At 31.7% G+C, this 57671-nt stretch carries 53 protein-coding genes (2 of these 53 cut by a window edge); 12 read left to right on the forward strand and 41 right to left on the reverse strand.

The window, feature by feature from the left end; translation table 11 throughout:
• The 11 genes from QVZ41_RS11925 to QVZ41_RS11975 all read right to left on the reverse strand — a co-directional run.
• Window positions 1–134: the start of a hypothetical protein gene (locus QVZ41_RS11925; RefSeq protein ID WP_302884820.1), read on the reverse strand. It extends 259 nt beyond the left edge of the window; the window shows 134 of its 393 coding nt (coding positions 1–134); it begins with the start codon at window positions 132–134; the stop codon falls past the left edge of the window.
• Window positions 135–164: 30 nt separating this feature from the next.
• On the reverse strand, window positions 165–641 hold the full coding sequence (locus tag QVZ41_RS11930) for an SRPBCC family protein (protein ID WP_302884821.1): 477 nt from the start codon (window positions 639–641) through the stop codon (window positions 165–167).
• Window positions 642–646: 5 nt separating this feature from the next.
• Window positions 647–814, reverse strand: a complete 168-nt coding sequence (locus QVZ41_RS11935) for a Lacal_2735 family protein (RefSeq protein WP_302884822.1) — start codon at window positions 812–814, stop codon at window positions 647–649.
• Window positions 815–825: 11 nt separating this feature from the next.
• Window positions 826–1008, reverse strand: coding sequence for a Lacal_2735 family protein (locus QVZ41_RS11940; protein WP_302884823.1), 183 nt, complete (start codon window positions 1006–1008; stop codon window positions 826–828).
• Between the two features lie 4 nt (window positions 1009–1012).
• Window positions 1013–1708, reverse strand: coding sequence for an SDR family NAD(P)-dependent oxidoreductase (locus QVZ41_RS11945; RefSeq protein ID WP_302884824.1), 696 nt, complete (start codon window positions 1706–1708; stop codon window positions 1013–1015).
• A 4-nt stretch (window positions 1709–1712) separates the two neighbouring features.
• Window positions 1713–1991: a TIGR03643 family protein gene (locus tag QVZ41_RS11950; RefSeq protein WP_302884825.1), complete on the reverse strand. Its 279-nt coding sequence runs from the start codon at window positions 1989–1991 to the stop codon at window positions 1713–1715.
• Complete coding sequence (locus QVZ41_RS11955; protein ID WP_302884826.1) at window positions 1991–3475, reverse strand: cryptochrome/deoxyribodipyrimidine photo-lyase family protein; 1485 nt, start codon at window positions 3473–3475, stop codon at window positions 1991–1993. The genes QVZ41_RS11950 and QVZ41_RS11955 overlap by 1 nt, the downstream gene beginning before the upstream one ends.
• Window positions 3476–3479: 4 nt before the next feature.
• On the reverse strand, window positions 3480–4901 hold the full coding sequence (locus tag QVZ41_RS11960; RefSeq protein WP_302884827.1) for an SDR family oxidoreductase: 1422 nt from the start codon (window positions 4899–4901) through the stop codon (window positions 3480–3482).
• Between the two features lie 85 nt (window positions 4902–4986).
• The gene (locus QVZ41_RS11965; RefSeq protein ID WP_302884828.1) at window positions 4987–5613 is read right to left on the reverse strand and encodes a flavin reductase family protein; all 627 of its coding nucleotides are present in this window, start codon (window positions 5611–5613) and stop codon (window positions 4987–4989) included.
• A complete protein-coding gene (locus tag QVZ41_RS11970) occupies window positions 5610–6923 on the reverse strand; it encodes an ABC1 kinase family protein (RefSeq protein WP_302884829.1) in 1314 nt (437 codons plus the stop codon). Before QVZ41_RS11970 ends, QVZ41_RS11965 begins: the two co-directional genes overlap by 4 nt.
• Window positions 6924–7583 carry a TetR family transcriptional regulator C-terminal domain-containing protein gene (locus QVZ41_RS11975; RefSeq protein WP_302884830.1) on the reverse strand — a complete coding sequence of 220 codons (660 nt, stop codon included), beginning with the start codon at window positions 7581–7583 and terminating at the stop codon, window positions 6924–6926.
• 376 nt (window positions 7584–7959) lie between these two features.
• On the opposite strand from QVZ41_RS11975, the gene QVZ41_RS11980 reads away from it, so the two are divergent.
• Window positions 7960–8199, forward strand: a complete 240-nt coding sequence (locus QVZ41_RS11980) for a hypothetical protein (protein WP_302884831.1) — start codon at window positions 7960–7962, stop codon at window positions 8197–8199.
• A gap of 175 nt (window positions 8200–8374) precedes the next feature.
• Here the strand turns inward: QVZ41_RS11980 and QVZ41_RS11985 are convergent, their stop codons facing one another.
• The 16 genes from QVZ41_RS11985 to QVZ41_RS12060 all read right to left on the reverse strand — a co-directional run bounded on the left by QVZ41_RS11985 (window position 8375) and on the right by QVZ41_RS12060 (window position 33655).
• Window positions 8375–9976 carry a family 43 glycosylhydrolase gene (locus QVZ41_RS11985; protein WP_302884832.1) on the reverse strand — a complete coding sequence of 534 codons (1602 nt, stop codon included), beginning with the start codon at window positions 9974–9976 and terminating at the stop codon, window positions 8375–8377.
• Between the two features lie 67 nt (window positions 9977–10043).
• Entirely contained in the window at window positions 10044–12569 is a 2526-nt protein-coding gene (locus QVZ41_RS11990) for a glycoside hydrolase family 2 TIM barrel-domain containing protein (RefSeq protein WP_302884833.1), read from the reverse strand.
• 96 nt (window positions 12570–12665) lie between these two features.
• Window positions 12666–14693, reverse strand: a complete 2028-nt coding sequence (locus QVZ41_RS11995) for a glycoside hydrolase family 53 protein (protein ID WP_302884834.1) — start codon at window positions 14691–14693, stop codon at window positions 12666–12668.
• A 171-nt stretch (window positions 14694–14864) separates the two neighbouring features.
• Window positions 14865–18734, reverse strand: coding sequence for a hybrid sensor histidine kinase/response regulator transcription factor (locus QVZ41_RS12000; RefSeq protein ID WP_302884835.1), 3870 nt, complete (start codon window positions 18732–18734; stop codon window positions 14865–14867).
• A gap of 63 nt (window positions 18735–18797) precedes the next feature.
• Window positions 18798–19661, reverse strand: a complete 864-nt coding sequence (locus QVZ41_RS12005; protein ID WP_302884836.1) for an alpha/beta hydrolase family protein — start codon at window positions 19659–19661, stop codon at window positions 18798–18800.
• A gap of 61 nt (window positions 19662–19722) precedes the next feature.
• On the reverse strand, window positions 19723–20247 hold the full coding sequence (locus QVZ41_RS12010; RefSeq protein WP_302884837.1) for a DUF3237 domain-containing protein: 525 nt from the start codon (window positions 20245–20247) through the stop codon (window positions 19723–19725).
• A gap of 29 nt (window positions 20248–20276) precedes the next feature.
• Entirely contained in the window at window positions 20277–22100 is a 1824-nt protein-coding gene (locus QVZ41_RS12015; protein WP_302884838.1) for a CocE/NonD family hydrolase, read from the reverse strand.
• A gap of 6 nt (window positions 22101–22106) precedes the next feature.
• The gene (locus QVZ41_RS12020) at window positions 22107–23666 is read right to left on the reverse strand and encodes a carboxylesterase/lipase family protein (RefSeq protein ID WP_302884839.1); all 1560 of its coding nucleotides are present in this window, start codon (window positions 23664–23666) and stop codon (window positions 22107–22109) included.
• Window positions 23667–23668: 2 nt separating this feature from the next.
• Window positions 23669–24619, reverse strand: coding sequence for a family 43 glycosylhydrolase (locus QVZ41_RS12025; protein WP_302884840.1), 951 nt, complete (start codon window positions 24617–24619; stop codon window positions 23669–23671).
• A gap of 123 nt (window positions 24620–24742) precedes the next feature.
• The gene (locus tag QVZ41_RS12030; RefSeq protein ID WP_302884841.1) at window positions 24743–27148 is read right to left on the reverse strand and encodes a glycoside hydrolase family 2 TIM barrel-domain containing protein; all 2406 of its coding nucleotides are present in this window, start codon (window positions 27146–27148) and stop codon (window positions 24743–24745) included.
• Window positions 27149–27182: 34 nt separating this feature from the next.
• Window positions 27183–28511, reverse strand: coding sequence for a serine hydrolase domain-containing protein (locus QVZ41_RS12035; RefSeq protein WP_302884842.1), 1329 nt, complete (start codon window positions 28509–28511; stop codon window positions 27183–27185).
• 105 nt (window positions 28512–28616) lie between these two features.
• Complete coding sequence (locus QVZ41_RS12040) at window positions 28617–29474, reverse strand: alpha/beta hydrolase (protein WP_302884843.1); 858 nt, start codon at window positions 29472–29474, stop codon at window positions 28617–28619.
• Window positions 29471–30424, reverse strand: a complete 954-nt coding sequence (locus QVZ41_RS12045) for an alpha/beta hydrolase (protein WP_302884844.1) — start codon at window positions 30422–30424, stop codon at window positions 29471–29473. Before QVZ41_RS12045 ends, QVZ41_RS12040 begins: the two co-directional genes overlap by 4 nt.
• 276 nt (window positions 30425–30700) lie before the next feature.
• Window positions 30701–31690, reverse strand: a complete 990-nt coding sequence (locus QVZ41_RS12050; protein ID WP_302884845.1) for an alpha/beta hydrolase-fold protein — start codon at window positions 31688–31690, stop codon at window positions 30701–30703.
• A 511-nt stretch (window positions 31691–32201) separates the two neighbouring features.
• A complete protein-coding gene (gene coaD, locus QVZ41_RS12055) occupies window positions 32202–32663 on the reverse strand; it encodes a pantetheine-phosphate adenylyltransferase (protein WP_302884846.1) in 462 nt (153 codons plus the stop codon).
• 11 nt (window positions 32664–32674) lie between these two features.
• On the reverse strand, window positions 32675–33655 hold the full coding sequence (locus QVZ41_RS12060) for a D-alanine--D-alanine ligase (protein ID WP_302884847.1): 981 nt from the start codon (window positions 33653–33655) through the stop codon (window positions 32675–32677).
• Window positions 33656–33744: 89 nt separating this feature from the next.
• Here QVZ41_RS12060 and QVZ41_RS12065 point away from each other — a divergent pair, with 89 nt between their 5' ends.
• From QVZ41_RS12065 to yaaA, 5 genes are all read left to right on the forward strand, one after another.
• The gene (locus tag QVZ41_RS12065; protein WP_302884848.1) at window positions 33745–34296 is read left to right on the forward strand and encodes a PASTA domain-containing protein; all 552 of its coding nucleotides are present in this window, start codon (window positions 33745–33747) and stop codon (window positions 34294–34296) included.
• Window positions 34297–34298: 2 nt separating this feature from the next.
• Window positions 34299–35324: an RluA family pseudouridine synthase gene (locus QVZ41_RS12070; RefSeq protein ID WP_302884849.1), complete on the forward strand. Its 1026-nt coding sequence runs from the start codon at window positions 34299–34301 to the stop codon at window positions 35322–35324.
• A 113-nt stretch (window positions 35325–35437) separates the two neighbouring features.
• Window positions 35438–36202: a type I methionyl aminopeptidase gene (map, locus tag QVZ41_RS12075; RefSeq protein ID WP_302884850.1), complete on the forward strand. Its 765-nt coding sequence runs from the start codon at window positions 35438–35440 to the stop codon at window positions 36200–36202.
• A 67-nt stretch (window positions 36203–36269) separates the two neighbouring features.
• A complete protein-coding gene (locus tag QVZ41_RS12080) occupies window positions 36270–36725 on the forward strand; it encodes a DinB family protein (protein ID WP_302884851.1) in 456 nt (151 codons plus the stop codon).
• Window positions 36726–36763: 38 nt separating this feature from the next.
• Window positions 36764–37522 carry a peroxide stress protein YaaA gene (gene yaaA, locus QVZ41_RS12085; RefSeq protein WP_302884852.1) on the forward strand — a complete coding sequence of 253 codons (759 nt, stop codon included), beginning with the start codon at window positions 36764–36766 and terminating at the stop codon, window positions 37520–37522.
• 16 nt (window positions 37523–37538) lie between these two features.
• Here the strand turns inward: yaaA and QVZ41_RS12090 are convergent, their stop codons facing one another.
• Complete coding sequence (locus QVZ41_RS12090; RefSeq protein WP_302884853.1) at window positions 37539–38963, reverse strand: L-serine ammonia-lyase; 1425 nt, start codon at window positions 38961–38963, stop codon at window positions 37539–37541.
• Window positions 38964–39139: 176 nt separating this feature from the next.
• The gene (locus tag QVZ41_RS12095) at window positions 39140–40384 is read right to left on the reverse strand and encodes a porin family protein (RefSeq protein WP_302884854.1); all 1245 of its coding nucleotides are present in this window, start codon (window positions 40382–40384) and stop codon (window positions 39140–39142) included.
• 258 nt (window positions 40385–40642) lie between these two features.
• On the opposite strand from QVZ41_RS12095, the gene dnaK reads away from it, so the two are divergent.
• The gene (dnaK, locus tag QVZ41_RS12100; protein ID WP_302884855.1) at window positions 40643–42538 is read left to right on the forward strand and encodes a molecular chaperone DnaK; all 1896 of its coding nucleotides are present in this window, start codon (window positions 40643–40645) and stop codon (window positions 42536–42538) included.
• A gap of 788 nt (window positions 42539–43326) precedes the next feature.
• Here the strand turns inward: dnaK and QVZ41_RS12105 are convergent.
• Together QVZ41_RS12105 and QVZ41_RS12110 are read right to left on the reverse strand one after the other, a co-directional pair.
• Complete coding sequence (locus QVZ41_RS12105) at window positions 43327–43530, reverse strand: hypothetical protein (protein ID WP_302884856.1); 204 nt, start codon at window positions 43528–43530, stop codon at window positions 43327–43329.
• A gap of 33 nt (window positions 43531–43563) precedes the next feature.
• Complete coding sequence (locus QVZ41_RS12110) at window positions 43564–44001, reverse strand: Hsp20/alpha crystallin family protein (RefSeq protein WP_302884857.1); 438 nt, start codon at window positions 43999–44001, stop codon at window positions 43564–43566.
• A gap of 162 nt (window positions 44002–44163) precedes the next feature.
• On the opposite strand from QVZ41_RS12110, the gene QVZ41_RS12115 reads away from it, so the two are divergent.
• Both QVZ41_RS12115 and QVZ41_RS12120 read left to right on the forward strand, forming a co-directional pair.
• Complete coding sequence (locus QVZ41_RS12115; protein ID WP_302884921.1) at window positions 44164–44586, forward strand: secondary thiamine-phosphate synthase enzyme YjbQ; 423 nt, start codon at window positions 44164–44166, stop codon at window positions 44584–44586.
• A 47-nt stretch (window positions 44587–44633) separates the two neighbouring features.
• Window positions 44634–45017, forward strand: a complete 384-nt coding sequence (locus tag QVZ41_RS12120) for a VOC family protein (RefSeq protein ID WP_302884858.1) — start codon at window positions 44634–44636, stop codon at window positions 45015–45017.
• 72 nt (window positions 45018–45089) lie between these two features.
• On the opposite strand, the gene QVZ41_RS12125 is transcribed toward QVZ41_RS12120, so the two are convergent.
• From QVZ41_RS12125 to QVZ41_RS12170, 10 genes are all read right to left on the reverse strand, one after another.
• Entirely contained in the window at window positions 45090–45935 is an 846-nt protein-coding gene (locus tag QVZ41_RS12125; RefSeq protein WP_302884859.1) for an FKBP-type peptidyl-prolyl cis-trans isomerase, read from the reverse strand.
• 50 nt (window positions 45936–45985) lie between these two features.
• The gene (locus QVZ41_RS12130) at window positions 45986–46369 is read right to left on the reverse strand and encodes an alkyl hydroperoxide reductase (protein ID WP_302884860.1); all 384 of its coding nucleotides are present in this window, start codon (window positions 46367–46369) and stop codon (window positions 45986–45988) included.
• Between the two features lies 1 nt (window position 46370).
• Entirely contained in the window at window positions 46371–47654 is a 1284-nt protein-coding gene (locus QVZ41_RS12135) for a cryptochrome/photolyase family protein (protein ID WP_302884861.1), read from the reverse strand.
• Window positions 47641–48330: a lycopene cyclase domain-containing protein gene (locus tag QVZ41_RS12140; protein ID WP_302884862.1), complete on the reverse strand. Its 690-nt coding sequence runs from the start codon at window positions 48328–48330 to the stop codon at window positions 47641–47643. The genes QVZ41_RS12135 and QVZ41_RS12140 overlap by 14 nt, the downstream gene beginning before the upstream one ends.
• Entirely contained in the window at window positions 48330–48788 is a 459-nt protein-coding gene (locus QVZ41_RS12145) for a sterol desaturase family protein (protein ID WP_302884863.1), read from the reverse strand. Before QVZ41_RS12145 ends, QVZ41_RS12140 begins: the two co-directional genes overlap by 1 nt.
• Entirely contained in the window at window positions 48781–49251 is a 471-nt protein-coding gene (locus tag QVZ41_RS12150; RefSeq protein WP_302884864.1) for a hypothetical protein, read from the reverse strand. Before QVZ41_RS12150 ends, QVZ41_RS12145 begins: the two co-directional genes overlap by 8 nt.
• A 2-nt stretch (window positions 49252–49253) precedes the next feature.
• Window positions 49254–50090 carry a phytoene/squalene synthase family protein gene (locus QVZ41_RS12155; protein ID WP_302884865.1) on the reverse strand — a complete coding sequence of 279 codons (837 nt, stop codon included), beginning with the start codon at window positions 50088–50090 and terminating at the stop codon, window positions 49254–49256.
• Window positions 50091–50092: 2 nt separating this feature from the next.
• Window positions 50093–51556 (reverse strand): phytoene desaturase family protein, encoded by a 1464-nt coding sequence (locus QVZ41_RS12160; RefSeq protein WP_302884866.1) that lies wholly within the window; start codon window positions 51554–51556, stop codon window positions 50093–50095.
• Window positions 51557–51704: 148 nt separating this feature from the next.
• Window positions 51705–52553, reverse strand: coding sequence for a LytR/AlgR family response regulator transcription factor (locus QVZ41_RS12165; protein WP_302884867.1), 849 nt, complete (start codon window positions 52551–52553; stop codon window positions 51705–51707).
• A 39-nt stretch (window positions 52554–52592) separates the two neighbouring features.
• Window positions 52593–53492 (reverse strand): lysophospholipid acyltransferase family protein, encoded by a 900-nt coding sequence (locus QVZ41_RS12170; protein WP_302884868.1) that lies wholly within the window; start codon window positions 53490–53492, stop codon window positions 52593–52595.
• A 61-nt stretch (window positions 53493–53553) separates the two neighbouring features.
• Between QVZ41_RS12170 and QVZ41_RS12175 the strand changes: the two genes are divergently transcribed.
• The 3 genes from QVZ41_RS12175 to QVZ41_RS12185 form a co-directional block, all read left to right on the forward strand.
• On the forward strand, window positions 53554–54198 hold the full coding sequence (locus tag QVZ41_RS12175) for a rhomboid family intramembrane serine protease (protein WP_302884869.1): 645 nt from the start codon (window positions 53554–53556) through the stop codon (window positions 54196–54198).
• 71 nt (window positions 54199–54269) lie between these two features.
• Window positions 54270–55928, forward strand: coding sequence for a SulP family inorganic anion transporter (locus tag QVZ41_RS12180; RefSeq protein ID WP_302884870.1), 1659 nt, complete (start codon window positions 54270–54272; stop codon window positions 55926–55928).
• A gap of 222 nt (window positions 55929–56150) precedes the next feature.
• A protein-coding gene (locus QVZ41_RS12185; protein ID WP_302884871.1) for a family 43 glycosylhydrolase crosses the window boundary here: on the forward strand, window positions 56151–57671 show its 5' portion. Its footprint extends 96 nt past the window's final position; 1521 of the gene's 1617 nt are visible here — the first part of the coding sequence; its start codon is at window positions 56151–56153; its stop codon lies off the right edge, out of view.

Here is a 57671-nt window from a genome sequence, read left to right on the forward strand (position 1 = left end):
TTGTTAAAAGATAATTCTTGTGAGTGATTTACAGGGGCAAGCACAGGAATGTCAATACTAATATTAAATAGATGAATTCCTAAAATTCCAAAGAGAATTTTTATAAAAACGTTATTTCTAAATTTTTTTAACACAGGTCAAATATACATTTTTTTAAACTTATACTATACTTGATTAGCTGAGGTTCTAAACATATTGTTAACTATGTTAAATCGGTAATTAAAAATAGTATTTAATTGTTTTTTTATGAATAAATAATTGGCAAAGGCTCCTAAAAATCCAAAAGGAGGTTCATAGGTAACAATATCTTTCATATATATGCCACCATTTTTTTCTTCTAATATATGTTGGTGGTGCCAAAGTTTGTATGGACCTATGCGTTGTTCATCAACAAAATATTTTTTAGGCACTACATGAGTGATTTCTGTAACCCATTTGGTAGGAATCCCTAATATGGGTTTTATTATATAGCTAATAATCATTCCTTGATACATTTTATCATCCTTATTGTCCGAAGTAATGTCAAATCCCATATGTGGAGGAGTAATATGTTTTAGGTTTTTGGGAGATGATATAAAATCCCAAACCTCTTCTAAACTAGCATTGATAAATTGCTCTTTTTTTAATTGATAAAATGCCATGATGATTATTTTTTTAATTCTTTAATTTTGATTGCTATTTGCTCTGCTTCATATGTTTTTTCATCACTTTTGGTACGATTGGTTTTAGATAAAATATAAGCTTCATTTAAAAGTTTTTTATATTCTTTTTCTAATTTTTCAGTTTCAGATGTATTTTTAAAAAATGAAAACATATGTGTAAGTTTTAATGATTAACGATGTGTTTTTTTAAACGCTGAATTTTAATGGCAATTTTTTCTGCTTCTTCAATTTTAGCGTAGGCAATGTTTTTGTTTTTGTTAAAAAAAGACAAAGCTTCATTTAGTAGTTTTTGATGTTGTCTTTGTAACTTTTTAATTGGAATTTTAATTAAAAATGGTAGGATCATGATTTTATACTTTTAGGCTTGACATACCACCGTCTACAGCTAAAACTTGGCCAGTTATCCATGAACTTTCATTTGATAACAAAAATTTAACCATGTGAGCAATATCTTTTGGTTGTCCTATTTTTTTTAAAGGATGTCTTTGTGCGTTGGCATCAATCTTAGCTTCAGATCCTAATAACTTTCCAGCTAATGGTGTTTGTGTAATAGAAGGTGCAATACAGTTTACACGAATAGTTGGACTTAATTCTGCCGCCAAACTTCTTGTTAATCCTTCAATAGCTCCTTTAGAACTGGCTACCTGGGTATGAAAGTTAAATCCTTGTTGAACGGCCACCGTAGAAAACAATACGATACTAGGAGTTGTTCCTTTTTTTAAGTTTTTTAAAGAAGCCTGAATGGTTTTTACAGCTCCTACAACTTGTAGATTATAATCACTTAAAAAGTCTTGTGGTTTTATTCTAGCAAAAGGAAGTAAATTAATGCTTCCAGGACAGTATACAATTCCGTCGATTACTTCTGGAATAAAATCAAAAGAAATATTTTCTTGCGTAATATCTACTTGATGAAAATCTACATTAGTAATATTTTCTGGTGTAGAGGTGTTATACGTTCCAATAATTTTGTGCCCTTGTTCACTAAGCAATTTTGCAGTTGCCAATCCAATTCCACTTGATGCTCCAATAATAAGGTAGGTTGCCATAATGTTATCTTTTTGATATTTTGTTATGAGTAATGTTTTTTTGACGAGTACATTTAAAAGATCCTTTTACAAAACTTCTCTTTTTTAAATGTTTGGTATTTCTTCCAGACACTCGTTTTCGCCACATTTTAAAACTGCTGAGTTTCATTTCAGTTCTCATGATTTCAATTATTTCTTGTTCTGAAATTCCAAACTGAAAAGTAATGGCTTCAAAAGGGGTTCTGTCTTCCCAAGCCATTTCTATAATTCTATCTATCTGTTCTATACTAAAATTTGTCTTCATCACCCCGCAATGTTTAATGTACTTTTGTTTAAAGTGTGTTTTGCTAAAATTCTATCGTTTTCTTGCATTACCAAAGGATCATTTTTCATTTCCCATAGAATTTTACTCGCTCTTTTTCTATTTTCTTTTAAGTCAATAATAGGTTCAGGATAATCAACACCCAATTTTATATTGAATAAATTTTGTTCCAAGGGAGTCATAGCGTAAGGTTCATGAATGTGTTTGGTTTGTAAATGTGCCAATTCAGGAACCCATTTTCTAATAAAATTAGCATTGGTGTCGAATTCATATCCGTTTTTTACAGGATTGTAAATTCTTAAGGTATTTATCCCTGTCTCACCTGCTTGCATTTGTACTTGCGCAAAATGTATCCCAGGTTCAAAATCAATAAACATTTTAGACAAATACACAGCACAATCTTGCCAAGGTTGCCATAATAAATGAGTAAAAAAGGAAACAATCATGGCTCTCATTCTAAAGTTTAAATATCCTGTTTCGTTTAAACATCTCATACAAGCATCTATCATAGGAACACCAGTTTGACCAGTTTGCCAAGCTTTTTGATATTTAACAGAAATACTTTTCTTTAACATATGATAGCCTTTGTTTATGCTAGAATCTTCCATGGTATGCTCCATTTCAAATTTTTGTATAAAGTGTGCTTGCCATTTTAATCTAGAGGTAAAAGCATCTAAATCTTTTTTGTTTTTACTTAATGGTCTAATGTTTTTTGCAGCATGCCAAACTTGTCTGGTTGATAAGTTTCCCCATGCCAAATAAGGTGATAATCTACTACAAGATTCTTGAGCCAATTCGGGCTTAGAAATTCCTTTGGTATAATTGATATATCTTTCTTTAAAAAAAGTATTTTGATATTTAAGTGCCTCTGTAACTCCTCCTTTTTGAATAGGAGTGATGATAGGTGTTGATAAATCTGTAACCGTAAATAAAGTTTCTAAATGTTCAATTTCTTTGATGGTAAGTAATTGATTTTTGGGATTAAAATCAATAAGTGGACTTTCCATATAAGCAGTCCATTGTCCTACCCAGCCCCTTCTGTTTTGAACACCTCTTAAAACTCCATTCCATATATTTTCTGTCCAGTTAATTAAATTATTGTGACAGTATCTTGTTATTTTTTGATCTCTGTGATAAGTACACAACAAACCTGTTTCTTGATGAGAAAACAAATCTTGAATATGATAATGTTGCATTAATTGGTTAATGGTAGCAGCAACTTCAGAATTAACGGCTAATATTTTAGAATTGTACTGAATTAGTTCTTTGTTTAAATCAATAATAGATTCTTTAATAAAATTCCAATGTCTTATATCGTAATGAGGGTCTTTGATTAAAAATTCTTCAAACACATATAATAACAATACTTTTTTACCAGTATTGAGAGCGTTAAAAATGGCTTCGTTATCTTGTAATCTAAGATCACGTTTTAGCCAAACAATTGCTAAAGGTTCTTTTGTTTGCATGTTCTTAGGGTTTTATAATATTTTGAATCATTCCTTTAAAAATAAATCCGTGAAAAGGAAGTACCGCATACCAGTATATTCTGCCTAACAAACCTTTGGGTCTAAAAACAGCTCTTTGGTACAATTCATTTTTAACAATTTTAAATTCTAACCAAGCTTCTCCAGGCGTTTTCATTTCAGCATATAATAGCAGTCTTTTTTCATTTCTATTGGCATAAATCACTCTCCAAAAATCTAAAGCATCTCCTGTTTGAATTTCAGTTGCGTGGGTTCTTCCTCTTCTTAGGCCAACTCCCCCAAAAAGTAGGTCTAAGTAACCACGTAGTTTCCATAAAAAATTTCCATAATACCAACCGTTATCACCTCCAATAGCCCAAATTTTATCTAAGGTTTTTTGTTCATCAATAACAGTCATATGTCTAACATCCTTAAAACACCCAAAATGAGGCAAGTTGATGTGCTTTCCTAAAGAATCATTTAGTTGTGGAGTATTTACAGCATCTTTCCAACTAGAAATGGTTCCGTTTTGTTCTATAATTTTAAAAGCGTTTTTTACTGCTTTTTTATAAGGAATGGGATGAATGTTTAGTATTTGATTGATGTCAGATTTTTTTCCAATGATTTCAACTTTCATACTATTTACCAAACTAGCCGCTAAAGGATAACTTGTAGATGTGACAAAATACAACCAATATGAAGATAGCTTGGGAGTCATTACAGGAACGGTATAAATCCATCTTTTAAAACCTCTTACATGTGCAAATTGTAATAACATTTCTTTATAAGTAAGGGTTTCAGGCCCCATAATATCATAAGAGTTATTATAAAGTTCAGACTTTAATAATCCCTTAGATAAAAAAGAAATAACATCTGCAATTCCAATAGGTTGAGTTAAGGTATTTAACCATTTTGGAGTAATCATTATAGGGAGTTTTTCTACCAAATCTCTTATGATTTCAAAAGAAGCACTTCCGCTACCCACAATAATTCCTGCTCTAAACGTAGTTAAGGCATAAGTACCGCTAGCCAAAATAGTTTCCACTTTTTTTCTTGAACTTAAATGAGTGGATAACGTTTTAGCATTTACAATACCACTTAAGTAAATAACTTGTCTGCAATTTGTTTGGTTGATGTAATCTTTAAAATTTTTGGCACAACTAGCTTCAAGATTAGAAAAATCGGTGCTAGAATTAGACATGGAATGTATTAAGTAATAAGCAGCATCAATGTTTTTGGGAATGTTGTTTAAGGTCTCTTTTTTTAGAAAATCAACCTCTATAAAAGTAATTTTTGGATGGTTTAGATAAGCAACAGGCGTTCTATTTAAATCTCTTACACAGCATACCAATTCCACAGTGTTTTCTAACAACACGGGAATTAATCTTAGGCCAATATAGCCTGTGGTACCTGTAATTAAGATTTTCATTACGTAGTTTTTATACTTTATCTATACACTATCTATGCTTTAATCATACTTTATACTAATGCTTGTGTTTTAAATTTTACAAACATTATTTGTTTATTTTTTTGGGTCTTTGATAGGGCAATCGTTCTAATAATGTGGTTTTTATATATCCATCTAAACCATTAATTCCAACCACTTCTCCTTGACTTAAGTTTACAAAACCATCTTCTTGTAGCAACTCTTCTTTAAGATACAACTTTTGAATTTCACCTAAGACCATTATGGTTCCGTTTTCTTTAATGTGATATTCGTTTACGTATTTCATCAACATTTGAACTGGAGCTTTGTACACAAACGGAACATCAATATTTAATTTGTATTCTGCAGTTAAATCTGTCTGATTAAATTCACTAATGTCAGCAGGGTATTTAGCACTGGTATGATGTGCCTCTTTTATGATAGCTTGATGAATGGCATTGATACTATAAAATCCTGTTTCTTTAATATTGTCATAAGTATTTCTGGCTACCGTAGTAGGTCTAAAAACCATTCCTAACAAAGGCGGTTCTGATCCAAAATGAACAACAGAGCTAAATACTGATACATTCTCAATACCATTTTTAGAGATGGAGCCTATTAAGTTGGCAGATTTAATTCCTGTGACACTATTGACTAAATTTATTTTATACAAGTGTTCTAGGGAGGCTATTTCTTTATTTGTAAATGAAATCATGCGAATTTTTGGTAATGGTTAATTTTAATATTTTTTGATTTTAAATCGAACATTAAATTATAAAGCCCAAAAAAGGTTCTGTTGATATAAATAAAATGTTTAGAACCTCGGTTTCCATTCATTTCCTTAATTCTTGGGTCTTTGTTAAATCGTTCACCCAATTCGGCTATTTGTCCAAAAAACACAGGATCTGAAAAATCAAAAATTTCTTGATGGAAAGGTTGGGTAAACAAGCTTAAAAGTTGTTTAAACAACTCTGTAAAAAAAGCAATTTCTTTAGGACCATCTTCGGAAATTAAAATTTCTAGTTCATATAATTTTTCTTTAAACAAAATATCATCATTGATAATTTCTGGATTGGCCAATTCAAAATAAGGGACATAAAAATCATTTGGAATGCTTTTCATACATCCAAAGTCTAAGGCAATTAACTCTTTGTTTTCTGAAATTAAAAAGTTTCCAGGATGTGGATCGGCATGGACTTTTTTTAAGATGTGGATTTGATACATGTAAAAATCCCACAAAGCTTGACCTAATTGCGTTCTGATATTTTCATCAGCATTGTTGATATCAAACTCTGATAAATGAACTCCAGTCATCCAATCCATGGTGATAATTCTATCCGTAGAAAGTTCAGGATAGTATTTAGGAAATTTTAAGTGAGGGATATGTTTACAAGCATTTGCAATTTCAACACTTTGCGCTACTTCTAGAATATAATTGGTTTCCTCAATTAATTTGTCTTCTACCTCTTTAAAGTATTTGTCTGATCCTTCTCCTTTAATATTAAACATTCTTATGGCAATCGGTTTTACCAAAGCCAAATCGGAACTGATGCTTTGTGCCACTCCAGGATATTGTATTTTAACCGCTAATGTTTTGTTATTCAAAGTAGCTTTGTGTACTTGACCAATACTTGCAGCGTTTACAGAGTTTAAATCAAAATGATCATATAATTCATTGGGGCTTTTACCAAAATATTTTCTAAAGGTTTTAAGCACCAAAGCAGAAGATAGGGGAGGTACTGAAAATTGTGATAATGAAAATTTTTCCACGTAGGCTTTTGGTAACATGCTTTTTTCCATGCTAAGCATTTGTGCTACCTTTAAAGCACTCCCTTTTAAGTCTTTTAGGCTATCATAAATGTCGGTAGCGTTAGACTCATCTAATTTGGTCTTTGCTGTAGCAGCATCACCAACAGTTTTTTCTACATTGTATTTAATGTAATTTATTCCAACTTTAGCTCCGGTACTAATTAGTTTAGAAGCTCTTTGTATTTTTCCTGTGGGTATACTGTTGATGGTTTTCATTTAATATTGAGATTTAATTTTTTCTTTGAAAAAGAATTTTCCAAAGTCTATAATACTTTCAAGTGGGGTATAGTCTAGCAAATCAAAACAAGCATTTACGGATTTTTCAATAAAGACATCTGTTTTCTCAAATCCTGGAGAAGTATCTTCCATCCAGAATTTAATGGTAAACAACAATTGTGTCCAAGCTATTTCTTCTATGCTCTTTTCCTTTAAAGTATTTATCTTTTCTTGTTTTAAATCAAGTGTTTCAATATTTAAAGATTTGATGAATTCTTTAAATCGATTTCTCAATGGGATAAATACTTTTATTCTTTTTAAATCAACTGTGGGTTTGTTTAAAGTACTTAACACATAACTTCTGTTGTTGGTTAAAAGCTCGAAAAAAGTAAAGTAAAAAGCCAATAATTCGTTTCTACTGTCTAACTCATTATAAGAAATTTCAGACATCATTAATTTGATACTTTCTTCATAAAAAGTAACATAAACGTCAGCAGCTATTTGATCAAAAGAAGTGTAGTGATTGTAAAAATATTTTTCATCGATGCCAAGTTTTTTTGCAAATGCATGGATAGAGTTAGGTTGATTGTCAAAATCTAACACATGGTTCATGTACGCTGTTAAGATCTCTTGTTTGGAAATGTTTTGTGTGTTTTTCATATGAATTCTTGTTAACATTATTAAAGATATTTATTAGTTGTATGTTATTTGTCTGTAAACCGTTGAAAATAAAATCTAAAAAAAGGGCTAGAAAGTCAAAATGATAGATGAAGAGAGTAGTAAAAATAAGGCCTTAAGAGTTGTTGTAGTGGTAAAAAGGAAGCTTTATAAAGTCTTTTCTTTTTGACCCATTTTTGCTCTAGGGCTTATTTGGAGCATAATGTTTCAGATGGGAACAATGATTTGGATGTTTTGTAACGTAATTCCAATTATATAGGTAGGAATCGGAATGTGTTTGTTAACGATTAGATAACATTAGGGTGATGTTTAGGAAACAGTGTTGAGCCTATATTTGCAGTGCTAATTAAATAATAAGATGCACGTAATTATTAAAAATTTACTTTTTGTTTTTGTATTGACACTTTCATTGTCAACACAGGCCAATGGTTTGGAAAAAGGAGATCCTAAGGATTCTGAAACCAAAACAGAAACTTCTACAGAAGAAAATACGGTAGATGCTAAAGAAGTAGAAGATGTTTTTATGCGTGTTAAAAGAATAGAAAATATTCTTACTCCCAAAAAGAAATTATACAAAAAGAAATATACAATCGCTTAATTTAATTAAGCGATTTTTTTTTGATATATTTTTTAGTTTATAAGTAGGAGGGGAGTAATGTTTAACGTATGTTGAGTAATTACTATATTTAAATAAAAAAGACAGCTCATGAGCTGTCTTTTTTATTTAAATATTTGTTCTATGTTAGTTTTAGTAAAGGCTAAAAAAACAAAACTTAATTCATTTTAACTAATGATACATCATCTACCAAACAATATGCATTGGCTTTTCCATCTGCTATAAAACCAATCTCTATTTTGTTATCTGTCACCTTAATATCCTTAATACTTATGGTACTCCAATCAGTTTGTTTTTTTATTGAAAATTTATAATTCTTTTTACCTGATTTAGCATACATTTCTAGGTTTTGAAAACCATCACTATGTTTGACTTTTGCCGTTAACATATACGTTCCATTTTCTAATTCAACATATGGAGATGAACTTATTTTTTGATAAACTTTACGAATAAAATCTACATGGTCACTCATATTTAGACTTCTTTCACCAATTACGATTTTACGTTCTTGTTGTGAATTGGCATGATTTAAAACTGGAGATGTTGAATCTAAAGAAATTTTAGTTCCTTTAACAACCATAGTTTCCCATCCTAGAATTCTAGTTTGCACAGGTTTTCTAGAACTAGGAATGCTTTTTCTATCAGCTTCAAAACTTGCATTCTTTACATAATTATTATCATCAGCTACTGACCACTCGCCTGTCTTTTCATTCAAATTCCATGAATTAAGAGAATTAAAATAAGGAACTTCGCCATCAAAAGACAATGGACACCATTGGTTATACCCTAATCCATTCCCTGCAAAATTAGACCAACGGTCTCCACAAAAAATAACAGTTTCTTTTTTACTACCTCTCACTGTATAGAAAAAACCTGTTTGAGAAATATGAGCATAATCGTCTGCTGCTCCTGGAAATATTTGCATATCATTTTCTGGAAGATATGGTCCCCAGATATTATCAGATACAAGATAATAGGCGTTAGATCCATCCCATCCATATAATTGAGAAGCTGCAATATAATATTTACCTTTATATTTAAACATACAATTTCCTTCTCTACCAGCTCCTTTAAAAACCTGTTTGTAGTCTAATAAAGTAATCGTATCATTTTTAACGCCTATTTCAGACAAGTATATTTTATTTCGTCCTTTTCCATAGCTATATACTAGGTATGATTTCCCTGTATCTTCATCTGTAAATACAGTTTGATCTCCTGTATTTGTTGTACCAATCCAATCTTTCATGCTTTTGACATGACTCTTTTTAAAAGTTCCTATGGGAGAGTCTGAATTAGCAAAAAGGACTCTACCACCGTACTGAATAATTAATACATATTCGTTTTTTTCTTTCACATAAGCAACTCCCATTCTACCAAGCCATGCCCAACCTCTACCACCGAGTTCTTCGTTGGTCAAAACATTTGCTTCAAATTCCCAGTTAACTAAGTCTGTAGAGGAATAACAAGTAACTGCTTGAAAATTATTTCTAGGATAATTAACCGATGGATCCTTTCTATATAATTCTGCTTGCTTATAATGAACTCCATACCAATAATATTTTAGTTTTCCAGTCTTAGGATCTTTAAACTTAAAAATACCTCCCCCTTGACTATATATAGGTTTGCCATTTTTAGTGTCCCAAAAACTATCATTTTTGATATTATAAGACTGTGCAAAAGTAGCTTTAATACCTGTTAGAAATATTGTAAGTAAAAATAAAATAACTTTAAAATTGCGATGATATATTTTGTTTTTCATAAAAAAAAATAATTGATGTTCCGTTTAATAATTGTAAATGTCCGTAGCCATAGCTAATGGATACTGCTTATTTTGTAGTAATAGATATTTTAGCGGTTTTTAATCCATTAGAAGTTGCCGTAACTTTGATTTTACCTGGTTTTTGTTCTTTTGACTTGATAATTAGCATGGCTTTTCCGTAAAAAAGTTTTCTGTAATTTGCTATATATGGTTCTAATGATTGAGGGTTCCCATTTCCAACGGCTGCAATTTGTCCAGAACCTTTAATTTCAAAATTAACCATGTTATCGGCTAAAGGACAAAGGTTACCTTCTTTATCATAAGCCTCAACCATTATATAACTCAAATCATCTCCGTTTGCATTTATAACACTTCTATCTGGGCTTAGTTTGATTTTATAAGGATTTCCTGCAGTTTTAATTATTTTCTCTCCAATTACTTTTCCTTGTTTATAGGCAACAGCCTTAAGTTCACCAGGTTCGTATTTAACATCTAACCACATTAAACGATATCTTTCTTTTGAAATATTTGACTGTGGTTTTTTTGCTTTTTTCCCCAATGATTTACCATTTAAAAACAACTCCGCTTCATCTCCATTTGTATAAACAAATACAGGAACATTTTTCCCTTGATTTCCTTTCCAATTCCAATGAGGTAATACATGCACCATGTTATAATCAGGTCTCCAATAGCTTTGATAAAGAAAATAACGATCTTTAGGCATTCCACATAAATCAACAATTCCAAAATATGAACTCCTTGCTGAACGAATAGGAGTTGGTTCTCCTAAATAGTCAAAACCAGTCCAAACAAACTCTCCCGAGATATAACGATCATTTTCTTGCCACATAAAATCATCATCCAGAACTTCTGCCCAAGACGGTGCTTCAGTATCATAAGAACTTACCTGTGTTCTTGGCTTTGCTGAGCTTCTTGAACCAACAAACGGCATACTAGCTTTTCTTTTTGATTCATTTTTTTGTTTAGTAACGACCACACTTTCAGGTATGTTTTCTATGTAAGTATTAGAGCTTCTTTGTTTAGTAGGTGTTAAAAAATCTTCTGGAATCTTCAGATCATAATAACCACGAGTACTAACGGTTGATGCAGATTCACTAATTACTACACTTTTAGATGGTTCCATCGTTCTTGCTGGCAACCAACGCTGACTATAATTATAGGCATGTAAATCATAATAATCAAAATGTCTCCAATGTGCATTTTGATTTTGATCGCAAGCCATAGTTACAGGACGTGTAATATCATATTTTTTAACAAACCCAACCATTGCAGCTAATTTTTGCAATCCATAATTTGAGTTTCCTTGAATATCTCCCATCTCGTTTCCAACACTCCAAATAATAACAGATGGACTATTACGATCTCTCATTACAAAGTTTTTGATGATTCTTTCACCATACTCATAAAAATCTGTATGTGAATGAATATCTGCTTTGTTATCATACTTATCAAAAGCCTCATTAAAAACCAATATCCCCATTTTATCACACAATTCAATTAATTCAGGAGCACATATGTTATGACTTGTTCTAATGGCATTACAGCCCATTTCTTTCATAATCTCTAATTTTCGCTCCATAGACCTTTTGTTAAATGCAGCACCTAGTGGTCCATGATCGTGATGAAGGTTAACACCTTTTATTTGAACATGCTGATCATTGATAAACAAACCATCATTAGCTGTAAATTTAAAGGATCTAAAACCAAATGAGGTCTTGCTCGAATCAACAACCTGACCATCAATAATGATATCTGTTTTTAACGTATATAAAATAGGGCAGTTAAGACTCCATAAAGTTGGTTTGGTAATCGTCATCCATGAATCGAACTCGAGGGTGTTTTTTGAAGATATTTTTCTCTCTTTTGTTCTAAAGCTTTGAATTTGTTTTCCTTCAGGGCTAATAACAGTAGTCTTTACAGTAACATTTTGATCTTTATCCCATTTGTTAATAACATTGGTCAATACTCGCATTTCAGCATAAGCTTTTTTCACAACAGGGGTGGTAATATATGTTCCCCATATTTCTTTATGTACTTTATTACTTACTTTTATTTCTACTTTTCTGTAAATACCGGCTCCCGGATACCAACGACTTCCGTGATTTCTAGTGTCTACGTAAATAGCAATGGTGTTTTTTTCACCATACTTAATATGTTTAGATATATTTAAATAAAAAGTACTGTAACCATAGTCCCATTCCCCAGCAAGAGTTCCATTTACATATATTTTTGGAGAAGACATAATCCCATCAAATTTCACGTATATTTCTTTGCTTTTGTCTAAAGAGTTTACTGTGAGTTTTTTACGATACCATCCTTCTCCCTTCCAAGGTAATTTTCCGGTTCCTCCATTTCCGTTTGGATCAAAGGGACCTTTTATGGCCCAATCATGAGGTATTTTGATCTCTTCCCATAAAGAATCATCAAAAGTTATTGTTTTAGCTTTTGTTGGGTTTCCTTTGGTAAACTTCCAATTTGAATTAAAATTTACCCAACCTTCTGAAGTCGTTTGGGCTGTTGAGAAAAACACTGTAAAAACTATTAAAATAAGAGTTTTATAGATTTTTATCATTTGTTTTTATTTATTTAAAATATTGAATGAATTCACTTGATTTATCACAATAAATACAATCAGAACTTATAAATCATTCCTATTTTGATTAAAATATTACTTTGTGTATTCACTATAAATTTTTGGATAAATTTTCATGAATTCATTTGTATTTCCCTGTCTATCAAATAAACCTCCCCAACCTGTAGAGGTAGCTTCCCAAATAAATGTACCATAACCTAAACCATTTGGAATATTATGGACAATGTCATTAACTTCTTTTCGTTTTTCAGAATATTCAACTACAAATATTGGCTTTTTATAACGCTTAGCAAGATCATTAAGGTTGAATTCTAAATCTTCTAAAGTACCATGGTGTTTTGGGTAATAGGATTGACCAATAACATCAAATTTGACATCTCTGCTAATAATTTTATTAAAAAACGCTACTGATCTTTTGTTTTGTCCTCCACTTGCAATATGAACCATTACAACAATGCTTGGATCTGCTGCACGAACAGCTGCACTTGCACAACGTAATAAAACACAAAAGCTTTCCCATTCTTCATCAGGGTTTAACTTTTCGTCTCCTTCAGGAAGTTTCCCTTGTGGCCAAATCATACCATTGTTAATTTCATTACCTACCTGAACCATATCAGGTCTTACACCTTCTGCTATAAATTTTTTAATAGTTTCATTGGTGTATTTATATACTTGTCCTTCTAACGCAGAACCGTTAATTTTTTCCCATGAAGCCGGCTTGTATTGTTTCCCTGGATCTGCCCAGGTATCACTATAATGTAAATCAAGTAAAAACTTCATTCCTGTAGCTTTTATTCGTTTAGCCATTTCTAACGTTTTTTCTAATCCACAAAAACCTTGTCCTCCTCTTGAATATCCTTTTTCTGCATCTGGATCAACAAACAAACGTAATCTTATGTAGTTAAATTTATTATCTTTTAGAATTTCTAAAACATCTTTTTCTACCCCTTTATCTGAATATTTTTTACCTCTAGACTCTTCTTGAGGGACAAATGAAATATCCGCACCAATAACGGGTTTTTTAATTTCTATAGTTCTTTTAAAAGGAGGGGGTACAATTGGCTGACTTTTAGGGTTTGAGTATTGCTCATGAATATCATCATAAATAGAAAAAATTTCTTTTGAAGCTTTTCCTTCTCTATTAAAGAGAACACGAGTTGGCTCCCATGCCATTGTACCATATCCTAAATTATTGGGTACGGAGCGTACGATATCATTTATAATTTTAATATTTTCTTTACTAGCCCCATACTCTGCTACACAAACGGGTTTATTATATCTAGTAGATAAATCATATAAGTTGGCTTTTAAATCATTATAAGTTTCATGCCATCTTTCGTAATAAGACAATCCAATAATATCATATTCGGCATCATACTTTTTCATATAATCTAAAAATTCACGACACAAATTGTTCTGTCCTCCTAATGCTAAATGAATCATCAGTTTTGCTTCTGGTAAAACTTCACGGCATGCTTTTTCTCCAGCATTATATAGTCCCATTAAAGCGGCCCAATCTTCTTCTTTTGCATTGTCCAACACTTTGCCTTCTGGCCAAACCATACCGTGACTAATTTCATTCCCTATTTGTATAATATCTGGAGCAGCATCTGCTTTTATGAATTTATTCAATGCCATTTTGGTATAATTATACAAACTGTTTTCCAACTCTTTTCCTGTTTGTCCTTTCCAGGCCATTGGTTTAAATTGTTTGTCAGGGTCAGCCCAAGTATCACTATAATGAAAATCTAGTGTAACATTCATTCCAGCATCTTTAGCTCTTTTTGCCATTTTTATAGTTTCTTCAAGCCCACAAAATCCTTTTTTAGAGTATCCGTTTTCGGCCTCTGGATTTACAAAAAGACGCAATCTTATATTGTTAAAATGATGCTCTTTCATGATTTCAACAACATCTTTTTTATTTCCGTTTATATCTTTATAGGTACTTCCTCTACGTGCTTCGTTTTGGGGAACGAATGAAATATCTGCACCTATTACAAAAGGAGCGGCCTTTTTTTCTTTACAGTTAGAAAGCATTAAAATTGATAATAAAAGTAATGAGATGCTAAGGTGAGATATGTGGTTCAGTTTCTTACAGTTCATAAAAGTTTGAATTATTTAAGCTTTTAGTTATTAACAAATATTGCTCTTTACATAAAAATTAAGAAGCATATTTAAGACAAAAAGAAAAACAAAACAGTATTAACTTATCAATGCTAGTTAAAGAGTATAACAAATTGATAAATATTGTTCTGTTTAATGTTTTGAATAATTTTAGTCTCCTAAAAATTGACGAGGTGTTTTTCCAAACTCTGCGCTAAAACATTTTGCAAAATAAGAATGGTTAGAAAAGCCCACTTCATACATTACTTCTGCAACAGTAAAATTTTTATTTGACAAAAGTATTGCTGCTTTTTTCATTCTAATAGATCTTATATAATCAATTGTAGTAAAACCTGTTAGCCCTTTGATTTTTCGGTATAATTGTTTTTGAGAAACTCCTACTTCGGTACATAAAAAACTTACATTTAAATCTGGATTGGCAATGTTTTTTTCTATAATATCCGTAATCATCATCAGAAACTTTTCATCTGCTGATGCTTGTTCTTGATGGTTTGGAGTAGTAATTTTTTCTATTCTTATTTCTTTTCTATAGCTTTTATGTTTTTCTAATAATTGTTCTACTCGTGAGGACAATATATTAGCATCAAAGGGTTTAGATATAAATGCATCTATTTTTAAATGAATACTTTTTAACTCTGTTTCTTTATCATCTTTAGCAGTTAAGAGAATAATAGGGATGGTAGCAGTTGACACATTGTTTTTAAGTCTTTGACACATTTCAAACCCATCCATACCAGGCATCATTATATCAGATATGATAATATCTGGCTTAAGATCTGTACTAATTTTCAGTCCAGTTTTTCCGTTATAAGCAATTACACAACGATATTCTGATATAAAAATATTATAAATAAATTTTGCTATGGCCACGTTATCTTCAACTATTGCTATCAGGGGTTTTTCTTTAGCTTTATTGTTTTTTTCTTCAGCGATGGTTCTTTCAACACTATTATTAATAATTACTGGTAAATAAACAGTAAATGATGTTCCTTCATTTATATTTGAAATAACCTTTATAGTTCCTCCATGGAGCTCTACAAAATTTTTAACTAAATACAATCCAATACCTGTTCCTTCTTTTCCTATACTTTTATTGGTTTGGTAAAAACGTTGAAATATAAAAGGAATATCTTTTTCTGAAATCCCGATTCCTGTATCTGAAACTTTTAATTCTATGTTACTATTGTTACTATCATAATCTAACGAAAGAATGATTGTATCTCCTTGATTGGTATATTTACAAGCATTAGATAATAAATTGTTGATAATAGATTCTGCTTTTAGAATATCTACGTCCACAAAAATTTCTTCATGATTTGCTTTAAAAATAAAATCGATACCAGAGTCTTTCATGTTTATTTTATACGTTTCAAAAATGGTATATGTAAAATCTACAAAATCTACTCTAGACAGTACTAGTCCCATAGGTACCTCACTATTATCTCTGTAATAATTAATAGCTTGTTGCACAAGAGAATTTAGTTTTACTGAATTTTGATAAATCATTTTTAACACATCTTTTTCTTTATGATTTTTAGATTCGTGAATTAATCCACTTAAAGGAGCTATAATTAAACTAAGAGGTGTTTTAAACTCATGAGCAATATTGGTAAAGAAATCTGTTTTTAATTTGGTTTGTTCAAGTGTTTTTTTTCTTTCTATATGAGCAATTTTTAATTTGTTTTTTTGATGGAAGAAAATAATTACGCAAGTAATAAGACCAAAAAATAACAAAAGATATATAAACCTTGCTGTTTTTGTAAAATACCAAGCGGGATGGATCATGATTTGAAGTGGTTTATAAACTTTGTAACTTTTATTGTTTTTTTCGGCTATCCATAAATTATAAGTTCCAGGGTTTAATTTATTTAATTGTATGGTATTTTCATCAGCCTTTAAAGTTGTCCAGTCGTCACCTTCATCTAATTTAAAAACATATTTATTTCCTCGATTTTGTTTAGAATACTGTAAATCAGAAAACTTAATTACAAGATTATTTTGATGAAAGGGGAGTGTTAACTTTTTTGAATATCGAACAGTTAATTCATCATAATTATTGATGTAATTTTCATTGTTTACGGTAATAGATGATATAATAATGTTTTGAACTTCATTTTGTGATTTGTAGATTGAAGGGGAGCACCTTGCTATTTCATCAACTCCACCAAGAATAATTTTATTATGTAATTTATCGTAGTACATATTATAAAAAATTCTATCTTTTATATTGATATGATGTACCTCTAATAGCTCTTTTTCTACTATCCAAATTCCCTCAGTAGAGGTAGCCCAAATATTATTTCCTACTTCTAACAAACTCAACACTAGTGCATTTGATTTTTTTTCAAAAGGAATAGTTGTTGTTTTGTTGTTTTTAGTGTTAATACAAACAATACCATTTCTATAGCCAACCCATATAGTATTGTCTGTTCCTTTTAATAAATAATTTGGGGGCATTCCATTGGTAGCATCAAGTATTGGGTATTGAGTAGTAATTCCCGAAGAAAGATTTAACACATCTATTCCTTTGTTGTGGTTTAAAGCCCATATATTTCCTCGATCATCAAATACCATTTGATCAATATTGTTTGATGATAATCCATTCTTGTTAGAATAATGTGCATCTGCTATATACAAGCCTCTACTTTTGGTAAGTTTATTCTTGTTAATTTTAAAAATACCTTCGTTAAAACAAGAAATCCATAAATTTCCTATATCATCTTCTAGCATATCGTAAACCCAGGTAGCTGTAGATTTTAAATCCTTATCACTAATCAAGTACCTTTTAAATTTATTGGTTTGATAGTCATATTTGTTAATTCCAAAATCTGTAGAAACCCATAGATTTAGTTCTTTATCCTCATAAATATTTCGTACATAATTGTGAGAAAGGTGATTTTTTTGAGACCCCATATTATACCATAAAAAACTCTCATCAACATCTCTGTAGTTTTTTGTACGTATTAATCCGTTATTTCCTCCGAGCCAATAAAAGCCTTTAGAATCTATGTAAATTGAATGAAATTGATTTCCTTCTCCAGTACCACTTATTTGAAAAATAGGTATATATTCTATACTTATTTTATCTGATGCCATAGAAATTCCAAAATCTGTTCCTAACCAAATATTATTAGAATGATCTTTATAAATATTCCATATTATATTGTTTGTTAATGAATTTGGCTTTTGAGAATTATGTACAAAATGTTTGACTTCTTTTCCATCATAAATATATAAACCATTGTCTGTTCCTATAATAACGTTGTTATCACTATCAACTTCTAAAGACTTTACTACAGGAAAAAAAAAGGGTAAACTTTCAAAAGTGTTTGTTGATGGGTAAAACTTGGTTAGTCTAGATCCCTCTCCAATCCATATACAATTACGACTCTCATCTTTTAATAAAGAGTTAACTAGAAGATTACAATTTAGGAGATTATCATCTACCACGTTTTGATACAAATAATTTTCTGTTGATATTTTTCCAAAACAACCATTTGTTTCAACATAAATAAATCCATTATACTCTACTATAGCATAAATAATCCCTGTATTAGAGTTCCCAAATATGGGGTACAATTTTTTTTGAGAGTAGTTGTATCTATACAATCCATCTGCGCACCCAAGCCATAAATCATCATCAGTAATAATCATTGATCTTATATCTTTTGAAAACTCTATTTCAAAAGGTATGTATTTATCGTATTTATAATTATATACTAATATTCCTCTATCTGTTCCAAGTAATATGTAATCTTCTTTATAAAATAATCCACAATTAATAACTCTCTCTTCATCATTTCCAGAAACAAAGTGTGGAAAAGATTCATAACCATCATAGCTATAAAGGCCTCTGTTGGTCCCAACCCACATTAAATCCTGATTGTCTTGTAAAAAACAACGAACTGAGTTTGCTTCAAGGCTTAATAAGGAATTATTAAAGAATTGATATTTAGTGTACTGACCAAAAATATTGGAAGACGATAATATAAATGTAAAACAAATAAATAATCTTATCATATCGTAATTCCTTAGGAAGTTAATTTAAGATAATAAAGTAGCTAAAAAAAATAAGGGTTCTTATTAGAAATTCTTTGATTCTAAAGACCAACCAGGATATCTTGATAAATTTTTGTTTATAAAAATATCCGATTTATCATTTTCTTTGAACTCCCAATCTAACCAATCAAGGGCCATTTTTGCGAATGAACCTCCATATTGTTCTGCAAAAGTTCCCCCGTGTCCAGCAGTAATATGATTTGAAAACACAACAGGAACATGATTAATACGTTCATAATCTAGGAGGGCATTTTGATAAGCAACATCAGATTTACCTCCAATGATGTAAATTATTTTTCCATGTAAATTTTCTAATGATGATTTACTTGCTCCTGCCATGGTCATGTCTCCCATACCTGCATTAAAAATCATATATGTTTTGATACGACTATCATCAGCTATTTTAAATGTTTGTGCCCCTCCGCAAGATTGTCCTGCTGCTGCTATTTTACTTGGATCCACATTTTTATAGTAATCTGTCCCTTTTGTTTTTGCTTGCTCGGTTATCCAATCTATAGCCTTTAATAGTTCATTATCAGGTGTATGTTTATGCATGCGTTCTGGAACAGTCATTTGTAACTTGCCTATGGCTACAATAATATAACCATGAGAAGCAACTTCCGTTAATAATTTTTCATGATGAATAGACGAATCCATACAACCACCGTTGGCCCAAACTATGATCGGCAGTTTGCCTTCTTTTTTTACTGCTTTTTTTATTTTTTCAGGTCGATAAACGACAAAATCAGATAATGATTTTTCCGAAACAGCTATAGCTTTATATTCTCCACTTCCTCCATCATCTACTCTTTTAGTTTTTATAATTTGCCCGAAGCTAATTGTTTTGATTAACAATAATAATGACAAAGTGAATGTATTTAGTTTCATTTGTTATGGTGTTTAATTTAGTAGTTTAGAACTCATATTGTTTTTAAAAATCCTTTATTTATTACATTACCCTCCATACCTGAATAGAGATATAGTTATTTTTAGGAACAGGTTTACATATAAAAATAGCATTGTTTAACCAGTTATATCTTGAATCTACTGGTGCTTCGAATTTAGGAGCTGCTCTAAAATAAAATTCACCTAAACCAGCATCAGAACTTACTTGATCTTGTTTGGGATTATATATAACTCCAATATTTCGAACATGGATTAAAACATCATCTTCAGTTTTAATCGTGTAAATAGCTTCTAGTTCTGTTCTTCCTAATTCTTTGTTAAAGTATTGGTAATCGGCTCCTCCACTTAGCACGACACCTTTCATTTTTGGTCCTTTAAAAGTTCCTCCAGTTATAGGTAAAATAATTCGTTCCCCACGAGCAGTTATTCCAAGATTTTTGGCTGGAGCAATGGTTACCTTTAATTCACATATAAACTCCAATTTTGGAGCCACAAATTCTTGAGCAAAAAAATTATGATAGCTTATTGTTAAAAAGAAAATGATAATGTATCTGATAACCCTATTCATGTTAATTTCTGTAATATTATTTAAATTATCTATAATTCAACAATTGGCAATGTTAATATTGAGGGATGTTTTTTATCTCGATAAATAGTAACCTTAGGAGTTGGATTCAAACGAGGAGTTCCTCTGCCAGAAAAGCTAATTGCCAATTGTATTTTATGACCTGCTTTGAAAATCATTGATATTGGTAAAATAGAAAACTCAAGTTGAGTTGGTTCTCCAGGAGTAAGTAGCTGAACATCATCTTTATTACAGCTATGATAAGGCAAGCCCAATTTGTTATATGGAGGCGCTGCCAACTTACGCATAGATGCTCTTAACTGCCCTTGTACATTATATGAAGTAAGTTTTCCATCGGGGGAAACATCCTGTATTGTCGCTACAAAATCTCCATCACTTTCACTAGATGATACCCAAAGGCTAATAGTAGGATGTCCTGTAACTTGAATATCTTTAGTTAACACTTCTGTTTCGTATATAACCGCTCCATTAGTTGTTGTGTTTGGTTTGAAATCATGAGAAACCAGGGCTTCATCTTTTCCTTTTTTTTCTGGTATTTTACGACTAAGAGTTCCCTCTCCAAGGTAAAAGTTAACTCTTTTTTCTTCAGGTAGTGGCCAAGCTTTTGCTGATTGCCATTCTTTTCCTTTAGGAGCATTGTAGGTATAGTAATATACTGGATCTTCATCCATGATACCATTATCAATACCTTTTAACCAATAATCAAAAAAACGAAGCTCCTCTGTCAAGATATCAAATCCAGTCAACTCTGTAGAAGTATACCAATCACAATGTACTCCAGGACCAATAATCAATTTTCTAGGCACTGTAAAATTATTAAATGCTAAAAACGGACCAGGCTTTGTATTTCCTTCATCCCAATTAACAGCCATATACATGGCTATTTTAGATTTATTGATTTCATTAAGATAATTTGAAGGGCTACTGTGGATCCACCATTGTTTTGATGCTTTATCAGTAAGTGCTGTTGAATAACTATTACGAAAAGGAATATCTCCTAAGCTTTCAATTGTTCCTTCGTGTTCTGCAATGGCTTGTTTTAATAGAGTTTTATTGTTATCTCCATCGACAGGAGCAGCCATTAAATCTCTTCGTTGTTGGGCTGTTAATCCGTCATTAGGCTGAGGCCAAGGTCTAAATGTTGTTGACATACCTCCAGCAGCACGAAAATCATATACATCAAATTCAAAACTCATTGGAAATATAGCTTTTAAATGAGGTGGAGCAGTGGTAGCTGCTTGTATTTGACTTCCTCCAGTTGCCGAACATCCCCACATTCCAATGTTTCCATTGCTCCACGTTTGTGCGGCAAGCCATTCAGTAATGTCATATGCATCTGTTTGAGCTGCGTTAATCCATTGACCACGATTAAAATTTTCATTATGTCCAAATGACCCGTATAATCCACGGTAATCAACAGTAGCAACCACATAACCATATTTTATTAATTTAGCTGCAGTTCCAGCATAACATTCCACGGTCATATCATCATAATTACCGTTGTATCTTCGATTGTATGGGGTGTGCATCCATAATACAGGTAAGGGTTTAGTCATTACTTTTCCTGTAGTTTTATCTTTTGGTCTACAAATATCTATAGCTAATTTAACCCCATCTCTCATTTCTACATATTGAGAGGTTAAATCATATTCATCAGCATAAATAGGATTGCTATAACGACTATATTTACCTGGTTTAGAAATACAATCTTTACAATCTGAACTTGTCTTTTTATCAGCGCAAGAAATTGTATTACTTAATAGCAAAACAGCTATAGTTACTTTCAAGAATTGGCTGAGAAAAAAAGTCCAAAATAAGTTTGATAGTATTTTCATTGTATTTTATTTAGCCCAAGTACTTCCCTCTGGTGTCATTCTCCATTTAAAATATTCATCTAGCACTTTCAGTGATTTTTCGCTAGGGACAGATCCCATATGTGGTTTGTCAGTTAAATACATCACTTTAGGGTTTTTATCACTAAACACAGACCAGTTTGGTACTAATTCTCCATTAGGATTTCCAAATTTTGCAAAATTAGTCCAGTAGGTTCCCATTAATTCAGAAAGTTTACGATCTGATTCTCTAATATTATTTCTTTTTAAAGCATCAAGAGTCATAAAAGCATAAGCAACGTCTTGACCATGTGGAGAACCGATATCATGCATTGGTGAACCTTCTGGATAATCAGGATGTTGATCAAAGTAATAATAATAAACATCTGAACTTCCTGTTTGAGACTGTAATCGTGCCCAGGTCCATGTTTGCCATCCAAAAGCAGCATCACGCATTAAATCTCGTGCAGTTTTAGGAACACTATTTTCAGTTACAGGATATGCTTCAATTAATTTATCAGCAAATTTTCCATATCTATTTTTTACATTGGCTATATATTCTTGAGGCTTTTTTTCACGAGAAAAACTAAGGCCTTCGTCTGAGTTATATCCAATCAATACAGGAACATCGTTATATTCGCCTTTTTCATAAAGAGTATATTGAACACTAGGTATAACGTAACCATCTACTATTGGCCAACCACGTCCTCCAGGTAATTTGTCTGCAGGTACGTTGCGTAACTCATCAATAGACTTAGCTCCAGATTGCTTAACATAAGCTTGTCCATCCGCCTCAGCTTGCTGAAGAGTTTTCATGTTTTCACCTGGATATGTTGTTGGTCGGGTTGGCCCAAAAGAACCACCGCTTTGTGAAATAGCTCCGTGAAATAAATCTTTTGCTTCAGGGGATGCACATAACATACTTACAGATATTCCTCCTGCAGATTCACCAAAAATAGTGACCTTATTAGGATTTCCTCCAAAAGCAGTAATATTATTTTGCACCCATTTTAAGCCAGCAATTTGATCTAATAAACCATAATTACCAGAAACATGATTAGGGTTTTCTTTACTTAATTCTGGATGTGCTAAAAAACCAAGAAGTCCAACTCGGTATGCAATTGCTACAACAACCACTCCTTTTTTAGACAAATTAATACCGTTGCAAACAGGATCAGCTGTAGTACCAGCACCAAAACCACCACCATAAATCCATACCATTACAGGGAGTTTTTCTTTATTTGACTTTGCAGGTGTCCATACATTTAAATAAAGACAATCTTCACTTTTTCCCGCTAGAGGATTTCCCCATTGATAGGGAGATGGAGCAAACTTTGTTGTTTGTTTAATACCTTTCCATTTTTGAACAGGTTGCGGCGCTTTCCATCTTAAATTTCCTACGGGTGGTTTAGCAAAAGGAATTCCTTTAAAAATTCTTACCTCTTCATTTATTTCACCTTGAACAACCCCATTTACCGTTTTAACTTTTGTCAAATCTTGACTAAAACTAAAAGAAGATCCTAGCGTTAAAAAAGAAAACGTTACTATAAATAAATATCTTGTTGACATAATTATTTTGTCTTAATGTTGTTCATATTTATTGGTTTCTCAAATTTAACAGTAGGCCATTCCGCTCTGTCCCATGAAATCTCTTTTACAATAAGTTTAGAGCTACCATTATCCTTTTTATCATAACCATGTGCAACAAAGTAGGTTTTACCATCAAAATCATAAACAGCACAATGTCCAATACCTGCATAATCTTCATTTTCACCAGCTACATAGGTTCCTCCCCCTGCATATAACGGAACCCCATCTTTATCTACATAAGGTCCTCGAATGTTACGAGATCTTCCAACAGCAACATTATAACTACTATCTAAACCTCTACAACAATAATCAAGTGATATAAATAAATAATAATATTGGTGTCTATGATAAATAAAAGGAGCTTCTATTGTTCCATCTCCGGGATCCGTATCGGGCATTCCAAAAGTTCGTTCTTGTTTAGCTATGGTATACCACTCCTGAGGTTCTGCAAGAGACTTCATGTCTGGAGCTAACTTTACTAATTTAATTCCTCCCCAAAAAGAACCAAAAGATAACCATCCAGTTGTTTTACCACCCCAACTTCTTTCAAAATAAACATTGGCATCAATAGCATTCCAAAAATCACGTCCTGGAATAGATTTTACAATCATTCCGTGATCTTCCCATTGATAATCTGGACTTGACTGATTTAATGTTTTATTAGTCATAACACCAATAGCCGAAGTGTTTTTTGCAAACGCTGATGGAGAATAGTATAAATAATAAAGTCCATTTAAATATTGAATATCTGGAGCCCAATATCCACCCCTATAACCTGGTATAATATTATCCGTAACCCATTCTAATTTACTTGGCACTGGCTTTATATGCTCCCAATTGGTTAAATCATTACTTTTTGCTAAACCTCCACCTGTTACAAATAGATAAAAAGTACTGTCTTGTTTTATCATTACAGGATCATGAGCTACCATGCCTTTTGATTTATTTATTTGTGAATGATTTTGTGCAATAACCACAAGTCCCAAGCATAAAAAAAGGAGTGTGAATATGCTTTTTTTGATATTAATTAGCTTCATAGTATCGTTTTAATTATTTTAATCAACTACCAAGTTCAAAGATTTCATTAATGGAGATGATAATTTTACCTTTACAGGAGTATTTTTGTTTTCTTTTTTTACATAAATTAACATACGTCCATTGATACAACGATGTTTGTTATCCTGAAAATTTTCAGCCACATTTGTAGAAGCATTTTCCATTCCTAATAGTTTTCCTCCAGCTACATAACATGTTATTTCACTGTCTGCTAATGCTGAAAAACGACCGTTTGTATCATACATTTCTACACTAATTTGTCTAATCAATTCTTCATCTGTTGCCTTTAGCACCTTAGCTCTAATTTCAGCAGTAAGAGTATTGGTAACAATATTATCTGTTGCAACTATTTTTCCATCTTTGTAGGCAATCACTTTAAGTTCTCCTGGTTCATAATTAACATCCCAAGCAATTACTCCTGTTTCAGGGTCATAAGGTTTGCGTTCTCCTATTGTTTTTCCATTGAGTTGTAATTCTGCAGCATCGCCATTTGAGTAACAAAGTACTTGTACTTTTGCATTCTCATCATAATTCCATCTTTTAGGAGCATCTGTAGACAATCTATTTCCCCATCTTTTTCCTTGATTGATTTGTTTTTTTACAGTACCTATGTAAACCATAGGCTTAGTACTCCACAATGATTTTCTAAAATATCCTCTTGGTTTGATATTTCCTGCTAAATCCAATAATCCCGATTCAAAACCACGAGATGGCCATGCGTGAGATTCTCCTAAATAATCTATTCCTGTCCATAAGAATTGTCCAAAAATAAATTCTTTGTCTTTTACTGCTTTCCAAGCACCTATATCATGTCTATTTTCACTTCCATAAAGCACTCGTTCAGGATATAATTTATGATCACTATCATATTTGTTTTCGGTGTAATTATACCCAACAATATCAAGTACAAAAGGGTAGTCTGTATAGTTAGACATTACGGCTCCAGCTAACGCAGCTGTAACAGGTCTTGAGCTATCTGCCTCTTTTACCACAGCTACTAACTCTTTGGCAATATCACCTAAACGTTCTGCATTGGGATGATCTTTTAAATGTGCTCTGACCGATTTTTGACTAATCCCTTCATCTGCGAGAACAGGATGTGTATAAGGGTCATTAGGATAATCTACCTCATTCCCAATACTCCACATAATGACTGATGGATGTTTGCGATCTCTTAAAATTTGATCTTTAACATCTCTAAGGCTCCATTCTCTAAAATATTGAGAAGTTCCTTGATGTCCTGGTTCGCCTCTGTTCCAGCCCTCAATCCATTTGTTTTTTGGATATTCCCATTCATCAAATGCCTCATCCATCATTACAAAACCTAATTCATCACATAACTCATATAAATAAGGAGCTTGTGGATTATGGCTTGTGCGTATCGCATTGACTCCAATTTCTTTTAAAGTTTCTAAACGTGAACGCCATACCGATTTTGTGGCAGCTGCTCCTAATACTCCAGCATCATGGTGAAGACAAACCCCTTTTAGCTTTGTATTGATTCCATTTAAAGAAAAGCCTTTATTAGGATCAAAATCAATAGTACGAAAACCTGCTTTAATATTACTCTCGTCAATTAACTTAGCACCTTTGTAAACTTTTGTTGTTAATGTGTATAAATAAGGAGAGGTTATACTCCACAATTTAGGAGCATTTAATTTTAAAGAGGTATTAAAATCAGTTGAAGATTTAGTGAAAGCTAGCCCTTTATTTGAAGTTGAAGCTACACGTTTTCCATCTGTATCATATAATTCGTGAACGATTTTTAAAGAGGAAGTTTCTATTGTGTTTTTTATAGTAGTGCTTACAGTAATGTCTGCCTTGTTATTCTTTACTTTTGCTTGATATGTAGTACCCCAAAGATCTATATGAGTTGGATTGGCATATACCAAATATACATCACGATAAATTCCTGATCCTGTATACCAACGCGAATCAGCATCATTACTGTGATCTACTCTTACGGCGATTGTGTTTTTTTTACCCCACTTTATATAAGGAGTTAAATCATACATAAAAGAAATATAACCATTAGGTCTTTTTCCTACCCACTTACCATTAATAAATACTTCACTATTATTGTATACTCCTTCAAAGTAAACATATACTTTATTCCCTTTTTTCTCTGAAGAAACTTCTATATCTTTTCTATACCAAGCAATCCCTCCGGGTAAGTAACCTGTAGAACTAGCTAATTCTGGGCTGGCGTTTTGTTTCACAGTCCAATCATGAGGTACATCAACAACTGGCCATTTACTACAATCCATTTCTTCTCTTCCTCCATATTGCACATCACCTAAGTTAAAGAACCAATTCTTGTTAATATTTTCACGTTTCCCAAAATCTTGGGCGTTAACATTATAATTAGCTACCATTGCAAGTAATAGTATGTATACTTTATTCATTATTATTTATTTATATCTGTTAAGGCTGTCATCATTATTTAATCAAGTTATAAACTTGATTTAAATACTTAGGGTATAAGGGGTCGTGTTTACTCATATTCATATAAAACAAAGCAACCATCTCATTTTCTGGATCAATGATATAAGCTGTACCAAACATACCTCCCCATGCAAAGGCAGAATTTGAAACTTGAGATACTGGTTTTTTATTTTGGTTATACAATTCAAAGCCTAGCCCAAATTGAAAGCTTTTGCCTCCAGCATTTTTTTCAGGCAAACGATTTATAGTCGTCATTAATTCAATGGTTTCGGGTTTTAAAATTCTACGTTCATTAAAAACCCCTTTATTTAAAAGCATTTGACAAAATTTAGCATAATCTTCAATAGGTCCATTTAATCCTATGGCTCCTTCACAATATGTTTGTTGTTTACTAATAGTTCCTTCGCTATAAATATTTGTTGCCGGTACTAATGTGTCTTTTTCAGCACTGTATGCTTTTACAAACTTGTTTAATTTTTCTGGTTGATAATACCAATCAGTATCTTTCATCCCTAGAGGAGTAAGCACGTTTTCTTTTACATAAGACCTTAAAGATTGTCCTGATATTCTTTCAATAAGATATCCTAACATGTTCGTACTGATATGATAATTCCATTCTGTCCCAGGATCAAAACCTAAAGGATATTTAGCAAGTTTTAACATTTCCTCTTCCAAATATTTAGCATTAAAATCACCACCTCCACTATGTTGCCCAGCGGGAGTTTTATGAGGCATCATTCCTCCAAAACCAGCAGGAGTATCATTGTTTTTTCTTTCAGCACTTTTAATTTTTCCCACAAGGCCAGCATTAAGTCCCGATGTGTGAGACATCAAATGTATAAATGTCATTGGTGATGCAACGGGACGTGTTTCATAAGTTCCATCTTTATTCACTTTTGTAACTACTTGATTAGGGATTTCTGGAAAATATTTAGACACGGGATCATTTATTTTTACTAATCCTTTTTCTACCAAAGTCATAAAAGCAACTGTTGTAATTGCTTTTGTTTGAGAAAAAAGCACATAATAATCATCCACTGAGGCTGGAATTTTATTTTCTACATCTTTAAATCCGAAAGCTTTGTTGTATATAACATCTCCTCCTTTAACTACAAACCCTACTACACAATTTAGCTTGTTGTTATCTACAAATACTTGTAGTAAAGAATCTAAACTTTCTACTTTTTGTTTATGAATACTTAATTCTTTGAGATTTATATTATGATTTAACTTTTGAGGACTGGCAAACTCTTTACTTTTATGTTCACAACTAGACAGTGTAAGGATAGCTAGTAAAGCATATAGACTTAAAATTCTTTTCATTGGTTTATTTGTTTAGGTACTGCATTTTGGGGAATTATAACTTAAAACAATCATTCATAAGCAAGTTTGTTTTTTACATTTTTAATATTAGAAACTGTTTAAGTGTTAAAGGTTTAAATGTTTTGCAAAAAACTTTTCTAATGCTGGTTCTGTAACCTCAAGCAGTTCTGCATAAGCAACCCCATGTCCACCTTCGCACTCAAGATACTCAATATTAGCTCCCTTTTTTTTCATTTTAGTTACAAAATCTCTAGTTAATTCTGGACGAACAATTCTATCTTTAGTTCCCTGAATAAGAAATAACGGAGGGTGATTTGCACCAATATATCCTATTGGCCACCATTCTTTTTTTGCCATTGGCATATCTCTACCCAATTCTGTTGGAGGAGAACCCGCTCCTGCCACATTTACAATACTAGAGTACTCATTCCACCCACCATCACCTTCTAAACCTGCTGATTTTGGAACCATCGCTAACATTAATGCAAGATGTGCTCCTGCTGAATGTCCGTAAGCTCCTATTTTTTCAGGATCTACATTTAACTCTTTGGCATGTGCTCTTAACCAACGTACAGCACATTTCACATCTTCAATACATGCAGGAAATGGAGCTTCACCTGTTAAACGATATTCAACATTAATAGTAACATATCCTTTTAGCGCATAATCAATCATCATTTTTTGATAGACATCTACGTTTTTTGAACCTCCTGCCCATCCTCCTCCATGAATTATGACTAAGGCTGGTCTAGCTTTTTTTGATTTATTAGCAGGCTTTGCCAAATCAAGCTTCCATGAATTACTATTTCCTTCTCTATAAGTAATATCTTTGGTTATTGTTATTGATTTATATTCATTAAAAAGAACTGTATTACTTATATTTCTTTTTTCTTGAGCATAACATATCATATTGGCAATTATCGATACTAAAAACAGAACTTCTCTTGTAAATTTATTTTTCATATTGTATTTAAAAACTCTTTTATTTCCTTAACGGTTCGTTTCAATTCATCATGATGTAAATTATGCCTAGCATCATCAACATGAACAAGTTTTACCCTTTTCATACCTGCAATAGACTCTTGGTTTATTTTACGCTTTTCAGCAGAGGTATCTGCTTTTAATATTAATGACTTTACTGGAATTTTTGCTAACGCTCCTTCAGTTCTCATACTACCACTCATAGCTGTCCACGCAGCATTGGTATATGGGCCATGATATTGTTTTTTTGAAAGTGCCCAATATAAAACATCTCTTTTACTCCATTTAGGATTCTCTCTTGATCCTTTAGTTACCAAGTCTTCAAAACTATAATTGTTTTGTTTAACTAAAGACTCTGGACTCCCCATCATCCTAAAAGAAAGAGGATCTGGCTTAGACTTTTTCTGTTCGTTACGTTTGGGTGGGGTATTTCTTCTTTGTGGTCTTTCTGCTGATGTTTTTCTCGGTAAACCTGGATCTAACATGATAATGGTTTTAGCTAAATCTGGGTATTCCGCTCCTACACGCATTACTGTTGCAGCTCCCATTGAGTGACCCACAAGAATTGGCTTTACAAAATTCATTACTTTCACAAAATCAACGACATCATTAATTAAAGTATCTTCATCGTCCGAAGGAGTGAATGGATCTGACAAACCATGACCACGTGTATCCAACATGTAGATATTATATGAATCTTGTAGTTTTAAACTAACATCCGTCCAACAAACTCCATTATCTGTTACTCCATGAACCATCACCATTACTGGTTTTTCGGGTGCAGGAACAGCATGGTAAAAATGAATACGAACTCCATTGCTATACACATAACCATCAGACCAACCTTTTGGGAGGTCAGGAAGCTTTAGTGCGTAGGTAGTTAATGGAAGAAAAAACATTAAAACAGCTAATTTTAAATACTTAAATCTCATCATTATAATTTTTAATCATCTAACGTTTATAATTTATTTTTTTATTGGAAGAGCTAACATCAAACTTAAATAGAATTTATTTTTTTTAAAGTACATTTCAGACAAAAAGAAAGACGAATAAGCTTTTAATAAGTATCAAGGCCTTAATATGTAAGCCTTTGGATATTGTTTTATGAACCAAGTAACATTAAAAAAACTTTTTAAAGTTATTTCTTGGATCTTAATTTTCAATGAAAACTCTTTTAAGCTTTAGTACTTCCCAAGTACCATTAATTATTATTTAAATATTTTTTGAGAAAAACTTTTAAGATCATGCCTCCATACATACATGGTATGTCCTCCTTCCATTACAGACAAATCAGAATGAACTCCATGCTTTGTAAAAAGGTTCCTTGTAGGTGATGTGTTTACCGTTGCACCATCTTTGCTTCCTCCACTCGTAAATATAAAATACTTTAAAGTTGATTTTAATGTTGGGGCAGCTGCTCTGATAAGCTGATCATACTTTTTATATTCCTCTTGTTGACTAGTCCACCAACCAGAACTCATTACATTTACATAACTAAATTTATCTGGATATGTAACCATGGTTTCTAAAACCTCTAAACCTCCCATTGATAAACCAGCTAATGCACGATGATTAGCATTTTTGTAAACTTTAAAATTTGATTCAATATATGGGATGATATTTTTTACTAAATCTTTGGCAAACAGATTTGTTGGTATACCTCCATCAGGCATTACTACAATCATTGGAGCAATTTTTCCTTCCACATATAAATTGTCTAAAATCCATCCTGCTTTTCCCTGACCTGGCCAATTGGTATCGTTGTCTCCACCTCCGTGAATTAAATATAAAACAGGAAGCCTTTTTTTACTAAAAAAATACTCTGGAGGTGTCCATATAAACATCCTTCTAGTTGTTTTTGTCACATTTGAGTCATAATAAGCAATAGACATAAGCCCGTGAGGAACTTCTTTTTTTTGCCAGAAAAGAGATTTTCCTTTTGGTACCAAATCAACCATCGGACGAAAATCAGCAATCATAGGGTTTTTAGGGTCATTTACTTTGTAGCCATCTACATTAAAATAATAACGATAAGCACTTGGAGAAATATTGGTATCCGTAGTCATTACCCAAACTCCATTTTCCTTTTTTTCTGTCTTTTTTGCACTAATATCTCCAGCTAACTTTACCTCTTTTGCATTAGGAGCGTAAAAAAGAAAAGTAGCACTGCCATCATTATTCATTTGAAAAGATATCAAATTATCATTGGGTGTTTTTGAATGATTGTTGGAATTTTGAGCATTTAATTTTTTGTTTAAACTACATATCAAAAATGTAATCAAGAAAAAGTGTAATTTATTTAAATTTGTTAAGATGCTTATAGGGTATGCCCATAATTTTTTTGATAACAGCGTATTTAGTAACATGAATTTCTGAATAATTAAAACAAATCAAATATATCCAGTAGTTGTAATTTTATAAGGTACAGATAAGACATAAACAGAAAGAAATTATCTTTCTATCTTCACTATTTGAAGAAAAATTAAATTATGTAAGGTTTTTTCATAAAAGTATTAAAACATCCTTTTGCTACACCAAGGAGTTATACTTTCATTTAAGTAATAAATATCATCAGCAAAGAGATAAGATTAAATTTAAAATATAATTGATCTTTTCTGGTATGCCTATGATTAATTGAGTGTGATAACTATATGTTATTCCTTTTGTTGTTGTTGTTGTTGTTAAAGAAAGTAATCTAAAGTAAAATAGTTATCTACTTCCGTCAATTACTGCTTGAGGAGCAAATTTGGATAAATCTCCGTTGTGTTTTAAAAGATCTCTTACAATACTAGAGCTGATAAAAGAAGTATCTGCACTGGTTAATAAGAAAACAGTATCTATACCTGATAATTTTCTGTTGGTAATGGCAATGGCTTTCTCAAATTCAAAATCGGCAGGATTACGCAAACCTCTTAAAATAAAATCAGCATTAATTTCTTTACAAAACTCAGTGGTTAAACCTGTATAGGTTTCTACGGTTAAGTTAGGCATGTGACTAAAGGTCTTTTTAATAAACGAAACTCTTTCGTTTAAAGAGAATCTATATTTTTTGGTGTCGTTGATCCCAATGGCAATCACCAATTCATCAAACAAAGGCAAGGCACGATTGATGACATCAACATGACCTAAAGTAATAGGATCAAAAGAACCAGGAAATACAGCTTTTTTCATAATTCTTAAAGTTACTTATTTTTTATGGCCATTTCAATAGCATTGGTCAATAAGTCTGGTAAAGGGATTCCTGCAGCTTTTGCTTGTTGTGGCAACAAACTTTCGGTGGTCATTCCTGGAACGGTATTCATTTCTAAAAAGTAAGGTGTGTCACCAATAAAAATAAATTCAGATCTAGAAAAACCTGACATGTTTAGAGCTTTGTAGGCTTTAATAGCTTCGGTATGTAAGTTTTGTAATTGAATGTCCGAAATTCTAGCAGGGGTGATTTCTTGCGATTTTCCTTCGTACTTGGCTTCGTAATCAAAAAAGTCATTTTCTGATACAATTTCAGTAGCGGGTAAAGCCATTACTTCATTTTGATAAGTAATCACTCCTATAGAAACTTCTGTACCATCTAAAAAAGATTCAATTAAAATTTCATGATCTTCTTTAAAAGCTTTCTCAAAAGCCATTGAAAATTCTTCTATTTTATTGACTTTGGAAATTCCATAACTAGAACCTGCATTGTTGGGTTTTACAAAACAAGGCAATCCTAATTCGTTTACAATTTTTTCTGGATTGATGTCATCACCTTTATCAAAATAAAGAGATTTAGCGGTGTTGATTCCGTGCTTGCGCAACACACTTAAACAATCACGCTTGTTAAAAGTCAATGCCATTTGGTAAGCAGGAGCAGAGGAGTAAGGCAGATCAATCATATCAAAATACCCTAATATTTTTCCATCCTCTCCTGGGGTTCCATGAATCACGTTAAAAATACAATCAAAATTGATCTTAGTTCCATCAATAATGGCAGAAAAATCGTTTTTATCAATATTAAATTCTTGGTCTTTATCATTTAAAGCGACCCATTTTTCTTTGGTAATAACTACTCTGTAAGGATTGTATTTATTTTTATCAATATGGTTGTAAACTACGTTACCACTAATCATAGAAATATTGTACTCGCTTGAGTAACCACCCATTATAACTGCAATGTTTTGCTTCATGAAACTCCAAATTAGGATGGTAAAATTATTAAATATTAATTCAAAACCCTACATATAGGTTTTATATCTTTGCCAAAAAACCTTTATAAATGAATTTTATCAAGTTTCTAAAAAGCAAATCGTTTATTATCAGCCTTTGTATATCATTAATATTAGTTGTCCTTATTTTTTTAGGAGTCACTAAATTTCTTCACAGCTATACCAATCAAGATCAAAAAATTGAAGTTCCAAATTTAATTGGGTTGACCGTTGATGAGGTAAAAGTAGTGTTGGATGACAGAAAGTTAGATTATGAATTGTTAGAAACAGGAAGTTACAATCCAAACATTCCTAAAGAAGCTGTGTTAGAGCAATTGCCAGTAGCAGGACAAATAGTAAAAGAAAAACGCAAGATATATATTACCATTAATCCTGATGGATATGCAAATGCTCCTATTCCTCCTTTTTACGGTAGAACCAAAAAAGAAATTGAGCAGCTTATTATCAACAGTGGGTTTAAAGTAGGTCAATACGAGGAAATTGATGATATAGGAACGGTGGTGCGTAAATTAAAATTTAAAGGTCAAGAATTAAAGTCTGGAGATCAATTACCAAAAATGTCTGTGATAGATGTGATTATAGGTAACGGACAATTAAGATAATTATGGAAGAATTTGTACCAGAAGTGGACGGAGTAGAAGAAAACTATGAACATTATAGGTTTGTAGCAGAAGCAGGACAGGAACCTTTAAGGGTTGATAAGTTTTTAATGAATTTTGTGATGAATGTGACTCGTAACAAGGTTCAGCAAGCTGTTAAAGATGGAAATGTGTTAGTGAATGATGAGGTGGTAAAAGCCAATTATAAAGTAAAACCAGGAGATGTAGTTACGGTTGTTTTTGAGTTTGCTCCTAGAGAAACAGAAATATTACCCGAAGACATTCCGTTGGATATTGTATATGAAGACGATGAGGTGATTGTGATTAACAAACCAGCTGGTTTGGTGGTGCATCCTGGACATGGAAATTATGACGGAACTATGGTGAATGCTTTGATGCATCATTTTAAAAATTTACCAGAAAATGAAGATGGTAGACCAGGTTTGGTTCATAGAATAGATAAAGATACTAGTGGATTGTTGGTGGTGGCTAAAACTGAACATGCTTTGGCACATTTGTCTAAACAATTTCACGATAAAACTTCAGAACGTTTGTATCATGCTTTGGTTTGGGGAAATATAAATGAAGACGAAGGAACTATTGAAGGACATATAGGACGTAACTTAAAAAACAGATTGCAACAAGATGTATTTCCTGATGGAGATCAAGGAAAACCAGCGGTGACTCATTTTAAGGTGTTAGAGCGTTTTTCTTATGTTACATTAGTGGAGTGTAGATTAGAAACGGGTAGAACGCATCAAATTAGAGCACACTTTAAACATATTGGACATACTTTATTTAACGATGAACGTTATGGAGGAAATGCCGTGTTAAAAGGAACTACCTACACAAAGTACAAGCAATTTGTAGACAATTGTTTTAAGTTGATTCCACGTCAGGCTTTACATGCCAAAACATTAGGGTTTGAACATCCAACCACAGGGAAAATGTTGCGTTTTGATTCTGAAATTCCAGAAGATATGCAGCAAGTTTTAGAAAAGTGGAGAGGGTATACGTTGACGAATAAGTAGATATTAAGAGTTAAGAATTTAAGTAGTAGAGTAGTAAAGAAGATGTTAGAGAAGCCTGTACTGAGCTTTGCTGAAGTATAGTCGAGAACCTAATATTGATAAAAACAAAAAAAATGTCAATAACAAAAGAATCAGAATTAATTGGAATGAAAAAGATTAGTGAAGTTGTTGGTACTACACTAAAATTAATGAGAGAATATGCTAAAGTTGGTATGTCAACTAAAGAATTAGATGAATATGGTGGTGAAATTTTAAAAAGTTATGGAGCCAAATCAGCTCCATATGAAACTTATGATTTTCCAGGATATGCTTGTATAAGTGTTAATGAGGAAGTTGCTCACGGAATTCCATCTGAAAATAAAATTCTTAAGGAAGGAGATTTGATAAATATTGATGTATCAGCAGAATTAAATGGATTTTGGTCTGACAATGGAGGTTCTTTTGTACTTGGAAAGGACATACATAATCATCAACCACTTGTAGATGCTTCAAAAAATATCTTGAAAAAAGCTATAACTAATATAAAGGGTGGAATTAAAATAGCTGACATTGGACAAATAATTGAAACAGAAGCAAAAAAATCTGGATTTAAAGTAATTAAAAACTTGGCAGGTCACGGTGTTGGGAAAAGTTTACACGAAGAGCCTGAAAATATTCTAAATTATAGAGTTAAAACAAATCGAGAAAGATTTAGAAAAAACACTACAGTCGCAATTGAAACCTTTATTTCCACAAAATCAACTATTGCATTAGAATTAAACGATGGTTGGACTTTAGTTGGTGACAAAGGAGGTTATGTGACACAGCATGAACAAACAATTTTAATAACGGATCAAGAACCTTTGATTTTGACCGAATCAAATGAAATCTGGAATTAAAAAATAGAAATAACACAGGTACCCTAAGTTAATTATGATAACTTGGAAATAAGAAAAATGTGAAGCAATGGAAGCTGTATTTAGTATTTGGAAAAGGAATAGAGCAATATACTTATCATATTTAAACAACTATTCTGTTGAACAGTTAAATAAAATTCCAGAAGGTTTTAGTAACAATCTTATCTGGAACATAGCCCATGTTATTGTCTGTCAGCAAGTATTGGTTTATAAATTTTCTGGATTGGAGACTTATGTGTCAACTGAAATGATTAAAAGTTATGGACCTGGAACCAGACCTACTAAAGAAGTATCTGCAAAAGAAGTAGAAATGTTAAAAACGCTTTTGTTGACATTGATAGATAAAACAATTTTGGATTATAAAGACGAGAAGTTTATCACTTATAAAAATTTAGAAACCAGTATGGGATTTCATATTAATTCAATACAAGGAGCGTTAGAATATAATAATTATCACGAAGGCTTACATCTTGGTTATATCATGAATATAAAAAGATTTGTGTAAGTTCTTAAATTCGTTCATAATTAAAAAACTTAAGAAACATGAAAATTGTAGTATCACCAGCAAAATCATTAGACTTTGAATCAAAAGTTCCTACAAAAGAGTTTACTCAAGGAGTTTTTTTAAAAGAAGCAGAAAAACTAAATAAAGTATTAAAAAATAAATCACCCAAAGATTTAGGAGACTTGATGAAAATTTCTGAAAAGTTGAGTGATTTAAACTGGCAACGAAATCAGGAGTGGACTTTACCGTTTACACCAGAGAATGCACGTCAGGCAGTATTTGCTTTTAATGGTGATGTGTATTCAGGATTAGATGCCTATACTTTAAAAGAAGAACAAATAACTGTGTTGCAAGATAAGCTAAGAATATTATCTGGTCAGTATGGAATTTTAAAACCCTTAGATTTAATGCAACCTTACCGATTGGAAATGGGAACCAAATTAAAAGTAGGGATCAAAAATAATTTGTACGAGTTTTGGGGAGATAGTGTTACTAATAAACTAAATGATGAATTAACAGAGGACGATATTTTTATCAATTTGGCAAGTAATGAATATTACAAAGTAGTGAAACCAAAATTATTAAAAGTACCAGTAATCACTCCAGAGTTTAAAGATTATAAAGATGGTAAATTAAAAATTATTTCTTTTTATGCTAAAAAGGCCAGAGGACTCATGGTTCGTTATATTATAGATCACAACATTAGTACTGTAGAAGGATTAAAAGGATTTAATTACGAAGGTTATGCTTTTGATGCTAATTTATCAACCGAAACAGATTTGATTTTTACGAGGTAAGATTTTTTTAAAATGTTTAGCAATCTGCTAAATTAACAGTAATTGCTAGGCCTCCTTCTGATGTTTCTTTGTAATTACGATTCATATCTTTTGCTGTTTCCCACATGGTATCAATAACTTTGTCTAAAGGAACTTTAGTGTTTTTTGGATCACAGTCTAAGGCCAATTCAGCAGCGTTAATTGCTTTAATAGCTCCCATTGTATTTCTTTCTATACAAGGAATTTGAACCAGTCCACCAATAGGATCACAAGTTAATCCTAAATGATGTTCCATTGCAATTTCTGCTGCCACCAAACATTGAGATGCAGTTCCACCAAGTAATTCAGTTAAGGCTGCTGCTGCCATTGCACAAGAAACCCCAATTTCTGCTTGACAACCTCCCATAGCAGCTGAGATGGTAGCATTTTTTTTAAAGATACTTCCAATTTCAGCAGCCGTTAGCAAGAATTTTTTAATTTCTTGAAAACCAGCTTCGTGATTTTCAATCACTAAATAATACATCAATACAGCAGGAATTACTCCAGCGCTTCCATTTGTTGGAGCGGTTACCACTCTACCTAAAGAAGCATTTACTTCATTTACAGATAAAGCAAAACAACTTACCCATTTTAAAATTTCCCTAAATTTAACCTCTGTACTTCTAATTGCGGTAATCCATTCTTTTGGGTTTTTATAATTGGTATCTTTAATTAATTTATTGTGAGTATTTAAAGCTCTTCGTTTTACATTTAATCCACCAGGGAGAATTCCATCTGTATGACAACCAATGTACATGCTTTCTAACATTGTATCCCATATTCTATGTAATTCATAGTCAATTTCCTCCGCAGATCTTAAAGCTAGTTCATTTTGTAAAACAATGTCAGAAATTAATTGATGATCACGTTTACAATATTCCTCCAGATCCTTAGCTCGGTTAACTGGGTATGGAAAGTTTTGTTTAGATATTTTTATAATTTTATCTAATGGATCTTCTTCTTGCACAATAAAACCACCACCAATAGAGTAGTAAGTTTCTTGTGATATAATTTTTTTATGGTTGTAAGCAGTAAATGTTAAGCCGTTGGAATGAAATGGTAAGAAATTTTTATTAAAAATAATTGTGTTTTCATCATAAGGAACTTGATGTGAATTGTTCAGTTTTAAGATACAATTCTCTTGAATATTTGAAATAATAGCTTTTATAGAGTCTATTGGAATAAATTCAGGATCTGTTCCGTTTAAACCTAATAAAATAGCTAAATCTGTAGCATGTCCTTTTCCTGTTAAAGACAATGAACCATAGAGATTTACGTCAATATGTGTAACAGAATCCTTTATGCTATCTATATTTAATTTTTTTATCCAAAGTTGTGCGGCACGCCAAGGACCAAGAGTATGTGAGCTTGAAGGGCCAACACCAATCTTTAACATATCAAAAACACTAATAAATTGAGACATATTTTAGTTTTTGGTTAAAGTATAAAAATTGTTGAAATAAAGCTTTTTTTTAGAGTAAAATAAAGCAATTAAATTATTAATATAAGATTATGTTATTTAGGAGATTTTACTATTAAGATTAGTGAAATATTGCTACAGAAAATAGTGATATTCATTTAAATATATTTACTTTTTTATTAAAATATAGTATAACCTAATATCAAAGAGATAGTGTTGTATTTAGTACCTTTAATTCTCTCATCTCTAAATAAATCTCGAGGACTGTAATATCTGGCTTCTATGCTTAGTTTGTTATTGTATTTATAACCTAAGCCCAAAGAATAATTATAATTTTTACTAGTAATATCTATATTTCGATATATGCTAATTTCTTCAACAATGATTCTTGAATTTTTAAAATTATAATCAAATATTAAAGCAGCATTAAAAAACAATTTTGACTTTTTATTTAAAAAGTAGTAGTACCTAAAACCAATAGGGATTTCTATGGATTTATAATCTACATCAGTTTTATATGTTTTATTTGTAGAGTATTTAGACACATACTCATCCGTAGATTTTTTCTTAAAATATTGATAAGTAGGTTCAATAGTAATTGCCCATTTGTTATTGTAAAAAGGCATGATAAATTCAAACTCTACTCCATATCTTAGTTTTGATGATTTCCCAGCATCAATATCATTATAAACTGTAGAAGAAAATGGATTGTTTGTAATGACAAGTGAGGAATAATCTATTCCAGTTTTAAATGTCAAATTGAATAAATCACGTTTTATTAAGTTGTTAAAAACAGTAAAATCTTGTCCTTTACTTTTATTGTACTGAACAAACTTTTTAATCAGGGATTTTTCATTGTATTTAAGATTCAACGTATTCGTAATGGTGATGTTTTCACTTTTTAAATCCTCATAAATTTGTTTTCTAAAATCATTATTCTCTTTAACAATTGGAATATTGTCATGTGTTTTATATTCTTTAAAAATGAGTTGTTTGATTTCATTGTTGTTCACTTGATAAAAAAAGCGAATAAAATTTCTTTTTTCATACGCATATAAATTAGCATTACCTTTAATTAATACTTTTAAAAAAAGTGTTTCTTTCACAAATTCAGGTTCTCTAACATAGCCTAACTTATCTATAAATAAGCTAGATTTATCAATATTAACAGTCGCTCTAATGTATTTTGAAATGTTAATTATTTCAAACTCTTTAACATCCTCAATCGCTACATTTTTTTCTTCAGATTTCTCCGTTAGTTTATAGGTAAATTCAGTAGGATTGTATTTCCAATCCATGTCCTTAATCAAACAGTCTACTTTATGATTGCTGTTGTCAATAAAATATCCTTTTTGGAATTGATCTTGAGCAACGGAGCAAATACTTACAAGGCATAATAATATTAGTAGTATTTCTTTTTTCATAGTAAGCAATTTTTTAGTGTCAAATATACATTTATTTATAAATTACCTTTATAGACTTTCATTGAGTAATCACGCAGTCTAATGTTTTGTTCGTAGGCTTTTAAGCTATTTTAATTTATTTTATTTTATTCTTTTGTATTCTATCTCTGTCAACCTGTCACTTCTTTCTGACAATTTGTAGTTTGGCAGGGCATGGCACACATATTGACTAATCCTTAGTGTAAAATTGAATCAACAACTTATTTAAATAATATAATTATGAGTAAAATTATCGGAATTGACTTAGGAACTACTAACTCTTGTGTTTCTGTAATGGAAGGAAATGATCCAGTAGTAATTCCTAATGCTGAAGGAAAAAGAACAACTCCATCTATCGTTGCCTTTGTTGAAGGAGGAGAGCGTAAAGTAGGAGACCCTGCAAAAAGACAAGCAGTAACAAACCCAACTAAAACCATTGCTTCTGTAAAGCGTTTTATGGGTAATAAGTTTTCTGAATGTGCTGATGAAATTTCAAGAGTTCCATATAAAGTAGTAAAAGGAGATAACGATACACCACGTATTGATATTGATGGACGTTTGTATACACCTCAAGAAGTTTCTGCAATGACCTTGCAAAAAATGAAAAAAACTGCTGAAGACTATTTAGGTCAAACAGTAACAGAAGCTGTTATTACAGTTCCTGCTTATTTTAATGATGCACAACGTCAAGCAACAAAAGAAGCTGGTGAGATTGCAGGATTAAAAGTTCAACGTATTATTAACGAGCCTACTGCTGCTGCATTGGCTTATGGTATTGATAAAAAAGGAAAAGATCAAAAAATTGCTGTTTACGATTTAGGAGGAGGTACTTTTGATATTTCTATCTTAGAAATTGGAGATGGAGTTTTTGAAGTATTGTCTACAAACGGAGATACTCACTTAGGAGGAGATAACTTTGACGAAGTGATTATTGACTGGTTAGCTGATGAATTTAACGCTGCTGAGCAGATTGATTTACGTAAAGACCCTATGGCTTTACAACGTTTAAAAGAAGCTGCTGAAAAAGCAAAAGTAGAATTGTCATCTTCTTCTCAAACAGAAATCAACTTACCATACGTAACGGCAACGGCAAGCGGACCTAAGCACTTGGTACAAACCTTAAGTCGTTCTAAGTTTGAACAATTGGCTGCTGATTTGGTAGTTCGTTCAATGGAACCAGTAAGAAAAGCGTTAAAAGATGCAGATTTAGATACTTCTGATATTGATGAAGTTATCTTAGTTGGAGGGTCTACTCGTATTCCTGTCATTCAACAAGAAGTTAAAAAGTTCTTTGGAAAAGAGCCTAACAAAGGAGTAAACCCAGATGAGGTAGTAGCCATTGGAGCTGCTATTCAAGGTGGAGTTTTGGCTGGAGATGTTAAAGATGTATTGTTATTAGACGTTACACCTTTGTCTTTAGGTATTGAGACTATGGGGAACGTGTTTACTAAGTTAATTGAAGCGAATACAACTATTCCAACAAAAAAATCTCAAGTATTCTCTACTGCTGTAGACAACCAACCATCTGTAGATATTCACGTATTACAAGGAGAAAGAGCGATGGCTGCGGACAACAAAACTATTGGACGTTTCCAATTAACTGATATTCCACCAGCACAAAGAGGTACTCCACAAATTGAAGTAACTTTTGATATTGATGCTAACGGAATTATTAAAGTTTCTGCTGTAGATAAAGCAACTAACAAATCTCAAGAAATTAAGATTGAAGCTTCTTCAGGATTGTCAGAAGAAGAAATTGCTAAAATGAAAGCAGATGCAGAAGCAAATGCAGAAGCTGATGCAAAAGCAAAAGAAAATGCAGAAAAGTTAAACACTGCCGATCAAATGATTTTCCAAACAGAAAAGCAATTGAAAGAAGTAGAAGTGAAACTTCCTGAAGATAAAAAAGCTCCTATTGACGCTGCTTTAACTGAATTAAAAGCTGCACACGCTGCTAAAAACATCGAAGGAATTGATCCTGCTATTGAAAAGTTAAATACAGCCTTACAAGGTGCTGCTGCAGAATTTCAAGCAGCTGCTCAAGGTAATGCTGCTGGAGCGCAACAAGAAGAGCCTGCAACTGCATCTAACGGAGGAGACGATGTAGAAGATGTAGACTTTGAAGAAGTAAAATAATTAGGAAGTCACAATTACGAATGTGTAATTGTTGAGTATACACAAAAACCGTTTCAGGAAACTGAAACGGTTTTTTGTTTTTGTAAGATTGGTATGTGTGGTTGGGAACATGTTATATCCGTACCCACTACTTTGTGGGTTGGTCTGTTGTTTTGTTTTTTATAAAAATACCCAATTAAAGGCATGATTGAAAGGGATACTTATGCACAAATGCTAAAAGTTCTTCACAAATAAAATTTTAGAAGGAGGTTGGGGAATAAAGCTGTTCTCGATACTTCTTTTGCTTTCGTTGTCACTGCAGTAAAAGAAACTCGAACTGACATTGTTGTTGGGGGGTGAGAGTTTTGTTTCTTTATGAGGTTTTGGTAGATAAAAAAATGTAGTAGGGCAGTAGAGTGCACTAACTATGAGCAGGTGTTAGGCCATCGTAATTTTTTTCACTAAATGAGATTGTTCAGATCTTGTTTTCCAATTATAGCCATAATTTCAACAACGTTACTATGATTTATTCTATAATAAATACTATCGATGTAAATTTATATTAATAAAAGGTTTCTAACAAACAATGTAATTTAAAATGTTTATTTTCAGATTGTTGTTTTTATAAAAACACCTAATTAAAAGCATGGATAAAAGATTTTTATAAAAATAAAGAGCTTGTCTGAAAAGTATTAGAAAACGTCATTCTGAATTTAGTTCAGCATCACACCATGCTTTTAAATAGTAGTGATGAGAAACTGAAACAAGTTTAGTTTGACAAAATTTAACTTTTCAGACAGCCCTTTTTTTTAAGAAGCTAGTTGATATTTATAATTGTTTAAAGTAGCCTCAATAATTGTATGATATTCTTTAAACTGTTCTTGTGATAACCAATTTTTTAATTCTACTATTTCAGGCGGAGTTAACCACTTTTTAGATTTCATCAATTCTTTTATAAATAAATTTTTGTGGTTTACTACCTGACTTAATACTTGTTTTTGTAATTCTACCATAGCTTATAAAATTAAAATACACGTTTAAAAAGGTTATTTAACTTCTATGAGTTTTACAGGTTTTGGTTTTACTTCTTCTTTTTTAGGAATAAATATTTTTAATATTCCATCATCATAATTGGCCTCAATTTTTTCTTGTTCAATACTTTCTGTTAAATTAAAAGACCTGCTAAAAGATTGATAACTATATTCTTTTACTGTATAATTATCTTTTTCTGAGTTTTCTTTTTTTTCTTCTTTTTCAGAAGAAATTGTTAATTTACCATTGTCCACTTCAATTTTAAAATCATCTTTTTTAAAACCAGGAACAGCCATTTCTATAGAAAATCCATCATGGTTTTCAGATATATTTACTAATGGAATAGAGGTGTTTGTTTTTGAAAAATGTTTGCTTGAACTATTTAACATATCGTAGTTAAAAAAACGATCAAACAAGTCAGGGTACGAATTTGAAAATTTTACTAAAGACATAATATTAAATTTTAAGTTAAACAATATTTACTTTATCAAATTCAAAGGATGTGCCAAACCATAAAACTGAAAAAATGACATAACTAACTGTCTTGTAGTTGTTCATGTTTTTTTGAGTGCTAGAGATTTAGAATTATATTAGCCATGACAAATCATATCAATATGACATTTTATCAAAAAGAAATTCAGTTAAAATCTCGTAAAAGAGGATATCATTTAATTACTGATGAAATAGTGAGTGCTATTCCAGAAATTAAAAATATTAAAGTAGGACAGTTACAAGTGTTTATCAAACATACTTCAGCAAGTTTAACGATTAATGAAAATGCAGATCCAACGGTTAGATTAGACTTTGAATCCCACATCAATAAAATGATTCCTGAAGACATGCCTTATTATCAACATGATTATGAAGGAAGTGACGACATGCCAGCTCATATTAAAGCCTCTATGTTAGGTTGTTCTGTACAAATTCCGATTACCAATGGAGAATTGAATTTGGGAATTTGGCAAGGTATTTACCTAGGTGAACACAGAAATTATGGAGGGAGTAGGAGGGTTGTTGTTACTGCTTTTGGAAACTAGTGTAATAAAAAAATAAGTTAGATATTTGACTCTTAAAAAATAAAATCATGTTTACATTTTCGTTCAATCACGTGGCACTTTCTGTTAAAGATGTAGATCATTCTGCAGCGTTTTATATGAAAGTATTAAAACTGGAGGAGATTGAAAATACCGCTTCAACTTCTAAAACAAGGTGGTTCTCTTTGGGAGAAGGAAAACAACTTCATTTGATTCCTAGACCCAATGCGGAAATAAAAACCAACAAAGCTGTTCATTTTGCTTTGGCAATAAAAGATATAGAGCCTTTTATAGCCCACTTAAAATTAATGAATATTGATTACGCAGATTGGTTAGGCACTCCAAGTAAAGGTTATGTAAGAAATGATGGTATTCAACAATTTTATTTCCAAGATCCAGATGGTTATTGGATAGAAATCAATGAAGCATTCTAAAAATGGATTGTTTTTCAATAAAAAAACGCTTCAGAATATGCTGAAGCGTTTTTTTGTTTGTTCTATGGTTATTTAATTTATAGAAATTAAATCAATATCGAAGATTAAAACAGATCCACCTGGGATTCCTCTGTAATAGTTATTACCATATCCTAGTTTGGATGGAATGAGTAGTTTTCCTTTACCTCCTACTTTAAAATAAGGAATTCCTAAAGTCCATCCTTCAATGACTCCTTTTAAATCAAAGGTAACTCCAGAGACACTACTTTCGTCAAAAACAGTTCCATTTGTAAAGGTTCCTTTATAAGCTACGGTAACATTATCTGTTTCTTCAGGAGTTTCACCTGTTCCTTCTTCCTCCATAATATAATAAAGACCAGATTCTGTTTTTACAGCAGATTCTGTCAATTGTTTATCAGCTAGGTAATCTTGAATTTCAGCATCGTTAGCAAGGTCTATGTTGGCATAAACATCAAGAAGTTCAATGTTAAATACAATAACAGATCCTGCCGGAATGTTGTTGTAATCACTGCTTCCATAACCTAATCTTGATGGAATGAATATTTTACCTGATCCTCCTGGTTTTAGAAGACTAATTCCTTTTGCTAACCCACCAATTAAGTTTTCTATTGTTAAATAAGATCCATTATCATTACTTTCTGAAAAAGTATTTCCATTCAGCACAGAAGCACTGTAGTTTACTTTAACAACATCTGAAATTATAGGATTGTCTCCTGTTCCTTCGGTTTCTATCTTGTAATAAATTCCACTAGGATCTTTTGTAGCATTTATATTGTTTTCAGCAAGGTAATTTAAAATTTCTTGCTCATTTTCTCTTGTGTAATCTTTTGGTCCATCATCTTTTAAACAAGAGGTTAAGAGAAATAAAGTGGTAATAGCTAAAAATATTTTTTTCATATTTTTTTTATTAAATTTTAAGGAAAGTAAAGATATAATAATTATTGTACTTAGCTTAACTTCCAATGTTGTTGTGTATGTACTTTGTAAAGAATATAACCAAAAGGAATCCACCAAAGAATGTCGTTGAATAAGACTGTGTAGAAAAATTCAAAAGGAACAATTCCTTCTAGATAATTTCCTAAAAAACCAACAGGACCAAAAACTTTTCCTAAGGCACCCACAGCAACTACAGGCCAATGTTTTAAGGGGTTGTAGGATGCCCACCAATAGCCTAAACCATACACACCTACAATCATTCCAACCCCTTGCCAAATCATGGGGAGGTTTAAACGTTCCATTCCTACAAGATCAAAGAATTGATTTGGAAATAAAACGACCCAAGTTCCCCAGAGAATATTGTATACGGCTGCAACTTTTAAAATGATTTTCATATTAATTATTTAAAGCTTCTTTGTAAGTGTTAATAGCTCTTTCTCTTGCAAATTTATGTTCTACTATAGGTTTTGGGTAAGTTAGCTCCTCTAATTCAGGAACCCATTTTTTGATATATTTTAAATTCTTGTCGAATTTTTGAATTTGAGTGGTAGGGTTAAATACTCTAAAATAAGGTGCTGCATCGCAACCAGTTCCGGCTGCCCATTGCCAATTTCCGTTGTTGGCAGACAAATCATAGTCTAATAATTTTTCGGCAAAATAAGCTTCTCCCCATTGCCAATCAATCAGTAAATGCTTGCATAAAAAACCAGCAGTAATCATTCTTACTCTGTTGTGCATGTGTCCTGTGGCGTTAAGTTCTCTCATTCCTGCATCTACCATAGGATATCCTGTTTGTCCGTTACACCATTTCTTAAATTCCTCTTCATTATTTCTCCAAGGAATGGCATCATATTTAGGTTTAAAGTTTTTGTTTTTAACTTGTGGGAAGTGAAATAGAATTTGCATAAAAAATTCTCTCCAAATCAATTCACTTAAATAAACATCACTTTGTTTAGGCAAGTCTAAAATCACTTGTCTTACACTTAAAGTTCCAAAACGTAAATGAGGCCCAATATGCGTGGTGTGATCTATGGCAGGATAATCTCTGTTATCTCCATAATCAGCAATTTTTTTAGGATTAAATTCAGGTACTTTTATGGTTGATGTTTCAAAACCAATGTCTTGTAAAGAAGGAAAATTTACAGATTGTTTGATGAAATTTTGAAAAGAACACTCTTTTGTTTGTAAAGAGATGTTTTTAAACGCAGCGAGCCATTTGTTTTTGTATGGCGTATAAACGGTGTAAGGTTTACCATCGTCTTTTACAATTTCTTTTTCTTCAAAAATAACTTGGTCTTTGTGTCTGTAAAACTCAGCATGGTTTTCTTTTGCCAATTTGTAAACATTTCTGTCCCTTTCTAAGGCATAAGGTTCATAATCTTTGTTGGTAAAAATAGCATTGATGTGATAGTCTTTAAAAAGCTGTTCCCAAACTTCAATAGGTTTTCCTTTTAAAATTAATAAGCTACTTTGATGTTGATTTAGTTCTTTATCTATTTTAGTCAAACACTCATGAATAAAACTCACTCTAGCATCATTTTTAGGTAAATGTGTTAAAATTTCCTCATCAAAAATAAAAATTGGGAGTACAGGAATATCTTCTGCTAAAGCTTTGTTTAAAGCAGTATTATCGAACAATCGTAAATCTCTTCTAAACCAAAATACATTAATTTTTTGCATTTGCTTTTTCTTTAAAATATTGATGGAAGTAAATGTTTCCAAAAATTAATAACATGCCATAGAAAGTATCTTCTACGGGAATGGTAAACATTCTAATTCCTAAATTTTGAGCGTTGTTGTACCAAACAATGGGTGCTTCTAAAAAACTACCTGTTAAGATTCCGTTACTTGCAAAGAAAAAAGGTAAAATGGTTACAAACGTAAGGTAGTAGTAATACAGATTTGTTTTTGTTTTTTTAAGATATAATAAGAAAACACCTAAAAATAAAAATGTTAAAAAGGTGTACCATTTGTTGTAATTTAAAATACTTAACCCTAATAAAAATAGCGCTAAAAAAGTATTGATTTTTACAATTCTAGCATTGTTTTTTCTGTTGGGAAGTAAATATTGAAAAGCAAAATAGGTAAAAGAACAAGCATAAGGAATACAGATAAAAAACAAAATTTCTTCCATAGGTAAATGGCCTACATAAATACCTGTTAAATAATCTGGATTGAATCCCCAAAAACCTAATTGGGTAAAAATTTCATCCCAAATCAAAAAGAAAATTCCTACCAGTAAACAACTCAAACCAAAATATTTCCACTCTTTATAAAAGGCATGTTTTTGATAAAAACTAAATAAAAAAGGGATGATAAGGCATCCTATATCTATGATTAAATAGGTGTAGTGCATTAAAAATATTGTTTAAAATATTTAATAGGAACGTATAACATTCCAAAACACTCCCCATCTTCTTTTCCTAAGTGTTTATGATGTACTTTGTGAGCTTTTCTTAAGGATTTGATATAAGGATTTTGAATGTTTTTAAACAAATCAAAACGTTGATGTATGATGATGTCGTGTACTAAAAAATAGGCCATTCCATAAAATAAAATTCCCAAACCAATAAAAAACAAATAATTAAGTTCTGGACGAATTCCAAAGTAAAATAAAGCGATGCTAGGAATGGCAAAAATGACAAAGAAGGCATCGTTTTTTTCAAATACTCCTTGGTATTTTGGTTGGTGATGGTCTTCGTGCAAATACCACAAAAAACCATGCATTACAAATTTATGGGTGCACCAAGTAATACACTCCATTAAAAGAAAAGTTCCTAGTGTTACAGCTAAGTATATTAATATATTATTCATGTTTCATTTTTTGAATGTGATTTAAAATCACTTTTTGGTATTCTTTATCAAGATCACTTTTTGTGATGTTTTTTTGAATGTAATCGTAGTCTTCTTTAATATTCTCATGATATCCTAAAAATTTGGGAGCCATTTTTTGAGTTAACCATCTAATATATTTGGCTTCAATGTTGTTAGGGTGCTCTTTGATGAAACTCTCGAGCATTTTTTTTCCTTTGTTAAAGTTAGATAACTTCTCTAAAGGAGACCAAACAAATTCAGCTTTTCTCATGGTTGCTGCTGCATAATACGGAGTGATTTTATCACAATCATATTTTTTACAAATGGCAATCATTTCTGCTAATTCCTCTTTGTTATTTACTCCTGCTTGAAAGATGTCTCTAATTTCATTCAAATGGTCACAATTATCATTAGGATGGTAGCTATTTATAGAAATTAATAAGGCAATAAAAAGTGTTTTCATAGTTAAACCAATCTTAAAGAGTACTTTGTATAAGCTCTCATTAAAATTAACACTTTTGTTGGATTTGACACTCTAATTCTCTCATTCATTATTTGCTCACTGGTCGTTTCTTTTAATTTTTTTAACAGTTTTAAATAGTATTTGTAAGCCAAATAAACTCCTAATTTACTTTCGATAGGTAATTTTTGAACGCCAATATAAGCCTCTTTAAAATCCTGTTCAATTTCATTGATAATTGTCTGTTTGGTCTGAGCATCCATCGGTAAAGAAGTCAAGTTAGGAAAATAAGACCTGTCTAAACCTTCTAAATCATCTTTTAAATCTCTTAAAAAATTTACTTTTTGAAAAGCAGAACCCAGCTTCATAGCATAAGGTTTTAGCTCTTGATACTTTTCTTCATTATTGTTTACAAAAACTCGCAAGCACATCAATCCTACCACATCGGCAGAACCATAAATATACTCTTCATAATCTTGTTGAGAAATATAGGTGGTTTGAGATAAATCACGTCTCATACTTTTTAAAAATGATTTTACAAATGGTTGTAAATCATATTTGTGCACCACTTCTTGAAAAGCATTTAAAACAGGATTTAAACTAATTCTTCTTTCTAAAGCTTTATGATATTCCTCTTCAAATTCATCTAACAATTCTTTTTGCGGATACTCTAAAAAAGTATCAACAATTTCATCCGCATAACGCACAAAACCATAGATAGCGTAAATAGCTGGACGAATGGTTGGTTTAAAAAGCATAATACCTAATGAAAAGGAGGTACTATATCTTTTTGTAATGATCTTACTGCATTCATAACTGGTACTATCAAATAATGCTTTCATGGTTATTTGTTTTTGTAGATTAATTCACTTACAATTTCACCGGAAATAATAGCAGGAGGCACTCCAGGTCCAGGAACTGTTAGTTGTCCGGTAAAGTATAAGTTACTAATTTTTTTGCTCTTTAATTTTGGTCTTAAAATATGGGTTTGCAATAAGGTGTTTGCTAGTCCATAAGCATTTCCTTTGTATGAGTTAAACTGTTCCTTAAAATCGTTTACACAATAACTTTCTTTAAAAGTTACGAAAGGAGCAATGCTTTGGTTTGTTATTTTTTCCAATCGTTTTATAATGATGTTAAAATAATGCTCTCTAATTTCTGGTGTATCTTCTATGCCTGGAGCAATAGGAATTAAAAACGTTCCAGCTTCTTTTCCTTTGGGAGCAAAATAGTCATCGGTAATGCTAGGAAAACTTGCATAGAATAATGGTTTTTCTGGCCAAGTAAGGGTGTCGTAAATAGATTTTGCATGTTCGCTAAAATCAGTATCAAAAAACAAAGTATGATGTGATACGTTTGCTATTTTTTTATCAAAAGCGACATAAAACAATAGGGCAGAAGGGGCAAATGTTTTGCTGTTCCAATATTTCTCTGAGTATTGTCTGTATTTTTTTGGAAGTAAAGTTTCTGTAAAATGATAATCTGCTCCACTTAACAAAACATCACATGTATAAGTATCGTTTAAGGTAGCTACAGAAGTTACTTTGTTGTCTTGTAGGTTAATGTTGGTAATGTTTTCTTCGCAAAGAATTTCTACACCTAGTTCTTCTGCTAAGTTTGCCATTCCCACCGCTACCTGATGCATTCCTTTGTTAGGGTGCCAAGTTCCTAATTTTAAATCGGCATAATTCATAAAATTATAAAATCCTGGTGTTGTTTCTGGTTTGGCACCTAGGAACAAGACCGGAAATTCAAGAATTTGTTTTAATTCAGGATGTTTGATGTATTTGGCTACTTGTGATTTGATGTTGCTAAAAAAAGCTCCTACTTTTAAAGCCGTTTTTGGGGTGATGATTTCAAAAATATTTTCTCCAGGTTGATAGACCAAATCTTTGATGGCTAAATGATAATTTTCTTCAGCATCTGCAATAAAGGATTTTAATTTTTTTCCGCTTCCTTTTTCTTTGTCTTCAAAAGTTTTAACAATAGTATCGAAGTTAGCGGCAATACAAATTGAATTCATCACGCCAGCATATACTTCGTATCCAGGATCTAATTTTGTTATTTGATAATATTGATTTGTGGTTTTACCAAAATCATTAAAAAATTTATCAAACACATCGGGCATCCAATAAAAAGTTGGCCCCATATCAAACACAAAACCATCTTTATGTAATTGTTGCGCTCTACCCCCAACATGTTTGTTTTTTTCAAGAATGGTAACATCGTAACCCATTTTAGCTAAGTAGCAACTAGCCGAAAGAGAGGAAAACCCAGCTCCAATTATTACGATTTTTTTCTTTTCCATTTTTTGTTTGCGATTTTGTTATGAATTTACACAAACAATATTACAAATAGAAAAAACATGAAACCTAAATATGTGGTGTAATGGTTTTATTTGTGATGATTGGGAAGCCTCCTATTGCGAAAAGTAACGGCTTATGGGTGTTTTGGAATTAGGAAATGATTTGTTCTTTTGGAAAAGAACGAGAAACCGGAATGATTTCTTTTACATTTTTAAGAGTTACTTGCAAGGCTCTAGCATTTCCTTCTACTTTTAAAACTTCACTTTTGTTGATGATAAAAGAGCGATGACATCTGATAAATTCAGGATACACAGAAAGAATATCTGCTACTTTTTTTAAGGTGATTCTCATCAATATCTTTTTAGGCTTTCCGTCTAACAAATAAACAATAGTGGTGTAGTTGTTGTTAGATTGTGCATATAAAAAACTATCAATGTCGATGGTTAAAGAATCTTCTTTGATGTTGTCAGAATTAATCGTAACAGTTTCTTTTTTTTCCTTTCTAATTTGTTCTACAATTTTATCAGGAGTTACTTTAAGTTTTGTTTGTAAGTATTTTTCTATCATAAAAATGATGAAAAGAACGGGAAATATTCCAATAGAAAACACCCTAAACATAAATTTTAGATAAGAAAAAGAAGGCATGTAGCTATCTATGTATGAAACATGATAGAAATAGTTAATGGTGGTAATGATTAAAAAAGTAATCAACAAAAAAGTAGCTTCTTTTTGTACTGTCCAGTTTCTTACATTAAAATAAATAGGAAATATTTTAGGAAGTATAAAGTAACTAATATAAAGGCTAAAGCTTACCAAAACACCATAACCTACAATTAATAAGGGACTGTGATGAATGACTTTGTCTATTCCAAATGGTCTAAAAACAAATAGAAATAAAAACGTAAAAAGACCTACACCTATTGTCATTGATAGTTTTACAGGAGTACTATCAATCATGTAATAGGGTTTTTTCAGCCAGGCTTTAAAGTCTTGAATCATTACTTTTTTTTATGAATGTGAAGGTACTAAAAAAAGCTTCTAATTGTTTTGCAATACAGGAGCTTTTCCCATATGTTTAAAACGATTGTGAGTCCAAAAATAAATATCCGGATTGTCAGAAATATCCTTCTCTAGCTTTTTTAAATAAATATCTGTTAAAGGATAGTCACTCGTAGCGGTTTCTGGAATGTCCATTTTTTCAAAAGTAATTTCATAATGACCACGTTTAGGCATTTCAATATGCATGTAAATGACATTAAATTGAAAACGTTTGGCTAACATTTCTGCTCCTGTGTGAATAGGAACTACATGTCCAAAAAACGGAGCCCAGTAATGTGTTTTACTCACTTGTGGAGATTGATCACTTAACAAACCGTACATTGATTGAACGTTGTTTTTGTAATTAGTAAGTATTTGCGGAATGGTGTCTTGTGTTGGAATAAAAACAGAACCAAATCTACCTCTGTTTTCTCTTACATAAGTATTAAAATATTTGTTTTCTAATTCCTTAAATGCTCCATAACATTTGATGCTTGTGTGGTGGTTGATGTTAAAAAGCCACTCCCAATTTCCATGATGCGCTCCTAATAAAATGACACTTTTTCCAGAGGCTTCCAGTTCTCTAAAAATTTCTGGATTCATATATTTATAACGTTTGTCTATTTCTTTTTGAGCAATACCAAACCCTTTTAGCATTTCAATAAAAATATCAACAAAATGTTTGAAAGAATTTTTTTCTATTTCTAGTCTTTCTTCAGCCGTTTTTTCTGGAAAACAAAGGACTAAATTCTTTCTAACCGTCTTTTTTCTATATCCAATAATGTAATAAACCAAATAATATATCAGATTTGATATTCCATATAAAAACCAAAGAGGTAACTTTGAAAATAAAAATATAACAGGATATATAAGTAAAAAGATAATTCGTTCTTTATTCATTTTATAAAAAATAGGAATTACAAATATCGAATATATATCGGACATAAATAAATGGAACTACATGAATTTAATAGTAATAGGCTTAATAGTAGCCAATGTGATTATGAGCTTACAAGGATTTAAAGATCTTGTTTTTTTTAATAAGTATAAATTCAACGTGTTAAGTGTACAAAGAGGAGAAAAGTATAGAATGATTACTTCTGGGTTTCTACATGCAGATTATATTCACTTAGGGTTTAATATGTATGCCTTGTATATATTTTCTAACACCGTTTTGTATTTTTTTAACCCTTTACAATATTTAGGAATCTATGTATTGAGTTTGTTAGCAGGGAATTATTTGTCACTGGTTTTAAATAAAAATAATGCTTATTATTCAGCGGTAGGGGCTTCTGGAGCCGTTACAGGAATTGTATATGCTAGTATTGTTTTGTTTCCTGAAATGAAGTTGTCTTTATTTCTATTACCTATTGCCATACCAGGATATGTATTTGGAATAGGATATTTGTTTTATTCCATGTATGGTATGAAAAATCAATTAGGAAATATAGGTCACAGTGCACATATTGGTGGAGCCATTGCTGGGTATGTGGCTACCATTTTAATGATGCCAAGTGTTTTGCAAACGGGAACTTTACAGGTTGTTTTATTGGCTATTCCTATTGTGGTCTTGTTAGTTATGCAAAAAAGGAATCTTTTTCAATAGGGTATTTAACGTATTCATATTTGGTATAGCTCATATATAAACCCTATTTTTGCGGCGTTAAAAACAAAACTATGACTAAATACTTTAAACAATTTACCACAAATCCTAAAAACGATATTTTAGCAGGGATGACTGTTTCTTTAGCGATGATTCCCGAAGTTGTTGCTTTTGCTTTTGTGGCACAAATAGATCCATTGGTTGCTTTGTCAGGAGCTTTTATTATTGGTTTGATTACGGCTGTTTTTGGAGGAAGACCTGGTTTGATTTCAGGAGCTGCTGGAGCTGTGGCAGTTATTTTTGTGCACATGATTCAAGAAGGACATACCAAAGGAATGTTGTTTGATAATCCTATAGATAATATGGGATATTTCTATTTGTTGGCTGCGGTTATTTTAATGGGGATTTTTCAAATATTTGCTGGAGTCTTTAAATTAGGACGTTTTGTGCGTTTAATTCCCTACCCAGTAATGCTTGGTTTTGTAAACGGATTGGCTATTGTGATTTTTTGGGCACAGGTAAAAATGTTTACTCATAAAACTTTAGAATTTTCTGCAGATGGCGTAAAAAATTACGTTTCAGAATTTATGTCTGGAACAGAATTATATATCATGATGGGATTGGTAGGGTTAACCATGGCGATTATTTTTTTACTACCAAAGTTGACTAAAAAATTACCAGCATCTTTAACCGCTATTTTAGTGGTAACTATTATTGTTATTGTTTCAGGATTAGAGGTGTCTACTGTTGGATCTTATATTAGAGAAGGTGGTGGAGCAGGTTTAAAAGGAGAATTTCCAACACCAAACATGGAGTTATGGCAAAATTTACCTTTTAATTTAGATACGTTTACGTTTATTTTACCTTTTGCTTTTTTAGCGGCATCTGTAGGATTGATAGAGTCTTTAATGACCATGAATTTGGTGGATGAATTGACAGATACCAGAGGAGATGGAAACCGTGAATGTATTGCACAAGGCGTTGGAAATATTACCAGTGGACTTTTAGGAGGAACTGGTGGTTGTGGAATGATTGGTCAAACTGTAATTAATATCAATGCAAAAGGTAGAGGACGTTTGTCTGGAGTCATGATGGCTTTAACTTTATTGTCTTTTATTTTATTTGCAGATAAATATATTGAACAAGTGCCTATTGCTGCTTTGGTAGGAGTAATGTTTGTGATGGTAATAGAAACTTTTGCATGGTCTAGTATTCGTATTTTAAGAAAAATACCAAGAGCCGATGCTTTTGTATTGGTAGCTGTTTCTGCCATTACCGTTGTGTTTGATTTGGCGATTGCTGTTTTTGCAGGAGTAATTATTTCAGCCTTGGTGTTTGCATGGGAAAATGCCATTAGAATTCGTGCAAGAAAAAGAATGAAAGATGGAACTTTGACTTATGAAATATGGGGGCCTTTGTTTTTTGGTTCAGTCAATGTATTTAATGAAAAGTTTGATCCTAAGAATGACCCACAATATGTGGAGATAGATTTTATAGAATCTCGTATTAGCGATCATTCAGGTTTAGAAGCAGTAAAAAATATAGTTCAAAAATATGATGAACTTGGAAAAGAAATCAAATTAAGACACCTGAGTAAAGATTGTAAAATATTGTTAAAAACAGCAGATCCTAAATTTGCCAAAATGATTGTTGATGACATTGACGATCCAAGATATCATTTGGTAGAAGATCCAGAAAAATTTAAAAAAGGATTGTACGATACTGTTGAGTAAACAATGCAGAAAACATATATTATGTAAAAAAGAGGTTCACTTAAAAAGTAAACCTCTTTTTCTTTTTATAATTAACAATTATTTTAAAAGCAAGATAGTACAGTATGGGATAATTAAATATGTTTACTTATTTAGGCTCAGTTTTGACAGATAAATTTAGAATATATCAACTCAAGGAGTAGATCAAATCAAATAAGCAAACTTTAATTAAATATAACATTTATGAACATCATCAATACGGTTAAGAGTATAATTTTACAACTTGTTTTTTTATGTGTCTGTTTGTTGTTTTCAAATCATGTAAAAGCACAATTTCATAACATTAAAAATGATATCTTTTGGGACACCAAAGACGGAAAACCTATTTATAGTCAGGGTGGAGGAATTTTTACATTTAAAGACCCTAGTGCTGGTGTAGAAAAATATTATTGGTACGGTGTGCATTATAAAGGAGCTGAATTGTACAGAGAAAATCCAGCCATTACTCAAGAAAGAACTAATTTTTTAGATGTAAGTTGTTATACTTCTACAGATTTGGTGAATTGGACCATGGAAGAACCAGTGCTTACCAGAGCAGAGATTGATGAAAATTTCCCTAGAACAGGTTGGGTAGGAAGACTAGGCGTTGCTTATGTAAAAGAGCTTAAAAAATATGCCATGTTTGTGCAACACAACGATCAGGTGCTTATTACGGTAGCAGATAAACCTACGGGACCTTTTAAATGGCATCAGCGAATTAGCATGAAAGAAACCATTGGAACTAGTAACACAGGAGATCAAACCGTGTTTACTGATGAAGATACTGGAATCTCTTATTTGGTGTATTCTTATGGACAAGGAAGAAATAAAATTTATATATCAGAAATAGGTGTAAAAAACGGAAAAGTTGATTTGTTAGACTGTACTCAAGTGTTTAAAGGTCGTGGAAGAGAAGGAAACTGTATGTTTAAATATCAAGGAAAATATTATTTATATGCCTCTAATTTATACGGATGGGATTCTTCTTATGCCTATTATTTAGTAGCAGATGATATTCGTGGTCCTTATACGCCAACCAATAAAATGTTGATTACTCAAGGGAGTATGGAAGACTATGCTCATATTACGCAAACAGGATTTTTTGTAAATGTAAAAGGAAGTAAACAAGAAACTGTTGTTTATTGTGGAGACCGATGGGCAGATTTTGCAGGAAATGGATTGGGATATAATCAATGGTGTCCTTTATCTTTTGAAGGAGAAGTACCTTATTTTAACTCTTTAAATTCTTGGAAGCTTAATGAGAGTACTGGAGAATGGAAAGTAGCAAGTGATAATAATTATGTGAAAAATCCAAGTTTTGAAGCCGATCGTAGACATATTCCAAGTCCGGTAAAACCAATTAAAGAACAATTATTGGCTTGGCATTCTAAAGTGTTAGAAGGAAATGTAATTGTGGTAGCAGATAAAGATACTCCTGTTTTAAATTATTTTAATACAGAAGCAGATAGAAAGCATGTTATAGGAGAAAAAAGTTTAAATATTACTGATGCGATCAGTTTTAAAAGAAAGGTGTTCCAAATTATTGAGTCTAGTCCTTATGTAAAGTTAAAAGATGGTAAATATCATTTAACAGCTAAAATTAAAAGTAGCGGAACTTTTCAGAAGTTAGAAATGTATGCAGAAAGTGGTGTTGATAAAAAAACACATCCAATAAATACTCATAAGAATCAGTGGAAAACCGTTGAAATAAAAAATGTACCTGTG

It is taken from the genome of Wenyingzhuangia gilva (assembly GCF_030519655.1).
Classification (GTDB): domain Bacteria; phylum Bacteroidota; class Bacteroidia; order Flavobacteriales; family Flavobacteriaceae; genus Wenyingzhuangia; species Wenyingzhuangia gilva.

What these genes read in the sequence shown, in the direction of transcription:
- QVZ41_RS12140 (WP_302884862.1), bottom strand. Translation starts at nt 48,330, where the DNA reads ATGCACTACACCTATTTAATCATAGATATAGGATGCCTTATCATCCCT.
- QVZ41_RS12110 (WP_302884857.1), bottom strand. Translation starts at nt 44,001, where the DNA reads ATGTCTTTAGTAAAATTTTCAAATTCGTACCCTGACTTGTTTGATCGT.
- QVZ41_RS11990 (WP_302884833.1), bottom strand. Translation starts at nt 12,569, where the DNA reads ATGATAAAAATCTATAAAACTCTTATTTTAATAGTTTTTACAGTGTTT.
- QVZ41_RS11970 (WP_302884829.1), bottom strand. Translation starts at nt 6,923, where the DNA reads ATGAAAACCATCAACAGTATACCCACAGGAAAAATACAAAGAGCTTCT.
- QVZ41_RS11940 (WP_302884823.1), bottom strand. Translation starts at nt 1,008, where the DNA reads ATGATCCTACCATTTTTAATTAAAATTCCAATTAAAAAGTTACAAAGA.
- QVZ41_RS12165 (WP_302884867.1), bottom strand. Translation starts at nt 52,553, where the DNA reads ATGATTCAAGACTTTAAAGCCTGGCTGAAAAAACCCTATTACATGATT.
- QVZ41_RS12155 (WP_302884865.1), bottom strand. Translation starts at nt 50,090, where the DNA reads ATGAAAGCATTATTTGATAGTACCAGTTATGAATGCAGTAAGATCATT.
- QVZ41_RS12070 (WP_302884849.1), top strand. Translation starts at nt 34,299, where the DNA reads ATGGAAGAATTTGTACCAGAAGTGGACGGAGTAGAAGAAAACTATGAA.
- QVZ41_RS12010 (WP_302884837.1), bottom strand. Translation starts at nt 20,247, where the DNA reads ATGAATAGGGTTATCAGATACATTATCATTTTCTTTTTAACAATAAGC.
- QVZ41_RS12025 (WP_302884840.1), bottom strand. Translation starts at nt 24,619, where the DNA reads ATGGTAGCTCATGATCCTGTAATGATAAAACAAGACAGTACTTTTTAT.
- QVZ41_RS11960 (WP_302884827.1), bottom strand. Translation starts at nt 4,901, where the DNA reads ATGAAAATCTTAATTACAGGTACCACAGGCTATATTGGCCTAAGATTA.
- QVZ41_RS12150 (WP_302884864.1), bottom strand. Translation starts at nt 49,251, where the DNA reads ATGAAAACACTTTTTATTGCCTTATTAATTTCTATAAATAGCTACCAT.
- QVZ41_RS11980 (WP_302884831.1), top strand. Translation starts at nt 7,960, where the DNA reads ATGCACGTAATTATTAAAAATTTACTTTTTGTTTTTGTATTGACACTT.
- coaD (WP_302884846.1), bottom strand. Translation starts at nt 32,663, where the DNA reads ATGAAAAAAGCTGTATTTCCTGGTTCTTTTGATCCTATTACTTTAGGT.
- QVZ41_RS12040 (WP_302884843.1), bottom strand. Translation starts at nt 29,474, where the DNA reads ATGAAAAATAAATTTACAAGAGAAGTTCTGTTTTTAGTATCGATAATT.
- QVZ41_RS11975 (WP_302884830.1), bottom strand. Translation starts at nt 7,583, where the DNA reads ATGAAAAACACACAAAACATTTCCAAACAAGAGATCTTAACAGCGTAC.
- QVZ41_RS12145 (WP_302884863.1), bottom strand. Translation starts at nt 48,788, where the DNA reads ATGAATAATATATTAATATACTTAGCTGTAACACTAGGAACTTTTCTT.
- QVZ41_RS12135 (WP_302884861.1), bottom strand. Translation starts at nt 47,654, where the DNA reads ATGCAAAAAATTAATGTATTTTGGTTTAGAAGAGATTTACGATTGTTC.
- QVZ41_RS12045 (WP_302884844.1), bottom strand. Translation starts at nt 30,424, where the DNA reads ATGAGATTTAAGTATTTAAAATTAGCTGTTTTAATGTTTTTTCTTCCA.
- QVZ41_RS12090 (WP_302884853.1), bottom strand. Translation starts at nt 38,963, where the DNA reads ATGTCTCAATTTATTAGTGTTTTTGATATGTTAAAGATTGGTGTTGGC.
- QVZ41_RS12125 (WP_302884859.1), bottom strand. Translation starts at nt 45,935, where the DNA reads ATGAAAAAAATATTTTTAGCTATTACCACTTTATTTCTCTTAACCTCT.
- QVZ41_RS12015 (WP_302884838.1), bottom strand. Translation starts at nt 22,100, where the DNA reads ATGAAAATACTATCAAACTTATTTTGGACTTTTTTTCTCAGCCAATTC.
- QVZ41_RS11930 (WP_302884821.1), bottom strand. Translation starts at nt 641, where the DNA reads ATGGCATTTTATCAATTAAAAAAAGAGCAATTTATCAATGCTAGTTTA.
- QVZ41_RS11955 (WP_302884826.1), bottom strand. Translation starts at nt 3,475, where the DNA reads ATGCAAACAAAAGAACCTTTAGCAATTGTTTGGCTAAAACGTGATCTT.
- QVZ41_RS12120 (WP_302884858.1), top strand. Translation starts at nt 44,634, where the DNA reads ATGTTTACATTTTCGTTCAATCACGTGGCACTTTCTGTTAAAGATGTA.
- QVZ41_RS12005 (WP_302884836.1), bottom strand. Translation starts at nt 19,661, where the DNA reads ATGAAACTAAATACATTCACTTTGTCATTATTATTGTTAATCAAAACA.
- dnaK (WP_302884855.1), top strand. Translation starts at nt 40,643, where the DNA reads ATGAGTAAAATTATCGGAATTGACTTAGGAACTACTAACTCTTGTGTT.
- yaaA (WP_302884852.1), top strand. Translation starts at nt 36,764, where the DNA reads ATGAAAATTGTAGTATCACCAGCAAAATCATTAGACTTTGAATCAAAA.
- QVZ41_RS12130 (WP_302884860.1), bottom strand. Translation starts at nt 46,369, where the DNA reads ATGAAAATCATTTTAAAAGTTGCAGCCGTATACAATATTCTCTGGGGA.
- map (WP_302884850.1), top strand. Translation starts at nt 35,438, where the DNA reads ATGTCAATAACAAAAGAATCAGAATTAATTGGAATGAAAAAGATTAGT.
- QVZ41_RS12170 (WP_302884868.1), bottom strand. Translation starts at nt 53,492, where the DNA reads ATGAATAAAGAACGAATTATCTTTTTACTTATATATCCTGTTATATTT.
- QVZ41_RS11950 (WP_302884825.1), bottom strand. Translation starts at nt 1,991, where the DNA reads ATGAAGACAAATTTTAGTATAGAACAGATAGATAGAATTATAGAAATG.
- QVZ41_RS12035 (WP_302884842.1), bottom strand. Translation starts at nt 28,511, where the DNA reads ATGAAAAGAATTTTAAGTCTATATGCTTTACTAGCTATCCTTACACTG.
- QVZ41_RS12080 (WP_302884851.1), top strand. Translation starts at nt 36,270, where the DNA reads ATGGAAGCTGTATTTAGTATTTGGAAAAGGAATAGAGCAATATACTTA.
- QVZ41_RS12180 (WP_302884870.1), top strand. Translation starts at nt 54,270, where the DNA reads ATGACTAAATACTTTAAACAATTTACCACAAATCCTAAAAACGATATT.
- QVZ41_RS12160 (WP_302884866.1), bottom strand. Translation starts at nt 51,556, where the DNA reads ATGGAAAAGAAAAAAATCGTAATAATTGGAGCTGGGTTTTCCTCTCTT.
- QVZ41_RS12065 (WP_302884848.1), top strand. Translation starts at nt 33,745, where the DNA reads ATGAATTTTATCAAGTTTCTAAAAAGCAAATCGTTTATTATCAGCCTT.
- QVZ41_RS11985 (WP_302884832.1), bottom strand. Translation starts at nt 9,976, where the DNA reads ATGAAAAACAAAATATATCATCGCAATTTTAAAGTTATTTTATTTTTA.
- QVZ41_RS12175 (WP_302884869.1), top strand. Translation starts at nt 53,554, where the DNA reads ATGAATTTAATAGTAATAGGCTTAATAGTAGCCAATGTGATTATGAGC.
- QVZ41_RS11965 (WP_302884828.1), bottom strand. Translation starts at nt 5,613, where the DNA reads ATGATTTCATTTACAAATAAAGAAATAGCCTCCCTAGAACACTTGTAT.
- QVZ41_RS12060 (WP_302884847.1), bottom strand. Translation starts at nt 33,655, where the DNA reads ATGAAGCAAAACATTGCAGTTATAATGGGTGGTTACTCAAGCGAGTAC.
- QVZ41_RS11995 (WP_302884834.1), bottom strand. Translation starts at nt 14,693, where the DNA reads ATGAACTGTAAGAAACTGAACCACATATCTCACCTTAGCATCTCATTA.
- QVZ41_RS11945 (WP_302884824.1), bottom strand. Translation starts at nt 1,708, where the DNA reads ATGGCAACCTACCTTATTATTGGAGCATCAAGTGGAATTGGATTGGCA.
- QVZ41_RS12115 (WP_302884921.1), top strand. Translation starts at nt 44,164, where the DNA reads ATGACATTTTATCAAAAAGAAATTCAGTTAAAATCTCGTAAAAGAGGA.
- QVZ41_RS12020 (WP_302884839.1), bottom strand. Translation starts at nt 23,666, where the DNA reads ATGTCAACAAGATATTTATTTATAGTAACGTTTTCTTTTTTAACGCTA.
- QVZ41_RS12030 (WP_302884841.1), bottom strand. Translation starts at nt 27,148, where the DNA reads ATGAATAAAGTATACATACTATTACTTGCAATGGTAGCTAATTATAAT.
- QVZ41_RS12095 (WP_302884854.1), bottom strand. Translation starts at nt 40,384, where the DNA reads ATGAAAAAAGAAATACTACTAATATTATTATGCCTTGTAAGTATTTGC.
- QVZ41_RS12105 (WP_302884856.1), bottom strand. Translation starts at nt 43,530, where the DNA reads ATGGTAGAATTACAAAAACAAGTATTAAGTCAGGTAGTAAACCACAAA.
- QVZ41_RS12000 (WP_302884835.1), bottom strand. Translation starts at nt 18,734, where the DNA reads ATGATAAGATTATTTATTTGTTTTACATTTATATTATCGTCTTCCAAT.
- QVZ41_RS11935 (WP_302884822.1), bottom strand. Translation starts at nt 814, where the DNA reads ATGTTTTCATTTTTTAAAAATACATCTGAAACTGAAAAATTAGAAAAA.